Origin of the sequence: uncultured Altibacter sp., from assembly GCF_963972995.1 — a bacterium.
Classification (GTDB): domain Bacteria; phylum Bacteroidota; class Bacteroidia; order Flavobacteriales; family Flavobacteriaceae; genus Altibacter.
Map to the genome: position 1 here is coordinate 1 of NZ_CAXAXI010000020.1, position 52,771 is coordinate 52,771.

General features: G+C 42.9%; 45 protein-coding genes. 17 read left to right on the forward strand and 28 right to left on the reverse strand.

Annotated features, from left to right (window positions below; translation table 11 throughout):
* Nucleotides 1-529, reverse strand: a 529-nt coding sequence (locus AACZ11_RS09240) for a TIR domain-containing protein (RefSeq protein ID WP_290627478.1), incomplete at its 3' end; no start/stop codon positions are given.
* Between the two features lie 1,035 nt (nt 530-1,564).
* On the opposite strand from AACZ11_RS09240, the gene AACZ11_RS09245 reads away from it, so the two are divergent.
* From AACZ11_RS09245 to AACZ11_RS09290, 10 genes are all read left to right on the forward strand, one after another.
* A complete protein-coding gene (locus tag AACZ11_RS09245; protein ID WP_290627474.1) occupies nt 1,565-2,041 on the forward strand; it encodes an SRPBCC family protein in 477 nt (158 codons plus the stop codon).
* A gap of 193 nt (nt 2,042-2,234) precedes the next feature.
* Nucleotides 2,235-3,548 carry a hypothetical protein gene (locus AACZ11_RS09250; protein ID WP_290627473.1) on the forward strand — a complete coding sequence of 438 codons (1,314 nt, stop codon included), beginning with the start codon at nt 2,235-2,237 and terminating at the stop codon, nt 3,546-3,548.
* A 3-nt stretch (nt 3,549-3,551) separates the two neighbouring features.
* Complete coding sequence (locus AACZ11_RS09255) at nt 3,552-4,256, forward strand: hypothetical protein (RefSeq protein WP_339832241.1); 705 nt, start codon at nt 3,552-3,554, stop codon at nt 4,254-4,256.
* Nucleotides 4,257-4,306: 50 nt separating this feature from the next.
* Entirely contained in the window at nt 4,307-5,536 is a 1,230-nt protein-coding gene (locus tag AACZ11_RS09260; RefSeq protein ID WP_290627469.1) for a S41 family peptidase, read from the forward strand.
* A gap of 133 nt (nt 5,537-5,669) precedes the next feature.
* Nucleotides 5,670-7,166, forward strand: coding sequence for a hypothetical protein (locus tag AACZ11_RS09265; protein WP_290627468.1), 1,497 nt, complete (start codon nt 5,670-5,672; stop codon nt 7,164-7,166).
* Between the two features lie 139 nt (nt 7,167-7,305).
* On the forward strand, nt 7,306-8,412 hold the full coding sequence (locus tag AACZ11_RS09270) for a T9SS type A sorting domain-containing protein (RefSeq protein ID WP_290627467.1): 1,107 nt from the start codon (nt 7,306-7,308) through the stop codon (nt 8,410-8,412).
* Nucleotides 8,413-8,515: 103 nt separating this feature from the next.
* Nucleotides 8,516-9,070, forward strand: coding sequence for a DUF4256 domain-containing protein (locus tag AACZ11_RS09275; protein ID WP_290627465.1), 555 nt, complete (start codon nt 8,516-8,518; stop codon nt 9,068-9,070).
* An 80-nt stretch (nt 9,071-9,150) separates the two neighbouring features.
* Nucleotides 9,151-9,576, forward strand: coding sequence for an SRPBCC family protein (locus AACZ11_RS09280; protein ID WP_290627463.1), 426 nt, complete (start codon nt 9,151-9,153; stop codon nt 9,574-9,576).
* An 11-nt stretch (nt 9,577-9,587) separates the two neighbouring features.
* Entirely contained in the window at nt 9,588-10,040 is a 453-nt protein-coding gene (locus AACZ11_RS09285) for an SRPBCC domain-containing protein (protein WP_290627461.1), read from the forward strand.
* Nucleotides 10,041-10,115: 75 nt separating this feature from the next.
* Nucleotides 10,116-11,291, forward strand: coding sequence for a T9SS type A sorting domain-containing protein (locus AACZ11_RS09290; RefSeq protein WP_290627459.1), 1,176 nt, complete (start codon nt 10,116-10,118; stop codon nt 11,289-11,291).
* A 501-nt stretch (nt 11,292-11,792) separates the two neighbouring features.
* Here AACZ11_RS09290 and dnaK read toward each other — a convergent pair.
* Nucleotides 11,793-13,703, reverse strand: coding sequence for a molecular chaperone DnaK (gene dnaK / locus AACZ11_RS09295; RefSeq protein ID WP_290627457.1), 1,911 nt, complete (start codon nt 13,701-13,703; stop codon nt 11,793-11,795).
* A 304-nt stretch (nt 13,704-14,007) separates the two neighbouring features.
* On the opposite strand from dnaK, the gene dnaE reads away from it, so the two are divergent.
* Nucleotides 14,008-17,019, forward strand: a complete 3,012-nt coding sequence (gene dnaE, locus AACZ11_RS09300; RefSeq protein WP_290627455.1) for a DNA polymerase III subunit alpha — start codon at nt 14,008-14,010, stop codon at nt 17,017-17,019.
* 42 nt (nt 17,020-17,061) lie between these two features.
* Nucleotides 17,062-18,282, forward strand: coding sequence for a DNA polymerase IV (dinB, locus tag AACZ11_RS09305; protein ID WP_290627453.1), 1,221 nt, complete (start codon nt 17,062-17,064; stop codon nt 18,280-18,282).
* A gap of 12 nt (nt 18,283-18,294) precedes the next feature.
* Here the strand turns inward: dinB and AACZ11_RS09310 are convergent, their stop codons facing one another.
* Nucleotides 18,295-19,071, reverse strand: a complete 777-nt coding sequence (locus tag AACZ11_RS09310) for an SOS response-associated peptidase (RefSeq protein WP_290627451.1) — start codon at nt 19,069-19,071, stop codon at nt 18,295-18,297.
* 107 nt (nt 19,072-19,178) lie between these two features.
* Here AACZ11_RS09310 and AACZ11_RS09315 point away from each other — a divergent pair, with 107 nt between their 5' ends.
* Nucleotides 19,179-20,603: an L-serine ammonia-lyase gene (locus AACZ11_RS09315; RefSeq protein ID WP_290627449.1), complete on the forward strand. Its 1,425-nt coding sequence runs from the start codon at nt 19,179-19,181 to the stop codon at nt 20,601-20,603.
* Here the strand turns inward: AACZ11_RS09315 and AACZ11_RS09320 are convergent.
* Nucleotides 20,600-21,016, reverse strand: coding sequence for a nuclear transport factor 2 family protein (locus AACZ11_RS09320; protein WP_290627447.1), 417 nt, complete (start codon nt 21,014-21,016; stop codon nt 20,600-20,602). The genes AACZ11_RS09315 and AACZ11_RS09320 overlap by 4 nt on opposite strands.
* Nucleotides 21,017-21,126: 110 nt before the next feature.
* On the opposite strand from AACZ11_RS09320, the gene panB reads away from it, so the two are divergent.
* Entirely contained in the window at nt 21,127-21,945 is an 819-nt protein-coding gene (gene panB / locus AACZ11_RS09325) for a 3-methyl-2-oxobutanoate hydroxymethyltransferase (RefSeq protein ID WP_339832248.1), read from the forward strand.
* A gap of 60 nt (nt 21,946-22,005) precedes the next feature.
* Nucleotides 22,006-22,707, forward strand: coding sequence for an RNA pseudouridine synthase (locus tag AACZ11_RS09330; protein ID WP_290627482.1), 702 nt, complete (start codon nt 22,006-22,008; stop codon nt 22,705-22,707).
* Here the strand turns inward: AACZ11_RS09330 and AACZ11_RS09335 are convergent, their stop codons facing one another.
* The 22 genes from AACZ11_RS09335 to AACZ11_RS09440 all read right to left on the reverse strand — a co-directional run bounded on the left by AACZ11_RS09335 (nt 22,708) and on the right by AACZ11_RS09440 (nt 48,129).
* The gene (locus AACZ11_RS09335; RefSeq protein WP_290627443.1) at nt 22,708-23,361 is read right to left on the reverse strand and encodes a response regulator transcription factor; all 654 of its coding nucleotides are present in this window, start codon (nt 23,359-23,361) and stop codon (nt 22,708-22,710) included.
* Entirely contained in the window at nt 23,342-24,133 is a 792-nt protein-coding gene (locus tag AACZ11_RS09340; protein ID WP_290627441.1) for an ATP-binding protein, read from the reverse strand. The genes AACZ11_RS09335 and AACZ11_RS09340 overlap by 20 nt, the downstream gene beginning before the upstream one ends.
* A 684-nt stretch (nt 24,134-24,817) precedes the next feature.
* Nucleotides 24,818-25,150, reverse strand: coding sequence for a hypothetical protein (locus tag AACZ11_RS09345; protein ID WP_290627439.1), 333 nt, complete (start codon nt 25,148-25,150; stop codon nt 24,818-24,820).
* A gap of 117 nt (nt 25,151-25,267) precedes the next feature.
* Nucleotides 25,268-26,116 carry a biotin-dependent carboxyltransferase family protein gene (locus AACZ11_RS09350; protein ID WP_290627437.1) on the reverse strand — a complete coding sequence of 283 codons (849 nt, stop codon included), beginning with the start codon at nt 26,114-26,116 and terminating at the stop codon, nt 25,268-25,270.
* On the reverse strand, nt 26,109-26,834 hold the full coding sequence (gene pxpB, locus AACZ11_RS09355; protein ID WP_290627435.1) for a 5-oxoprolinase subunit PxpB: 726 nt from the start codon (nt 26,832-26,834) through the stop codon (nt 26,109-26,111). The genes AACZ11_RS09350 and pxpB overlap by 8 nt, the downstream gene beginning before the upstream one ends.
* The gene (locus AACZ11_RS09360) at nt 26,831-27,568 is read right to left on the reverse strand and encodes a LamB/YcsF family protein (RefSeq protein ID WP_290627433.1); all 738 of its coding nucleotides are present in this window, start codon (nt 27,566-27,568) and stop codon (nt 26,831-26,833) included. Before AACZ11_RS09360 ends, pxpB begins: the two co-directional genes overlap by 4 nt.
* Nucleotides 27,565-28,788, reverse strand: a complete 1,224-nt coding sequence (locus AACZ11_RS09365; protein WP_290627480.1) for an Nramp family divalent metal transporter — start codon at nt 28,786-28,788, stop codon at nt 27,565-27,567. Before AACZ11_RS09365 ends, AACZ11_RS09360 begins: the two co-directional genes overlap by 4 nt.
* A gap of 85 nt (nt 28,789-28,873) precedes the next feature.
* Entirely contained in the window at nt 28,874-31,744 is a 2,871-nt protein-coding gene (locus AACZ11_RS09370) for a pitrilysin family protein (protein ID WP_290627431.1), read from the reverse strand.
* Nucleotides 31,745-31,863: 119 nt separating this feature from the next.
* Nucleotides 31,864-33,405, reverse strand: coding sequence for a YifB family Mg chelatase-like AAA ATPase (locus tag AACZ11_RS09375; protein WP_339832251.1), 1,542 nt, complete (start codon nt 33,403-33,405; stop codon nt 31,864-31,866).
* Between the two features lie 76 nt (nt 33,406-33,481).
* A complete protein-coding gene (locus tag AACZ11_RS09380; RefSeq protein WP_290626881.1) occupies nt 33,482-34,159 on the reverse strand; it encodes a response regulator transcription factor in 678 nt (225 codons plus the stop codon).
* Nucleotides 34,156-34,944 carry a sensor histidine kinase gene (locus AACZ11_RS09385; protein ID WP_290626882.1) on the reverse strand — a complete coding sequence of 263 codons (789 nt, stop codon included), beginning with the start codon at nt 34,942-34,944 and terminating at the stop codon, nt 34,156-34,158. Before AACZ11_RS09385 ends, AACZ11_RS09380 begins: the two co-directional genes overlap by 4 nt.
* A gap of 1 nt (nt 34,945) precedes the next feature.
* Nucleotides 34,946-35,596: a hypothetical protein gene (locus AACZ11_RS09390; RefSeq protein WP_290626883.1), complete on the reverse strand. Its 651-nt coding sequence runs from the start codon at nt 35,594-35,596 to the stop codon at nt 34,946-34,948.
* Nucleotides 35,597-35,956 (reverse strand): hypothetical protein, encoded by a 360-nt coding sequence (locus AACZ11_RS09395; RefSeq protein ID WP_290626884.1) that lies wholly within the window; start codon nt 35,954-35,956, stop codon nt 35,597-35,599.
* Nucleotides 35,957-36,057: 101 nt separating this feature from the next.
* Nucleotides 36,058-37,626: a glucose-6-phosphate isomerase gene (gene pgi / locus AACZ11_RS09400; protein WP_290626885.1), complete on the reverse strand. Its 1,569-nt coding sequence runs from the start codon at nt 37,624-37,626 to the stop codon at nt 36,058-36,060.
* 26 nt (nt 37,627-37,652) lie between these two features.
* Nucleotides 37,653-38,516 (reverse strand): N-acetylglucosamine kinase, encoded by an 864-nt coding sequence (locus AACZ11_RS09405; protein ID WP_290626886.1) that lies wholly within the window; start codon nt 38,514-38,516, stop codon nt 37,653-37,655.
* A gap of 2 nt (nt 38,517-38,518) precedes the next feature.
* Nucleotides 38,519-39,517 (reverse strand): type I glyceraldehyde-3-phosphate dehydrogenase, encoded by a 999-nt coding sequence (gap, locus tag AACZ11_RS09410; RefSeq protein ID WP_290626887.1) that lies wholly within the window; start codon nt 39,515-39,517, stop codon nt 38,519-38,521.
* Between the two features lie 62 nt (nt 39,518-39,579).
* Nucleotides 39,580-40,566, reverse strand: coding sequence for a 6-phosphofructokinase (gene pfkA / locus AACZ11_RS09415; protein WP_290626888.1), 987 nt, complete (start codon nt 40,564-40,566; stop codon nt 39,580-39,582).
* A 326-nt stretch (nt 40,567-40,892) separates the two neighbouring features.
* Nucleotides 40,893-42,737, reverse strand: coding sequence for a CocE/NonD family hydrolase (locus tag AACZ11_RS09420; protein ID WP_290626896.1), 1,845 nt, complete (start codon nt 42,735-42,737; stop codon nt 40,893-40,895).
* 6 nt (nt 42,738-42,743) lie between these two features.
* On the reverse strand, nt 42,744-44,735 hold the full coding sequence (locus AACZ11_RS09425) for a cytochrome c biogenesis protein CcdA (RefSeq protein ID WP_290626889.1): 1,992 nt from the start codon (nt 44,733-44,735) through the stop codon (nt 42,744-42,746).
* Nucleotides 44,736-44,742: 7 nt separating this feature from the next.
* Nucleotides 44,743-46,053, reverse strand: coding sequence for a tRNA lysidine(34) synthetase TilS (gene tilS / locus AACZ11_RS09430; RefSeq protein ID WP_290626890.1), 1,311 nt, complete (start codon nt 46,051-46,053; stop codon nt 44,743-44,745).
* A 238-nt stretch (nt 46,054-46,291) separates the two neighbouring features.
* Entirely contained in the window at nt 46,292-47,587 is a 1,296-nt protein-coding gene (gene pabB / locus AACZ11_RS09435; protein ID WP_290626891.1) for an aminodeoxychorismate synthase component I, read from the reverse strand.
* Nucleotides 47,587-48,129, reverse strand: a complete 543-nt coding sequence (locus AACZ11_RS09440) for an NAD(P)H-dependent oxidoreductase (RefSeq protein ID WP_290626892.1) — start codon at nt 48,127-48,129, stop codon at nt 47,587-47,589. Before AACZ11_RS09440 ends, pabB begins: the two co-directional genes overlap by 1 nt.
* A gap of 212 nt (nt 48,130-48,341) precedes the next feature.
* On the opposite strand from AACZ11_RS09440, the gene AACZ11_RS09445 reads away from it, so the two are divergent.
* Nucleotides 48,342-49,523: a hypothetical protein gene (locus AACZ11_RS09445; protein WP_290626893.1), complete on the forward strand. Its 1,182-nt coding sequence runs from the start codon at nt 48,342-48,344 to the stop codon at nt 49,521-49,523.
* Between the two features lie 92 nt (nt 49,524-49,615).
* Here AACZ11_RS09445 and lpdA read toward each other — a convergent pair whose 3' ends face one another.
* Both lpdA and AACZ11_RS09455 read right to left on the reverse strand, forming a co-directional pair.
* Nucleotides 49,616-51,016, reverse strand: coding sequence for a dihydrolipoyl dehydrogenase (gene lpdA / locus AACZ11_RS09450; protein WP_290626894.1), 1,401 nt, complete (start codon nt 51,014-51,016; stop codon nt 49,616-49,618).
* A 151-nt stretch (nt 51,017-51,167) separates the two neighbouring features.
* On the reverse strand, nt 51,168-51,629 hold the full coding sequence (locus tag AACZ11_RS09455; protein WP_290626897.1) for an Lrp/AsnC family transcriptional regulator: 462 nt from the start codon (nt 51,627-51,629) through the stop codon (nt 51,168-51,170).
* Between the two features lie 160 nt (nt 51,630-51,789).
* On the opposite strand from AACZ11_RS09455, the gene AACZ11_RS09460 reads away from it, so the two are divergent.
* The coding region (locus AACZ11_RS09460) for an aminotransferase class I/II-fold pyridoxal phosphate-dependent enzyme (protein ID WP_290626895.1) at nt 51,790-52,771 on the forward strand (982 nt) is incomplete at its 3' end.

Below are 52,771 nucleotides of genomic sequence, written 5' to 3' on the forward strand. Positions count from 1 at the left end.
CCCCTGCCATATCCTTGGGTGCCTTGCCATGTAGGTGAGCAGCCAGTTTCAAAACTTCTTTTCTAAACAAGGGGTTGTTTAATGAAATATCTTCTTGAGATTTTGCCGCTCGTAAATCAATATAAAATGGATCCTCTTTTAATCTGTTGGTCAGTATTTCGGGTAACGAAGTCTGATTGGGTTGGTTAATGGATTCGTCTTGAACAGACCATGTAATCTCTCCTTCGGTCAGCACAATAAGAATATGGTCCAAAGGTTTGAGTTCTAACCAATACTCAATTTCTTTGATGACCCATTTAGAATTGGCCGATTCTGGAGACGCCATATAAACTAAATACTCCGAATTATCCAATGCCGTTTGAATATTGGTCCATAAATGAGGTGAGGCTGACAAACTGGATTCATCCCTAAAGATGTTAAGATTTCGAAGTTTGTACCAAGGTTTGGCAATCTTTTCTAGGGCGATTTGTAATGCTGGAGCAAGTTTTCCATCAGCTGCGTGTGAATAAGAAATAAAAGCATTAAACATTGAACAGGTATTGATGTATTTATAAGTACTACTAAATATAGTCAATTATAAAACAGGAAAATGTGTTTTGATCTCGTGAACTATCTCTCTCTTTCGTTTAGGTTGCTATTCAAAAAAAGAAATAGTAATCACTTTCTTGAAATTTTTGCCAATGGTTCTACATAACGCTTCACTGCGCGGTTTCATGGTACGAATTTTCAGTTACACGTTTGTTGGTTTTGTAGGAAAGGCTATTCGATTAACCAACGGGCCACAATGAGCATTACACGTGTAAAGGTGATGAGGTAGTAAATACTAACCAGAAATTTTTCTTACTTTTAAACTTTAACGATTCGTGGAAAACTTTGCGCTTGGTAACCGTCGCGCTTTCTTTTCCAGCGGATTTTTCGCCGTAAACGGCTCATCCGATCGCAAAGCGCTCGGTTAAAATCCGCACGAACCCATACACAAAACCGTTGGCAATAATTTTTGATGAAAAGAATTAATATTTGGTTCTATATCTTTTTGATTGTGACTATAAGTTCAATTATACTTTTAGTGACAGGATCTCCCTTATTGACCTTACCTTTGGATGAATTCCATACGATTCCCTTGGGAACTTTTATAACATGGCTCGGAATGATTTCATTACCTCTTACAATTTTTATAGGATGTCGAGAATTCAGGAATCCAACAACTAAACTGAATAGAATTTTGAGTGGTTTTTTAAAAATAATAATCGTACTGGGAATTCTATGGGTTCCCATTTCGTATTTACTTGCCGGAAACCTATCTTTTAATTTTTCGGAGAAAGATACTTTTCAAGGTGGACAAACTGCTATGATTTGGTTCTGGCGATTGAGTTATGGAATAGGAATAGGATCTATATCGATTTTGATTATATATTTGATTTCATTGATCTTTAAAAAGAATAAAACTGGTGCCAACAAAGAACTGAGGTAACAACCAACACTCCCTAATTGAATTTTAATTACTTTTATCTAAGGCACCACGACACGACATTCAAGAGCGGTACCATACAGAGTAATAGATATTATGCCGAAAATTACACTCCGGACTGAAATTAAAGCTACCAAAGAAATCGTTTTCGACCTTTCTCGCAGCGTTGACTTTCATACCTTGTCTACGGCGCACACGAACGAAACGGCAATAGCAGGTAAGACAACCGGACTCATCGGATTAAACGAAAGTGTTACTTGGCGCGCTAAACATTTAGGCATCTATCAAAACCTGACTTCCAAAATTACAGCATACGATCGGCCAAACTACTTTGTGGATGAAATGCAAAAAGGAGCCTTTAAAGAATTTCGGCACGAGCATCATTTTGAAACTGTGAAGGGCGGCACATTGATGACTGATTTTTTTGAATACACATCGCCTTTTGGAATGGTAGGAAAAATCGTTGACCGATTATTTCTTACAAAATACATTACCAAGTTACTAGAAAAGAGAAATGACAGCATTAAAGCCTTTGCAGAATCTGACAAATGGAAAGAAATATTGCATGAATAAAAGTATGCATGGCACAAATGCATAACGCTTTTTGTCTATAAATGTCTGTTTTTAGTATTCTCCATTCACAAAAAATACTATCTTTAAACTCCTCCCCGACTTCCAGCTGTTCCTCAATGGCAGGTGTCGGGTTTTTTATATGCTGTAGGTTCAAATAAATTATGCGAAGGAAACAAAAATTCACAATTATAGGATGAAACAAACTTTTATGCTGCTGGTTACAGTACTGCTACTTTCACAGTGCAAGCCCCAAATAAACGTGAACCGAAACGTCATTACAGCCGATATTACAAACTTTTGGGAAGCGTATGACAAGATTGTTTCTACCCAAGATTCCACCTTGCAGTTCCAATTCCTCGATAGCCTTTATCTTCAGAAAGCAACCGCAGGACTCAAGGGTATTATCCAGGCAAGAAACTATACCCCTCAAGAATATGTATATGCGATCAATAATTATCCGAAATTCTGGACCTCTATTAGGGAGAACACCTTGCTAGCAGACAAAGTAAGTTCGGACCTAGAGAACGGTATAGAAAAATTAAGAGGGGTCTACCCTCAATTAAAACCGGCAAAGATCTACTTTACAATAGGCGCTTTTAGAACGGGAGGAACCACCATTGATAGTCTGGTCCTTATAGGCGCTGAAATTTCACTGGCAGACAGTGCCACAGAAACCCGCGAGTTTCCAGATAATCTTTCGCACCTGCGATCGCATTTTGCAACAAATCCCAAAGAACATCTGGTGTTTCTAAACGTCCATGAATATGTGCATACCCAACAGAATCCGCGGGTATTTAATATCTTGTCATTAGTCCTTTATGAAGGGGTTGCCGAATTCGTGGCCGCCAAGGCCCTTGAGATTAACTCCCCAAACCCCCAAATCGCCTATGGTATGGCTAATGCTAAAAGGATGAGGGAGGTTTTCGAAACGGAAATGTTCTATCATAATAACCTATATAAATGGCTGGATGGAAATGCGCCAAACGAATTTGGCATGAGAGACTTGGGATATGCTGTGGGATATCAAATATGTGAACGCTACTACGAACAAGCTGAAGACAAAAAAGCTGCCATTCGAAAAATGATCGAATTGGATTATACCAATGAAGCAGAAATTGAAGCATTCGTAAGAAAATCCGGTTATTTTTCACAACCATTGGACACCTTATATCAAACCTTTGAAAACAGACGTCCTGTCGTGACAGGCATTATGCAATTCGAAAACCATAGCAGCCATGTGAGTCCGAATATTACCGAAATTACCATAACCTTCTCACAACCCTTGAACGGACATAATACCGGTGTAGATTTCGGAGAGCTGGGACAAGACGCTTTCCCGAAAGGGACTATAAACGGTAGACGATGGGGAGATGACAACAGTTCTTGGACAATTCCCGTTGTTTTGGAACCTAATAAAGAATATCAATTGTATATTACAAACAACTTTAGAACTGAAGAAAGCATTCCTTTAAAACCCTATCTAATAGCATTTAGAACCGGGAACTAATTAATGAATGATTATGGGTCATATACCGAAAGAATCTATCGATACATGAATGAGTTCAAATTAACAGGCGGTGCAAGAGTTGGAAACGCAAATGCTACGTTCCCTTTTGCTACCCTGAAAGTGAGTAAAGACAGAATGGAAATAAACGCTTCCATCATCAGTCATCTCACTTTTAAACCTTCCGACGTTATTTCGATCGAGCCTTATACAATGGTTCCAATAATCGGACAAGGTATAAAGATCAACCATAAGGTCTCAACATATCAGGATCATGTGATCTTTTGGACTTTTAAAGATCCAAATTCGGTCTTTCTTCAAATTCAAGAAACCGGATTTTTAAGCAATGAGAATTCTTCCATTGAGCAAATTGACAGAATGATTAAAGATAAACAAGCTCAAGGCGGAAATCCGATAAAAAAAAGTTTCGCTGTTGGAGCCGTAATTAGTTGGAACATCCTTTTTCTAATGGACATTCTGCGTTTCTTTTATGAAGATAGAGAAGGTTTCCCAATAGGCAACGGAGCATTAACAGCGATTGGTCTTTTATTCTTAACCGCATTATTGAGTCTTGTTTCAACAGACTTTAGACGATTTATCTTAAAAGAAGGACGAGGATTGAATGATATAAAAAAGATTGCGATATTCATAATGATCATAAGTGGATTCATGCTTTTGAATTTCAGACTTCTGACAAGGATATTTGAATAAGCGAACATAACTAACACAGCTTCATAAAAACTGCTTACAAGAATCTACACATGAAAAAAACAATTTTACTAGTATTACTTTCAATAACCATCACCAACGCCCAGAATGAACCCTGTCAATGTGCAGAGGATTTTAGCTTCTTGGATGATAAAGTTCGCAAAACACCTGCTTATAAGGTCAATAAAGATAGCTATGAAGCAGGATATACCAGCCTCGTGGAGGAAGCAAGAAACACTACAACAAGCTACGACTGCCATGTGCTGCTCAACACGCTTCTATTGGGCTTAAATGACAATCATAGTAAGGTCTACAGTATAGATCCAGGCGCTACCGAAGAGGTCCGAACAAATAACGATGCGTATGCCACATTCAAGAACTCAAAACTTTTTAACGCCTTCCCCAGACCAAACATCAATCTGGACAGTTTAAGAACTGCCTTACAGTCGACGCCCATTGAAGCTGTAGAAGGGGTGTACAAAAAAGAAGGCTATGTGACCCTCGGGGTGTATAAGCACAATAGCGATACCAAATATACGGCTGTGGTCTTAAATTCTGAAACAGAACTGTGGGAACCGGGTACGGTGATGTATACGCTTATTCCCTTTGGAAATGAATATTTGCTAAGTGTTGGTGGTGACCTTGCTTCAAAAAGACTGATCGCTTACACCGAAAGGATCGAACAGGGTGTTTTCTACTTTATGGGTTTCAGAAAAGACGCGATCAATGCGAACTTTGCTTCCGAAGTACCTTATACGAATACCTATCATCGCGAAGAACTTTCAGAAAACATAACGTATCTTATGATCGGAAGTTTCAATGCTTGGTACCCCACCTTGTCCGATGCCGAAACATTCTATGCGTCCTTAGACGGAACCTTAACCAAGGAACATCTCATTGTCGACTTACGAAACAACGGAGGTGGTGGCGACCGTAATTCGGATATCCTCTATAAGATCCTAAAAGGCTATGCAAAACAAAATAAGATCTATGTCTTGACCAATCACCGTACCATAAGCAATGCCGAGCAGTTTGCGTATAAATTAAGTAAATTCGATGCTACAACCCTTGTGGGCCAAAGGACCAACGGCACGGCGGCCTACGAATTGAAAGGAGATAATTATACCCTACCTTGTGGTCATTTTGTGGCAGTACTCACGTCTAAGAAACATTCAGCCTACCTCCCTATCGAATCTCAGGGCGTCAAACCCGAAATTGTTTTGGCACCGGACCGTGATTGGATCACGCAACTTACTACCTTCATTGAAAACAATTCAAAATAAATGGCTGCGCTAAAACATTCAGCAACTATGTACCGGCGAATCCTACGTCCGTTCAACTGTAGAAGAACAGATGAATATAGATAAACCTAATAATCACGTAATAATCAAATAACCTTCAACACCCTAACACCGTATGAAAAAAATACTACTCCTTTGTTTCCTCGCGCTTTCCGGCGTGATCATTGCCCAATCCACAACGAACCTCAACGTAAGCGAAAGCGCCGAATACAAGGACGAGGTCAAGTCTACAGAGGTCTTGACCATACATACTACATCTTCGGGGAAGACCGCCATCGTTCGAAATGCAAAGCGGGACCTCTTGTTCGATATTTTTGATGCAAACCTCATTAAAACAGTTTCCAAAGTGGTGGAAAGCGATAAAGATGAAACCTATGTAGGCGACCTGTTCTACAAAGATCAATTAAAACTTTTTACCGTCTATGCACCGGAGAAGGACGAACGCATCATCTACTGTCATACCCTCGATATTGCCACGGGGACGCACACCAAAACCACCCTTTTCACTACCACCGTCGAGAAGAAACAAAGTCTGTTTGGTTCCCGAAAGAACCACAAAACGGGTTTCGCACTCTCTCCAAACGGCAAGTATATTGCAGTGGCAACCGACGATATTCGTAAGAACAAGAATTCATATACCATTCGGGTTTTTGATGCCGCTTCGGAAGCTCTGCAATACGAACGTTCGTATCAGGAAGACGAAAAGCATGAGTTCATACACAACGATCTGTTCATCGATGACAATGCCGCTGTATACTCCTTAGGGAAACTGTTTCGCAACGGCCGATCGAATAAGAACAGCAAAGGTGACGCCAACTATGTTTTTGTGCTGAACAAGATCACAAAGGACAAAGCCGATGAGCTCATTGTAAAACTGGATGACGAACATATACAGTCCCTTACCATTTCACAAACCAACGACAAACTGCACTTGTTGGGCTTTTATTCAGAGCGGAATGCAAGTCGGGTGAAAGGTGGCTGCGACTTTGTGATCGACACCAATAGCTTTTCAGTAACGACCAAAAAAACGCATCCGCTCCCAAAGCAGGTATATGAGGATCTTTACGGCTATCGCACTGCCGAACGTAAGAACGACAAGAAAAAAGAACTGAAGAACTTCGAGGTTGATTATGTTCTTACCGACAGTCAGGGAGGCACTTATCTTATTGCTGAAGAATTCTATGAGACCACAACATATGTTCGCACGGGAACCACGGGAGGCTATTACCAAACCGTTTATCATTATGATGATATCTTGGTCTTAAAGTTTGCCGCTAACGGTGATCTTGCTTGGGGCCGAAGTGTTTTTAAGCGAGACACCTCCCCTTCCTACAATGCCTTTTTGAAGGATGATCAGCTGCACATCATTCTAAACTCCGGAAAGAATCTTACCGAAAAGGACGACGGTCGTACCAAAGTATCGCGGGGATGGTTTGAATCTTCTTCCTTATACGATTTTGAATATACGGTAGACGGACAAGTAGCCTATAACAAGATTCAAGATAACAGAGGCAATGAATACTATCTGCCGTTTTATGGAACCTACGCGGCCGACACCTTTATCATGATGAATGACGGAAGGAAGAAAAAGACCTTTATGACCTTGAAGTAGGAGCAGTAGCCACGCTGTGGTGCTAAATGTGGGATATGTACCGCTCACAGAATAGCGAAAAGTTATATATTTATCAGGAATAGCAAGTGCGTCATGCATAAAATGCTGTTCCTAACCTAATAGTTTACAACTCGTACGTATGAAGAAAATTTATATTTTACTGCTGTTGGTCATCACTTCAGTGCTCAGTTCGAACCAACTGTTTGCACAATGTGATGGCGTTACGGTCGAGAGCCTTACCAATCCCGGACCCTTCGAGGTAGCTACCCTTACCGAAGCCGATGGTATTCGTAACGGACCCGCTTATAACGGTGCCACCGTCTATTATCCAACGAACGCTACACCGCCTTTTGCTAGTATTGCGATCGTCCCAGGATTCACGGCTGCTCCCTCAAGTGTGGCAGAATGGGGTCCTTTTTATGCGTCCCACGGTATAGTGGCGATAATTATAGGTACAAATTCTCCTTTCGATTTTCCCGAAGCACGGGCGCTGGCACTTTTGGATGCCCTAGAAACCATTAGACAAGAAAATGTAAGAACCGCATCTCCTTTGGAAGGTGCCCTTAACTTAGACCAACTGGCGGTAAGTGGTTGGTCGATGGGTGGCGGCGGAGCGCAAAGAGCTGCCGTGCTTGACAATTCTATTGCTGGTGTGGTTGCTTTGTGTCCTTACCTTACCAGCCCCCAATTGAATCATGGAAGTCCGGTGCTTATTTTTAGCGGTGAAGCCGATACGGTAGCGCCTCCGGCCCAACACGCCGATATCCATTACAATGTTACACCAAATACAACCGATAAGTTATTGTTTGAAGTGGCAAACGGAAATCACTCCGTTGCTAATTCGCCCAACGGCGGGAATGGCGCCGTGGGTAAAATTGCACTCTCATGGCTCAAATTGTATGTAGAAGATAATGACTGCTATTGTCCTTTATTGACAGACGATCTTTTAGTGAACCCACCTGCTGCCTCTAAAGTGGAACAGGATTTTAATTGCGAACTCTTAGGAGCTCCAATAAACGAATTGATCACTGAAATTTATCCCAATCCAACGGATTCCAAGATCTACATAGCCGCAACAGCACAGCCGCTGCGTAAAGTTGAACTGTATTCCCCCCTCGGAGAGAATTTGGTCACGCTTGAAGGTAACGTAACTTCGATGGACCTGTCCAAATACGCTTCAGGAATATATGTGATGAAGCTATTCACTGAAACGGGTATCCAGACAAAGAAGGTCGTTAAAAGATAGCCTTAGGATAGACCTCGGGCAGTAAAACCTGCAATAGAAACGCTCTGCCTAGGTACGGGCAATGTAGAAAAGCGATTAAAAACAATGAGTGGAATGTCATGATATGAGTGAACTAACACAAGTACAAACCGAAACACTTCTCAAGACGCTTAAAGAACGTTTCAGCAAACATCCGGAACGCCATCCAGGATTGGACTGGAACAAGCTACAATCAAAACTGAAGGTACAACCCAATAAATTGTGGTCGCTGTACGAAATGGAACGCACGGGAGGTGAACCCGATGTGGTGAAGTATGCTTCGGAAACAGACACCTATACGTTTTTCGATTGCGCAAAGGAGAGTCCCAAAGATCGAAGAAGCCTCTGCTACGATCAAAAAGCACTGGAATCCCGAAAGAAATTCAAACCCGAAGGGAACGCCATGAATACAGCAGAAGCCATGGGGATTCAATTGCTCGATGAGGAACAATACAGGCATTTGCAGTCGCTGGGTGAATTTGACACCAAGACCTCCAGTTGGATTAAGACGCCGGACACCGTCCGGAAGCTTGGAGGCGCACTTTTTGGAGATTATCGCTTCGGAAGGGTATTCTTCTACCATAACGGAGCAGAATCTTACTATGCAGCACGCGGATTTAGAGGGTGGCTGCAAGTGTAACTTTGTGGATGGCTCAATCTCTTTTTTTTATACTTTTATGCTGAAAAAACGGATTCTAAATCTTTTTGAAGGAGCTATCTATGAAAGAATCAGATCGCATCAAAGTATCGGTCATGGTGGAGGCGCCACTGGATTTCGTATGGACCTGCTGGGTGACGCCTAAGCACATTACACAATGGAACCATGCATCACCCGATTGGCATACGCCAGGCGCTACCAACGACCTCAAAGAAGACGGTCGCTTCAGCTATCGTATGGAAGCCAAGGACGGCAGTGTGGGTTTTGATTTTGAAGGAACCTATACCGAGATCAAAGAAAAAGAACGTATCGCCTTTACACTGGACGACGGCAGAGGAGTGCGCGTATTGTTTATTCCGAAGGAAGACGGAGTCTTGGTGGAAGAAACCTTCGATCCCGAAGAAGAGAATTCAAAAGAATTGCAACGAAGCGGCTGGCAGGCGATTTTGAATTCATTTAAAACCTATGTTGAAAGCAAAAACAAGTAGATCTTAGTCCTATGGAAACACTTCATTTTGATATTCATATTCAGGCACCTGTCGCAACGGTATACCAAACGATGCTAAGCGATGCCGGATTCCGTCATTGGACGGCAGCCTTCAACCCTACTTCGCATTTTAAAGGAACCTGGGAAGCGGGTTCGAAAATGCTGTTTTTGGGCGAAGATGAGGAACAAGGAGTTGGTGGTATGGTAAGCCGTATTCGAGAAGTGCGCCCCAAAGAGTTTATTAGTATTGAGCATCTGGGAATCGTTCAGGACGGAAAGGAGATCACTACAGGACCTGAAATTGAACAATGGGCCGGCGCACGAGAGGAATATACTTTTGTTTCTGAAGGCCCCCATACAACGCTTCTTAAGGTGACAATGGATGCGAATGCGGAATGGAAAAGCTATTTTGAAACTACTTGGCCAAAAGCTTTAGAAAGGCTTAAGGATCGATGTGAATCGTAAGTACGGTTTTCAGTTACATATCTATTCATTAAAAATTTTGTATCTTGTTGATTACTAATCAATTAATCTCAAGATATGAAATGGAGCAACATCGTGAAATGGGGAATGCTACTAGGGATTTGCGTTACTACAACGGCTCAGGTAGATTACACCCTTGATGAATTATTGGATCGAATGAAAGTGAATCACATGGGTAGTGTGATGGATGTTTATACTGTCGAGGAATTACAATTTATTAGAAATCAGGCTGCTTTAAATAGTGAGACACCTGTTACCGAAAGTCTTTTGCGGAGGCGTTTGGGAGCAACTCAGGCAGTAACGCCTGTTTCAGTAGTTTCTATTGATCCTGAAGATCTCGCATTACCGGAAAACTTTGGCCCTTCTTCCCTTACCGAGTTCGAAGGGGCTGGTATAGTCCGAGGGACTCCCCCTAACAGCGCTGTCATCATCGATAATCTTAATCAAGTGTATATAAGAGGAGTCGAAAATAATAACTATACACTTCAAGGTAGTGTTTCGAACCTTCCCCCAAATGAAATTATCACTGGAATAGAACTTTTAGGAGCTCCCAACGGTCAGCTATATGCCATTTCAACGAATGGCGTGGACAGCAGTCATTTGTTAGAACTTAATACCACAACCTGGGAGGCCCAGATGATTGGCGGAAATAATGGACTTATTGTTCCTGTTGCACTGGGGAGTGACGGTGTTAATACGCTCATCACTATAGACATTGATGATGATATCGTGTATGGTATTGATGTAGCTACCGGTATTACCAGCGCAATAGGCCCTATTGGCTATGATGCTAATTTCGGACAAGGACTTACATTCGATTATGCTACCGATCAATTACTGAATACGGCGTATAATGGGGCTCTTGGAGATTCAGAGCTCAGAGTGATCAATACAAATACAGGGCTGTCAACTTCTTTAGGAATTATTCGACCGGGCACAACCACACAATATGGATGGGCCGGTTCGTACGATAAAGATATTCTTGGTATTGCTAATGCTACAGAACAACGACTACAGTTTTATCCGAATCCTGTCAAAGATCGCCTCTTATTTGTAAATGAAGTTCCGATAGAATTCATGGAGGTGATCACTCAAGCAGGACAATCTATTTTAAGAATAGAACCGGGTACTCTAAATGGCGAAATTGATACTAGCGGATGGTCTACCGGATTGTATTTTATTAATAGCCACGTCGATGGTACAGTATTTCATGACAAGATCATAAAAGAATAACATTCCTTAAGAACAAACTTTTAAATAGCATATGATAAGGCCCGCGATGTCAAAAACACATAGCTTAATATAAAGAAAAGACTACAACCTAAGAAGGTTCATACGTTCCTTGTTAACTATTCATGCATTTAGCGTTGGCGACCGGCACTGTATGCTTTCGCTAATTCCATTCCTCATGACGTTCAAAATCTTTATCGTTCATACGAGCCAGGTAAGATTTTGCATCACTGTAATAGGCTGATATGTGTTAAAATAGTAGGAAAAGACTTATAAAATGTGCTTTCTAAAAAGTTATTACTTCGGCTTTAATGCGGCTTTACTTCGGCTTTACTTCGGCTGTACTTCGGGTATACCCCGGTGTAACTCAAAGAATTGCTTTACGGAGCAATGGTGTTGATCTAGATAGGAACCAAAAAAAATGCCCCGCATTTGCAGGGCATTTTTTTCTCTATTTCTCGTCGTGATGCTTCCGCTTCTCAGCAGAATGCATTCATTGACGTCTTATTTCACTTCTTCGAAGTCTACGTCTTCCACATCGGCGTTCTCACTGCCGTTCTGGCCGGACGTGTCACCTTGTGGCTCTCCTGTTGGAGCACCCTGCTGAGCTTCGGCTTGTGCCTTGTACATCTCTTCGGAAGCTGTTTTCCATGCTTCGTTGATCTTATCCAACGCAGGCTGAATGTTTGCCACTTCTTTGGTCTCGTACGCTTTCTTCAACTCTTCCAAAGCATCTTCGATAGGCTTCTTCTTGTCATCAGACAATTTATCGCCAAACTCTTTCAGTTGCTTTTCAGTCTGGAAGATCATCGCGTCGGCTTCATTGATCTTGTCCACTTTCTCCTTAGCAGCCTTATCACTTTCGGCATTCGCTTCGGCTTCAGCTTTCATCTTCTTGATCTCTTCTTCGGTCAAACCGCTGGAAGCTTCAATTCTAATGTCTTGCGTCTTATTCGTGGCCTTATCGGTAGCGCTTACTTTAATGATACCGTTGGCATCAATATCGAAAGTTACCTCGATCTGTGGTACACCGCGCTGTGCCGGCGGGATCCCGTCTAAGTGGAAGCGACCAATGGTTTTATTATCGGCTGCCATAGGACGTTCTCCTTGCAGTACATGGATCTCTACACTAGGCTGATTGTCGGCCGCTGTAGAGAATATCTGTGATTTCTTGGTAGGAATGGTCGTATTTGCCTCGATCAACTTAGTCATCACACCACCCATGGTTTCAATACCTAAAGACAATGGCGTCACGTCCAATAACAAGACATCTTTCACATCTCCTGTCAAGACACCGCCCTGGATCGCAGCACCAACGGCCACTACCTCATCGGGATTCACTCCTTTGCTGGGTGCCTTTCCGAAGAACTTCTCTACCGCTTCCTGTACAGCAGGAATACGTGTAGATCCACCAACAAGAATGATCTCATCAATATCGCTCTTAGACAGTCCGGCTGCTTTCAACGCCGACTCACAAGGTTTGATGGTTCTTTTAACCAGATCGTCGATCAATTGCTCGAACTTAGAACGGGTTAAGGTCTTCACCAAGTGCTTTGGTCCGCTGGCCGTAGCTGTTACGTAAGGCAGGTTAATCTCAGTCTGCGAAGAGGAAGACAATTCGATCTTGGCCTTTTCGGCAGCTTCCTTCAAGCGTTGTAACGCCATCGGGTCTTTGCGAAGGTCCATATCTTCTTCCTTCTGAAATTCGTCTGCCAGCCAGTTGATGATCTTTTGGTCAACATCATCACCCCCTAAATGGGTATCACCATCTGTAGACAATACTTCAAACACACCGTCTCCCAACTCTAGGATGGATACATCATGTGTACCCCCACCAAAGTCAAAAACAACGATCTTCTGGTCTTGTCCTTTTTTATCCAGTCCGTACGCCAACGCCGCCGCTGTAGGTTCGTTGATAATACGACGCACTTTCAATCCGGCGATCTCACCGGCTTCTTTGGTTGCTTGACGCTGACTGTCGTTAAAATACGCAGGAACGGTGATTACCGCTTCAGTTACGTCCTGCCCCAGGTAATCTTCGGCCGTTTTCTTCATCTTTTGAAGAATCATGGCACTCAATTCCTGTGGTGTATAGAGACGCCCGTCGATGTCCACGCGAGGCGTATCATTATCTCCTTTTTTCACATCGAATGCAGCGCGTTCGGCTTCCGCTTTCGATTCAGAAAACTTATTCCCCATAAATCGTTTGATGGAAGAAATGGTCTTCTTAGGGTTGGTCACCGCTTGTCGTTTTGCGGGATCCCCTACTTTAATTTCACCACCTTCTACAAAAGCAATTACAGAAGGTGTGGTTCTTTTTCCTTCGGCATTCGGAATTACAGTTGGCTCGCTACCCTCCATTACGGCGACACACGAGTTGGTAGTTCCTAAGTCGATTCCAATTATTTTACTCATAGTGTTATAATTATATATTTTACTAGTTCAATTTATTTAGTACGCAGTGTTTATGACAAGGATTATGCCAGCGGAAAGACTCTGACAGGGTGTCAGTTATTTTGTTTTAGGGGAAGCCCCGCTTTGCTGGGTCGGGCCTGTCTGACGGCAAAGGCAGGCTTTTGCCACTACATGCCTGCCTGCCGGCATAGGCAAGGTAGTCGTGCTCAATCCCTCTTGCAAAAGTAATGAACATGTAAAATTGTTTACAACTTCATTTTGCTTGATTGGAATATTTCCATATTTTTGGAATATATCCAAAATTATGATTGTTAATGTCCATTCCTACTACAGTCTCCGTTATGGGACTTTGAAACCCAAGGACTTGCTCGAACGAGCACAGCAACTTGGGATTGGCTGTTTTGCATTAACGGACATCAATACCACCTCAGCGTGTTTAGACATTGTACGTTTAGCACCCGAGCACGGTATACGTCCTGTAGTAGGTGTTGATTTCAGGAAGGGCGCACAACAACAATTTATTCTTTTAGCTCAGAATAATGAAGGTTTTCGTGAGATCAATACGTTTCTGTCTCATTGTTTGCTACCGGAAAACGAAATTCCGCAGCAGGCTCCTGTGCTTCCACATACTTTTACCATCTATCCCTTTGAGACTTTCCCATATAGGGAGCTTACTACAAATGAATTTGTAGGAGTACGGGAATCAGATCTCAATCGGTTAAAATTCTCACCTTGGCGACACCAACTGCATAGGCTGGTGCTGTTACATACCGCCTCCTTCAAAGACAAAAAGGACTTTAATACACATCGGTTGCTTCGGGCCATAGACAACAATACCTTGCTTAGTAAATTAGCCGTTTCCGAACAGGGAAGAGAAACAGATCTCCTAGCTGACGAAGCTTCCATCGTGAAACCGTTTCATGAGTTTCCCGAACTCATCACAAATACCAAGAGATTACTGGGTCGTTGTCACATCGATTTTGAAATGAGCAAACGAGCGCCTCAAAATCAAAATGCATATACGGGGAATGAAATACTTGACTTTAAACTGCTAAAAAAACTTACCTATGCAGGCATCCCGTATCGCTATGAGACCCCAGGCAATAAGATCTTAGACCGCATCGAAAAAGAATTGTATATCATCAAGGAAAAAAGATTTGTCTCTTATTTTCTCATCAATTGGAAAATCCTTAAGTACGCCCGCAGCAAACAGTATTTTTACGTAGGCCGTGGAAGCGGAGCGAATAGCGTGGTAGCGTATTTACTTCGCATCACCGATGTAGACCCCATAGAACTCGACCTCTATTTTGAACGATTCATTAATTTGTATCGCACAAACCCTCCCGACTTCGATATCGATTTTTCATGGAAGGACCGTGACGACATCACTGCCTTTATCTTTAACAGGTTCAAAAATACAGCCCTTCTTACGGTTTACAATACCTTTAAATACAAAGCTTCGATACGGGAATTGGGAAAAGTATTTGGACTTCCAACAGCGGAGATTGAACTTCTTTCCAAAGGAGAATACAGGTTTGAAGAATTAGACAAATTATCACGATTGGTGGTTACCTACAGCCAATACATCCAAGGATTCCCTAATTACCTGGGCATCCACGCCGGTGGTATTCTTATCTCCGAAAAGCCCATACATTATTATACTGCCACTTTTATGCCCCCCAAAGGGTTTCCCACGACACAGTTCGATATGGTAGTAGCAGAAGACATAGGTTTGTATAAATTCGATATTTTAAGTCAGCGTGGGTTAGGAAAAATAAAAGATGGTGTAAGAATCGTAGCGTACAACCGCCCTACCCTGCCCCCTATCGACATTCACGATATCAAACGATTTAAACAGGATGAACGTATCAAAGACTTGTTGCGAAACGCCAAAGCGATTGGTTGCTTTTATGTAGAATCACCGGCCATGCGTATGTTGCTTCGAAAGTTGAAGGTAGACAACTATCTGGGACTTGTAGCCGCGAGCTCGGTCATTCGGCCCGGCGTAGCAAAATCGGGAATGATGCGCGAATATATCCTTCGTTATCGCTATCCGGAAAAACGAAAAGAAGCACATCCTGTCATGCTGGATATCATGCCCGAAACCTATGGAGTAATGGTCTACCAGGAAGATGTAATAAAAGTAGCTCACTACTTTGGAGGACTCACCCTTAGTGAAGCAGATATGTTACGCAGGGGAATGTCAGGAAAATTTCGTTCGCGAGAAGAATTTTTAAAGGTCAAACAACAGTTTTTCGACAACTGTCATCTTTCGGGAAAATCTGAAACCCTTGCTGCCGAAGTATGGCGACAGATAGAAAGTTTTGCCGGATATGCCTTTGCAAAAGGGCATTCGGCTTCATATGCCGTAGAAAGCTACCAAAGTCTTTTTCTTAAAGCATACTATCCCTTGGAATATATGGTCGCTACATTGAACAATGGAGGAGGGTTCTATTCTGCGGAACTCTATGTCCATGAAGCCCGCATGCATGGAGGAACTATTGTAGCTCCCTGTATCAATCACAGTGCATCCGAAACTATCATTCAAGGAACAACGATCTTCCTTGGCTTTAGTTTCTTACATGCACTGGAAACTAATATCATCAAAAAAATACTTACAGAGCGTCAGCAAAGAGGGCGCTATGAAAGCTTGGACGATTTTATAGATCGCGTGGTCATTTCCATAGAACAGATAAACATCCTTATAAAGATAAATGCTTTCCGTTTCACTCATAGAAACAAACGTGAACTCTTATGGGAAGCTCATATGAAAATTAACAAAGTGACCCTTGACAACACCGAATTAACGCTTTTTAAAACTAAAAAAATGAACTTTCAAACGCCACACCTACCCAATACACGCATGGAAGATGCCTTTGACGAAATGGAACTCCTTGGCTTCCCGCTGTGCAATCCTTTCGATTTGCTCTTGGCTCCGGCAAGAAGCAGTATGCGGGTAAAAAAGCTCTCTGCTTTTATAGGGAAGAACGTAACCATTGAAGGCTATCTGGTCGCTACAAAACGCACAACCACTTCTCAAGGGAAACAGATGTATTTTGGCACCTTTCTGGACCGCGATGGGGATTTTATAGATACGGTACATTTTCCTCCCGTGGCAGCAACTTATCGCTTTCGAGGAAAAGGCATCTATGGTATCACCGGAAACATCATAGAGGAATTCGATTGTATCTCCATAGAAGTTACCAAAATGGTGCGCTACCCTATTATTCAAGATCCCAGGTATAGCGATGTTCAGTCGCGGCCAAGTTCTGCAAAGAATTTTAACAGGCGTATTCGCCCCGCACAAAAAGTATAAGAAGTCCGTAGAAAAAATGTAAGGCTTATTTCTTTAAGAACAATGAACAGTCAAGATCGTCATATCGTTCACATGGACTTGGATACTTTTTTTGTGTCTTGTGAACGCTTGTTGGATAACCGGTTAAACGGTAAACCAGTACTCATTGGAGGTACCAGCGATAGAGGCGTAGTAGCGTCCTGCAGCTATGAGGCGAGAGCCTTTGGTATCCATTCGGCCATGCCGATGCGATTGGCACGACAACTCTGTCCGGAGGCGGTAATTGTTCGTGGCAACTCGGGTATTTACAGTAAATTTTCAAACATGGTAACCGATGTGATTAAAGAAAGTGTGCCTCTATACGAGAAAACATCGGTAGACGAATTTTATATCGATCTCACCGGTATGGATAAATTCTTTGGTTGTCATCAATTGGCTTCAGAAGTACGAACCCGTATTATTAAAGAGACCGGATTACCTATTTCGTTCGGACTTTCTTCTAATAAAACAGTTTCAAAGATCGCTACCGGTGAAGCAAAACCTAACAATCAAATACAAATTCTCAGAGGTACGGAAAAACCATTCCTCTCCCCCCTTTCTGTACGTAAAATCCCCATGGTGGGCGAAGTAACCTATCGTTCTCTCTGCGATCTAGGGATAAAACAAATAAAAACTGTACAGGAAATGCCTCTGGAAATGATGGCACGTGTCTTCGGGAAAAATGGGGAAACCATTTGGAAGAAAGCAAATGGGATCGACAATTCTCCTGTAGTACAGTATACCGAACGAAAGTCCATCTCGACCGAACGTACCTTCGATAAAGACACTACCGATATACGGAAACTCGAGGGCATCATTACCGCTATGGCTGAGAACCTCGTGTATCAGTTACGGCGCGCAAACAAACTAACAGCTTGCATAACTTTTAAGATTCGATACTCCGATTTCCAGACCTACACGCAGCAAAAACACATTCCATATAGTGCTGCCGACCATAAGATCCTTCCCGTTGTCATGGAGTTGTATAAAAACTTATATCAAAGAAGGATGTTAGTTCGGTTAGTGGGTGTACGGTTTAGTCACTTGGTGGCCGGAGGACAACAGATCGACCTGTTTGATGATAATGAAAAGATTATCAATTTGTATCAAGCCATGGACAAGATGCGGGAACGTTATGGAGATCGTGCAGTGATCAAAGCTTCCGGAATGGGTGCGAAAAGCATTAGTAGATGGAACCCTTTTACGGGAGAACCACCTCCGCTGTTGGCCAACAGAAGGCAGTAGAAATCCAAGGGTTTAGAAATCAAACTGCGATTTGAGCTCTGGGTATATTATTTCATCTGCGATGCCTTCTACGTTCCCTGCATACTCCTTTCCTCGTAGTCTTGCCACAGGGTGTGCTTTTAACTTACCTTCGGGGTAATCTCGTATGAGGTTTTCAATGCGCTCTTTATCCAATTCATCCTGGATAGGTTGCAACCATTCATCTTCCTCTTCCTCCAATAGAATAACAGGCATCCTAGACCCTTTCAATTTAGGGTTATTGTGAATTCTACTAAGCAATGAATTTCCTGAAGTTGTAACGATTGAAAAAGACAATGTTACACCGCCGGAATCAGGATCGGTCCATTCACTCCACAATCCTGCCAAAGGCAGAGGCTTCCCACCGTTCTGATAGATAAAGAACGGATACGTATGACCGCTGTAGTGATGATGTTCATAGAAACCGTCTACAAAGATGACACAGCGATTGGAGGCTGCAGCTGCACGAAAAGAAGGTTTTTCAAAAATTGTTTCACCACGCGCATTCAAGGTATTGTTCCATAATTTTTTTGATTGCTCTATATCCTTTACCCAATGTGGAATCAATCCCCACGTGGCCACTTCGGGAAAATCGGGTGAACGATCCGTATAGATCAATACTTCCGGGTGACTGAAACCCGAGGCATGATGGATAGGCAGATCGGTTAAAGGCAGTAATCGCTCCATGATCTCATCTATTGCCTGTAGATCGTTACGGCGTCTAGCTCTGTTTAACTGTGCTTCTAAGCTCGCTTTAATATCATAACACATTCTTCACATACTTTAATCGGAAGATACAATATAAAGGTAATTTTTTATAAGCCCCCGATTCGTATTCTTGTAAAATAGAAACTTATATTTGTTCTATAAATCATCCCATGGAAAGCATTAGTGTTTTTGACATGTTAAAAATAGGGGTTGGCCCTTCCAGTTCTCACACTCTTGGCCCCTGGCGGGCTGCAGGAAGATGGATCGACGCTCTAAAGGCGAAGGGCTATTTCGAACAGGTTGCATCTGTCTCAGTAGATCTCTATGGCTCCTTATCCCTTACCGGAAAAGGGCATGCTACCGATACCGCAGTGATGTTAGGGCTATCAGGGGCAGACCCAATCACTTTCCCTATCGAGCGCATTGAAGATGAAATAAGTAAGATCGCTTCAGAAAATAAAATAATCCTCAATGGTGAGCGGGAGATTCCTTTTATTCCGAAGGAACACATTACATTTAACAGAAAATTCTTGGAGTTCCATCCCAATGGTATGACCTTTCGGGCCACTTTAAGCAGCGGTAAGAAAGTTTCTGAAACCTACTTTTCTATTGGGGGTGGATTTGTCGTGCAAAAGGAGCGGAAACGCGCCAAAAAGAAATTGGAAAAATTTGCACAATTCCCGCATCAGGTGGAAACAGCTGCGGATCTCCTTGTGCATTGCAGAGCACACGGAAAATCTATATCGGAGATCGTCCTCGAAAATGAATTGTCGCTTCGAACTGAGGCAGAGATCAATAAGGGTCTAAAAGCCATTTGGGAGGTAATGCTGGATTCTATGTATGTAGGTTGCCACACCCAAGGAAAGCTTCCCGGCGGACTCAACGTGCAACGCCGAGCATTCGATATGCATAAAAATCTTATTGGTGATGCCACCTACACAAATCCGGAAGAATGGATCGAATCGATTCGTGGTACGGAAGTAAAGTTTCGACAAATATTGAAATGGGTATCCTGCTTTGCGTTGGCCGTGAATGAGGTGAACGCATCCCTTGGAAGAGTGGTTACAGCGCCTACCAACGGCAGTGCCGGCGTGATTCCGGCCGTTATGATGTACTATATGGTCATCGAGAACCATGATGCCAATTTTGAAGATGTCCGAAAATTCATGCTGGTGGCCGGCGTGATTGGCAGTCTCTTCAAAAAAGGAGCGACCATCTCGGCCGCCATGGGTGGGTGTCAAGCAGAGATTGGTGTTTCTTCTGCCATGGCGGCCGGAGCACTCACCGAACTTATGGGAGGTACGCCGGAACAAGTACAAATGGCCAGTGAGATCGCCATGGAACATCATCTGGGACTTACCTGTGATCCCATAGCCGGTTTGGTTCAAATTCCGTGTATAGAGCGAAATGCCATGGGCGCCATTAAAGCGATCAATGCATGTGAAATGGCTTTAGACGGTGATCCTACGCAGGCCAAAGTGCCCTTGGATAAGGTAATTGCCACCATGTGGGAAACCGCCAAAGACATGACCAGCAAATACAAAGAGACCAGTGAAGGCGGCTTAGCGGTACAAGTTAACTTAAGCGACTGTTAATACCCGCAATCGGTTTTTCTTCTCGAGTCTATTAAATGCAGTATTTTCCACCCCTCATTGGTTTTGGCGAGGGTAAAAGCATTGGCCCCACAGTGAATGAACTTCCCGTTGAGCCAAAATTCATAAGGCGTCCAAACATGAGCAAGGTTGCCGTCGATTTGCACCTTATAATCCAACAACCGCTCATCCCATTGCTGGGTTTCTGGTCTGTTAGCGATTGCCAATAACAGATCCGATGCTTTCCCGTTGCTTACTTTGTGATTTCCTTGGGCATCGGAGAAAGCAGTCTGCATCACCAGTTCCTCTGCCATGACCGAACGCATCTTCAAGGTATCTCCTTGGTGAAATCCTTCAAAGAAAACATCGATCACCTGTTTGGCATCGGCTTCAGAAAAAGTGGGTTGAGAAAACATAATAGAACTGACTAATGAACAAAAAAACAGGATCGCGAACTTCATAATCGATTGTATAAGGATTGATTCTCAAAATTAGTACTTTTACCGTTCAATTTGTTACAAAACGTATGTCAGTAGCCAAAAAAGAATACAAGCGGATCACGACCAAGACCCTTGTGGATATGAAAAAGAAGGGAGAAAAGATCTCCATGCTCACCGCCTACGATTTTACCATGGCCAAGATCGTGGACAGCGCCGGAATCGATGTGATCCTGGTTGGGGATTCGGCTTCCAACGTTATGGCGGGGCACGAGACCACACTTCCCATCACGCTTGATCAAATGATCTATCACGCAGCTTCGGTAGTACGTGCCATACAGCGTAGTCTGGTGGTTGTTGATCTGCCATTTGGGAGCTATCAAAGCGATCCTAAGGAGGCCCTCCGCTCTGCCATTCGAATTATGAAGGAAAGCGGTGCACATGCCGTAAAACTGGAAGGCGGAAAAGAGATAAAAGAATCTATTAAACGCATCTTGAACGCGGGGATTCCCGTTATGGGACATTTGGGTCTAACGCCTCAGTCTATCTACAAATTCGGTACGTACACCGTGCGGGCGAAAGAAGAGGAAGAGGCCGAAAAGTTAAAGGAGGATGCCCTATTGTTGGAGAAAGCCGGATGCTTTGCCGTAGTCTTAGAGAAGGTACCTGCAAAACTGGCCAAAGAAGTCGCCGAAAGCCTTACCATCCCCATCATTGGCATTGGTGCCGGAAATGGGGTAGACGGACAGGTTTTGGTTACACACGACATGATAGGGATGACACATGAGTTCCATCCCCGATTCCTTCGGAGGTATCTGGATCTGTATTCTGAAATGACAACGGCCTTTCAACGATACAGCACCGATGTGAAACGCGGTGATTTCCCAAATGATTCGGAGCAGTATTAATTTTTTACATGCTTCCGAAGCGTAAAACTGTACGGAATAATTCATTCAGAAAAGAATAGCATCACACAGTCATCTGTACATAGCACCAAAGAAAATCTTCAGGTCCTTTATGAGGACAACCATTTAATTGTTATTAACAAGCGACCCGGTGATATTGTGCAAGGAGATAAAACGGGGGATATGCCGCTTTCGGAAGTAGTAAAGGATTACATTGCCGATAAGTATAACAAACCCGGAGCCGTCTATTTAGGGGTCGTGCATCGGCTGGACCGTCCCACTAGCGGGATCGTTGTATTTGCACGAACATCTAAAGCTTTATCGCGGTTAAACAAACTATTTTCAGAAAGAGAAACAGAAAAGACCTATTGGGCGATCGTTAAGGATATGCCGCCCAAACCCCAAGGAACTTTGATCCATTATTTAAAACGTAATCCGAAACAGAATAAATCGTATGCCCACGAAAAGAAGGTCCCGGACAGTAAAAAAGCCGTGCTACATTACAAAGTAAAAAAATCGCTTCAGAATTATTATCTGTTGGAAATCGATCTGGAAACCGGTAGGCATCACCAAATCCGCAGTCAGTTATCGGGTATTGGCACACCCATTAAAGGAGATTTAAAATACGGTTTCGATCGCAGTAATAAGGACGGGAGCATCCATCTGCACTCCAGAAAGCTCAGCTTCGTGCATCCGGTACAAAAGGAACCGGTTAGTTTTGTGGCACCGCCACCGGACGACGCGATATGGAATGCCTGTGAGTGATCACAATGAAATGATCTCGTTCTTAAGACCATAGATCACCAGCCCTACCCTATTCTTTATATGCAATTTATTGAACAATTCTTGACGGTAACCGTCTATAGTCTTTGGACTTAAGTTCATGACTGCAGCGATCTCTTTATAGGTCATCTCACTGCACGCCAGCTGCATGAAGGTGATCTCATTCTCTTTTAAGGCTAAGTCTTCGGACGAATTATCGGGCCGAAGGGAGTGCAGTAAGGTTTCGGCTACTTTTTCGGAATGGTAATACCCTTTTTCCATTACTTCATGTAGGGCCTCTTCCAATTTATCGGGGTGTATATCTTTTAACAGATACCCTTTCGCCCCACCTCGAAGCATGCGCAGGATTACAGCTTCATCATCTTCCATGGAAAGTGCCAGCACTTTAATGGAGGGGTGTTTTTCGGTAAGCCATTTCACGGTCTCAAAACCATCCATGACAGGCATATTGATATCGAGCAGAATGACATCCGGTAGTTTAGCGCCTTTTTCTATTTTTTGCTGAAGGTCGGCGCCATTCTTTGCATGATAAAGTACATCGAATCCATCAAAGGTTTCGATCAATTTTTCCAGTGAACCGGCAAACAGTACATGGTCGTCAACAATAGCTACGTGGTTAGGTTGTTTTTTTGTCATGGGAATAGGGATATTGCAATACTAATTGGGTGCCTTGACCCGGTTTGGAAGTTATAGAAAACGAAGCTTCCAATAACTCCGAGCGGCTTTTCATGGTTTCCATTCCACTATTACCGCTTTTCGTTTCGGGATTAAAGCCCGCACCGTCATCACGAACGATGATCTCCAACGTATCAACTTTGTAATTTAAATGTACGAATAATTTGGAAGCTTTTGCGTGTTTCATCACATTTGAGAAACATTCCTGCAAGATCCTAAAGATTATAATTTCGTTCTCGCTCTTAATGTCAATAGCTGTACCTGTTATCTTTAGTTCCGCTTTTAAAAAATTTAGACGGTTAAAGCGTGCTACCTCTACTTCTAGGGACTGTATCAATCCGTTCTTACGTATTACATCCTTATTGAGGCTTTTGGAGAGGGAGCGGACTTCGGTGACGGATTCCTTTACCACATCCTTGGTTTCCAAGATCCTATCGTGCAATTCGGCCGGAGCGGCATTCATGAGCATATTCAACTGTATATTTGCAACAGAAAGTAACTGCCCAACGTTATCGTGCAGTTCCCATGCAATATTCTTTAAGGTTTGTTCCTGGATCTCGAGCTGCGCATTGACCAGTTCGGTTTGAAATTTCTTTTCTGCTTCAAAACGTTCTAGCAGGTATTTGTTCTTCTTACGCTGAAACGCAATAAAAAAGAGTACGACAAAGAGGACCAAAAAGAAAATGACCGCAATAAAATATCCAATTAGTAAGACCTCTTCTTTTTCGAGCATACAATAAAACCAATTATAAAGCTGGTGTACATGAAAATGTTCGCATAAAGATAAACATACACTTTCAATTCCACGAGAAAGGTATTGTTTTTAAAATATTCTGAAAAGATATCGACAGGTGTTATGCATAAATTAAATACTAATACGCCCACTGAAATATACAATGGTAAAAAACGCTTGAGCTGAAGCAGTATATCACTTCGCAATAGTTCAAAATAAAACAATACGATGCTAATCGCCAACAAAAGAGTACCTACGAGTGAAACAAATTGTGAGTAGCTTGTAAAGAATGTGTCTGTTATAAAAAAGCTTAAAATCGATGAAACTATAAAGAAAACAAGGAAACCGGCCAAGAGCAATCGCCAAGACGCAGCACGTAGAAACGATCTAAAATAGTAAATAAAGAAGCTAAAGCTTAAAACGGTATAACAGTTAAAAAGCCAATAATTACTTTGAAATAAAGTACCTTTTACAAAGGCAAAATATTTGTACTCTGTAAAATGCGCTATCCCTGCATAATATCCCATCAGTTCGACTAATAATGTAATCCAGAGAAAAAGCACTAAATAGGTAGTGCTTTTTAATCGATCATTTTTTCGAATGTAATACGTTCCAGCAACGGCTGCTCCTAATTCGACTAGTAAAATTGGCAGCGTATGTTGTATGAAATAAGAAAGATCCAAGTTAATAGGCTTTAGGCGGCCATCCTCCTGTTCCTTTGTTTAGAGGGTCTATATTGTAATTATTATCGGCACTCATAGCGGTCCCGTTGGTAGCAGACAAAAGTACCGTTCCCTTGTTGGGCTGTGGCAGGTCGTAGGCTGCATAATAGATACGTATACCCGGCTTTGCAATATTTTGTTCTGAAGAAAGTTCGCGAACGTAATCCAAGAATTCTTGCAGTTCTTCCAGGCTGTAAACAACTTCGTAAGAGTCTGAAGTTCCCTTGGTATCTCTGTAATTCTTTTGCAGATCTTTTCCTTCTTGAACGGTAACACATTTGGCTGGTCTTCCCATAATTGATTTTATTTTGTTAGTTAATTGTTCCTAAAATTAGTTAAAATGTTTGGTTGTTGCTTCACATTTTTAAGAATAGGGGAAAATACCCCCATACTATTCAGGGTTTTTCCTTGATTACTCCTTTAAATAGAATTCTACTTGATCCCCGGCGCGCTTTTGTGCCAAAATATTTATCGCTCCTTCCGTTAGTTGCAGTATACGGGCATACCCTCCGGTAGTTTGTGCATCCCGCATGAGTACGGCACAATGACCTGAAGGCATCAATTGAACCGTACCCGGTTGCACGGGCGCTGTGATGATCTCGCTAGCCTTGATACCCTGAAAGCCTTCAAGAAGATACGCCATTCGATTGCTTTTTGAAGACACCACAGCAGACGTACGGACTAACTTTTCCTGAAAGGATTTTGAAAGTTGATCGAACTCCGCTCCTTTTAGAACCTCAAGGTACCGATTCTCGAAAACAGTTCGGTCTATCTTCACCGAAGCAGTTGTTTTTTCCTTTGCTAAAGGGATTGCAAGAATAGGTAACACATCTCCGGAGGTGAGTGAGGTCTTTTGAGTGACCCCTTCATAAAAACTATAACTACCCATTATATACTCAGTTTGAAAACCGCCAAGTACAGCCATATATGCTCTTAGGCCGTAATTGGGTAGTCCAAATTTTAAAACAGCATCCGCTGCTACAAGAACACGGGTATTCAACGGAATTTCCACATCGTTGCAGGTAGGTGAAAAACCCGCTCCGGTGATCGCAATGAGCGTGGGTTGTGTGAACCGAAGAACGGGACCTATGTGGGTGATCTCCATTACGGCCGCTCCTTCGGCATTGCCTAGCAGTTTATTTGAAAGTCGGGCAGAAAACCGGTCCATTACGCCACTTACCGGAACACCCTGAGCGCGATACCCAAACCGACCCATATCCTGAATGGTAGTATGCATACCTCCTGAAAGTACTTCAACCATGATACACCTCCTTTTCTACACTGTAGGTCCCCATGGCAAGCTTAGACGCAATTGCATCAAACTCCTTCATTGAAATACGACGAAATTTTATATAATCTCCCGGCATGACAAGTGTGGGAGACGTAGCTTGCGGATTGAACATCTCCAGCGGTGTCCTGCCCAGTATGTTCCAACCCCCGGGGGATGCCATAGGATAAATGCCTGTCTGACTCCCGCCAATGGCCACTGCGCCTTTAGCTATTTTTGGGCGAGACGTTGACTTCCGAGGATGAGACAACTGTGTATCAAGGCCACCTAAGTATGGAAAACCGGGTAGAAACCCCAAAAAATAGACTTGGTATGTTGGAGCCGTGTGCTTTTGTATGATGTGTTCAATAGATATTCCTTTTGCTTCGGAAAGTTCCTTCAGATCGAGACCGAAGGTTTCATCGTAACAAACCGGTACGGTGATACAATGACTGGAAATAGCCGTTTCAGTTTCAGAAACTGAAAGATCCTTCAGCTCGTCTATAAATGCGCCAAGATTGACATGCTCTTTCAGAAAGACAGCTAATGAATGGTACGCCGGTACGACATCAACGATCTTTTCAGAAAAACCAGCGATCACTGCTTCTTGCCAAGCCAAGACGTGTCTATGTACCTCGAATGAAATTTCCGAAGGAAATGAAATCTGCACCCCGTGCATGCCAAATCGTTGAATATCGGGTGCCGTATTCATAACAATGGAATGGAATGTTGCTGCATCTTCTCATGTATAAACCTCAAAATAGGAACTGCTGCCGCATGGTCACTATGGATACAATAGGTTTGCGCAACTATAGGTTGTACTGTTCCTGAGATACTTGTAACAGTTTGAGACGTGAACATCTCAAACAATTGCTGCCATGCCTGTGACGGACGTTCAATAATGGCACCTTGCTTAGAACGATCAACCAGTGAGAGGTCATCGTTATACCTACGGTCAATAAAAGCTTCAAACACCAAAGGTAACAGATTTTCGGCCTTTTTAGCTAAAATAGAACGGTAGGGAACGTATAGTTTTGGACGTATCTTGGTCGTGACAATGGCGTCCACAACGGCATCGGCTGTTGGGGCGTCCACGGCCGCATAATTGTATAGCGCACCGTGTAGTTTAATATGGTGGACAGGAACTTCTTCGGTCTCGCAGACCGCATAGAAATGGATCAATTGATCGAAAATGCTTTGCATGAGTTCACTTTTGGTCATACTTAGCAATTTTCTGCCAAAATGATCACGATCGGGAAAGGAAGGGTGGGCACCCACAGCCACCTTATACTTTTTTGCGAGCTGTACTGTCGTGCGCATGCTTGTTTCCGTTCCGTAATGTCCGCCACAGGCAATACTGCAGGAAGAGATCAAAGGCATGATGCTTTCATCCTTTCCGCTGCCCTCCCCAAGGTCTGCATTGATATCTATAAGATTCGGGGTCATAGTATTTCAAATACTTTAGCCAAACTCTTTACGCCTAATAAAATGCTTGTAAGCACTATAAAAAACCCAAGCAAATTTTGTACAACTGTATTGCGATTGGCCCCCATTACCGTCTTTCTATTGACCACCCATAATAAGAAGATCGCAATAACAGGCAATAAGATACCGTTGGCTACCTGGGCAAATTGAATGATCTCAATAGGTTTGATCCCTAGGGAAGAGAAGACAATACCCAAACCAAGGACACTCATCCAAACCGCTCTAAATCCAAGACTCCTCAACCCTGCCTGCCATCCGAAACAACCTTTCACCACGTATGCAGCAGCTAACGGCGCCGTAATAGCCGAAGTAATCCCGGCCGCAAATAAACCAATACTTAAAAAGTATGTTGCGAAACTACCAAACAACGGTGCCAGGCTTTGGGCGAGATCTGAGGCATTGGACACTTCACTTTGCTGTATGGCCGCTGCTGAAATGATAATGGCCATTGAGACAAGCCCTCCTAGAAGTATAGACACATACAAATCCTTACGAGCGGCGCCAAGGTCCCCAACACCGTTCCACTTTTCCTTGACCAAAGACGCATGAAGAAACAGATTGTAGGGCACAACGGTTGTCCCTACCAAAGCGATGATCGTGAGCCAGCCCTCTTCCGGAACTTTGGGTATAAAAATACCCTGCAGGATCTCAAGAACATTGGGGACGGTACGTACCGCAGTAATTAAAAAAGACACGCTCATAAGCAATACTAAAATTATGAGGCTACGTTCAATAACCTTGTAGTTTCCAATATACAGCAGTACAAATGCCAATGCACCTATGCCTACGCTAAGAAGGTTGACTTCCATACCTGCAAAGAGCAAAGTGTATTGTTCAAAAATAGTTTGAAGTCCCAATACACCTCCACTTATGTTTCCTGCTTCGTAGGCAGCATTTCCAATTAAAATCGCCGACAACATGAGTAGAATCGCAAGCCCTTTCGCAACAGGATGTTTAATTTCCTTCCTTATATTCTCGGCCAGTCCGCTGCCGGATACCAGACCCAGGCGTGCAGCCATTTCTTGGAGTACGATCGTAGCGATAATTGAAAGGGCCATCGCCCATAGCAAGGTGAACCCAAACTGAACACCGGCCAAAGTACAGACTGTAACCGTTCCGGGGCCAATAAAAGCGGCCGCTACTAAGGTTCCGGGACCAATATTCTTGAAGCGTTGTATCAAACTTTTAAGATCACTTGTTCTGCTAAAGGTATCAAAAAAAAGGGACGCTCCATGGCGTCCCTTCTTCAACTATTAAAAATTAAACCTACATCTTAACATCTTCTAATGTTACTTCTTCCCCTTCCTTGTTCAACAACTTAACCTCATCAAAGCCCATCTTCTTAAACTGAGCAAACTGTGTGGCGGCATCACCAACGACCAAATAGGCCATTTTAGATTCGTCCAGGTATTTGTTCGCCAATTCTTTGTGTTGCTCCAGCGTCATACCTTTGATCACTTTTTCTTCATTTTCGATGTAGTTAGGAGGTAAATCATAACTACTCATTTCCTGAAGCATCCCAAGCAATGAGAATTGTGTCTCAAAGCGGCGTGCATTGGATTTAATCAAGGCGTTCTTCGTAAATTCCAGATCTTCTTCAGAAATTCCATCCTTATATTTAGCGATCTCGTCTTTGAAGATTTTTACAGATTCACCGGTTGTATTTGTTCGAACACTAGATGAAGCGGTGAAGGTTCCCGGGATCTTAGTTCCGCTAAAACCGGTACGGGCACCATAGGTATATCCTTTCTCTTCACGAAGAATAAGGTTCACATTCCCTGAGAACGATCCTCCTAATTTGTAGTTCATCACCTCGGCCGGATAAAAATCCTTATCGGTTCTAGGCAAGGCAATGTAACCAATATTGATCACAGATTGCTTCGCATTTGGGATGTCGACAAAATACAAAGAAGCTTTGTCCCGATTATTTGCCACCGGATATTCGGGTATGGTCACATCTTTCGCTGCCCAACGTTCTTCCAGACCTCTCAAACTTTTTAAAGCTTCCTCCTTATCGATCTTCCCTACCACGTGGAAGGTGCTAATGCTTGGAGAAAAGTTCTTGTTATAGAATTCTTTTAGATCATTCATCGTAATGGCTGCTACGGCTTCTTCGGTTCCACTTATCGGGTAACTGAAGATATGGTCCTCGCCGTATAAGAGCTTATCGTACACTCTGTTGGCTACCACATTCGGGTTTGCGTCGGAACGTTTGATCTCGTTGATGGTCTTGGTCTTGATACGTCCAAATTCTTCTTCGTCCCAACGTGGTTCCAAGAGAATCTCTTCGATAAGTTTCATGGTCTCATCGAAATTACGCGTTAAGGTATTCCCACGGATCACAATAGATTCGTTGGTGGTATACATATTAATGGAGGCACCTAAGAGTTCTATCTCTTCTTCCAATTGTTCGGGTGTCTTGTTAGCAGTTCCTTCCATCATGATATCTGTCATCAGATTGGCCACACCGTTCTTATCCTTACTATCCATTAAATGCCCTCCCTCTATTACCAAACTGAAGTTTACGGTTGGGATCTCATTCTGCTCAATTCCGTAGACATCCATTCCATTGGAAAGTTCGGCCGTCCACGTATCCGGTATCGTTAATTTAGGAGCTTCTCCTTGCTTCGGTTCTACTGAACGGTCTATTTTAGAAGGCGTCTTAGCAATCTCTTCGTTTGAATCTGTTACGGTCTTGATTACATTCTCCTTGATCTCTTCTTCTACAACGGCCGCCTTTTCAGAATTTGCAGCGATAAGATCGGTTTGCCCCTTCGGAACAAAACTAGTCATAACATAAGGCTTGTCCTTGATGTAGGTATTGTAAACACGCATGACATCCTCTTTGGTAACTTTTTTGATATTCTCGATATCCTGCTCAATAAAGCCCGGATCCCCGGCAAATACATTGTATTGTGCTAACTGAAAGGACTTTCCTAATACGCTGGAAATACCATTGTAAAATTGTGTTTCCAACCCTGCCTTGATACGCTCGATATCACGGTCTGTAACACCTTCCTTTTCAAATAATTGGAACGCTTCAAAAATCCCTTCTTCTACTTTTTTCAAGTCCACACCGTTGTTCGCCGTAATACGAATATGAAATTCTCCGGCCAGTTCCTGTGCATTGTTATATGCATTGGTCTGGGATGTAAGTTCCTTTTCTTTGACCAATACTTTATACAAGGGTGCTTTCTTTCCTTGTGAAAGTATTTCAGCTAAGAAATCAAGTGCATACGCGTCTTCGGTATATTGCTCCGGCGTAGGCCAAACCATGTTCAATTGCGGGGCCGTTGCGAAATTATCTTCATGATACAAACGCTTGGTCGTTTCCAATGAAACGGGCTGTGGTTTTAATGGCTCAACTTCTTGACGACGTTTGATCTCTCCAAAATACTTTTCGATCATTTGCTTGGCTTCTTCCTTCTCAAAATCTCCTGCCAATACTAAGGTTGCGTTGTTAGGACCATAAAAACGATCGTAGAATTCACGAACGTCATCTACAGTTGCATTTTGAAGGTCTACCAGTTCCCCGATCACTTGCCAATTATAAGGATGGCCTTCGGGATACAAGTTCTTATCCAGCACCCAGTTCGTATGTCCGTAAGGATTGTTATCCACACGCTGTCTTTTTTCATTCTGTACCACTTCCTGCTGATTGTAGAAAGCAGATTCGGTAACAGTATTGACAAAGTATCCCATTCGGTCGCTTTCCAGCCACATGATCATTTCCATGGCGTTCTTAGGTACTACCTCATAATAGATCGTTCCATCCTTCCAGGTTCCTCCATTGAGTGTTCCTCCGGCATCCTGAATCTTCTTAAAGAACTGATCCTCTCCTACGTTCTCTGATTTTTGGAATAACATATGCTCAAATAAATGAGCAAATCCCGTACGTCCGGTCTTTTCACGATTGGACCCCACACCATATTGTATGGCAAGTGAAACAATAGGGTCACTCTTGTCTTGATGTAATACAACATCCAATCCGTTCTCCAACTCGTATTTTTCAAAATCGATGGAGAGCTGTGCTGTTTCTTCGGCTTTTTCGGCCTTTTCATTTTTACAGGATGTCATTGTAAATGCGATAGCAAACAGAAAGATTGCCAGCATTTTAAAAGAATTTCTTGAAGTCATTTTTTGATTGTTTTTTAAAGAGTGCTAAAGATACAATGGCATGCCTATACAAATCTTAAAAAAGTGTTAAAACAACGAAAGCAAATACAAGTTAAGGGATTCAATATCCGCATCGAAAATTACCCAAACCACCCTTCCCTGTCCAAACTTCGGTATTGGATCGCTTCGGAAATGTGACTCCCCATAATCGCTTCGGAAGCATCGAGGTCCGCGATGGTACGGGCTACTTTTAAGATACGGTCATACGCCCTGGCCGACAGGTTCAATCGTTCCATAGCTGTCTTCAATAACTGAAGCGACTCCGCATCGAGTCGGCAATAGGTTCGAATCTGCTTTACCCCCATTTGAGCGTTGTAATGAATGTGTGAGAGGTTCGAAAACCGCTGTGCCTGAATCTGTCGTGCCTTGGTGACACGCTCTCTAATCACAATGCTGTGTTCGCCTTTGCGTTCTTCGCTCAATTTTTCAAAAGGAACCGGTGTCACCTCAATATGAAGATCGATACGATCCAGCAGCGGGCCCGATATTTTTCCTAAGTAGCGTTGCATCTCTGCCGGCGACGAGGTGACAGGTGCATCGGGGTCGTTAAAATAGCCCCCGGGACTGGGATTCATACTGGCAACGAGCATAAAGCTTGAAGGATAGGTCACGGTAAAGCGTGCTCTTGAAATTGTGACCTCCCTATCTTCCAGCGGTTGTCGCATCACCTCCAATACCCCACGCTTAAATTCGGGTAATTCGTCTAAAAACAAAACCCCGTTATGGGCCAATGATATCTCTCCCGGTTGCGGATATTGTCCGCCGCCCACTAATGCCACATCCGAGATGGTATGGTGCGGACTGCGAAATGGTCTGCCGGTCATTACGCCTCCTTTTTCCATCGTACGGCCCGCCACACTATGGATCTTGGTGGTCTCTAGGGCTTCCGATAACGAGAGAGGCGGTAAAATACTGGGCAACCGTTTGGCGAGCATGGTTTTACCGGAACCAGGCGGACCAATTAAAATTATATTATGACCACCGGCTGCGGCGATCTCCATACATCGTTTTATGGACTCCTGACCTTTCACATCGGCAAAATCATGTTCCGGATTTTCGAGGTGTTCATAAAATTCGGCTTCCATATCTACCACGGTTTCCGTTAAAGGTATTCCCTCATTAAAAAGATCGATCACTTCTTTAATGGTGTTGGCGCCATACACGGCGATCCCGTCCACAATAGCAGCTTCCTTCGCGTTTTGCTTCGGAAGGATAAAGCCTTTAAAACCCTCTTCTTTGGCTTTCACGGCAATAGGTAATGCGCCGCGAATGGGCTGCAGACTCCCATCTAAAGAGAGTTCCCCCATGATAATAAAATCAGATAAAGGAACTTCTTCCGTTATTTGACCGGTGGCAACCAAAATTCCCATCGCCAAAGGTAGGTCGTAAGCAGACCCTTCCTTCCGCATATCGGCCGGTGACATATTTAAAATGAGCTTTTTGCCTGGAATCTTATATCCATTGTTCTGAAGCGAGGCGGCTATGCGGTAATTACTCTCTCGAATAGCATTATCGGGCAGACCCACGAGGTGGTACCCGATACCGATATCTACATTAACTTCTACTGTGATGGTGGTTGCGTCAACGCCAAAGACGGCACTCCCGTAAACTTTTGTAAGCATAAGCGATTCTTAATCGGGGAGTTGACTGCTGAAGGACTAAGGTACTAAAAAAATACCTTCCGAAGAAAAAGACAATCTAATCTATAATGATGGGTGGTACCAGATCGTTGTTAATGGCAAAGATCACCAAGCCGGCGATGTTCTTGACTCCGGTCTTTTCTAAGAGGTTCTTGCGGTGTACTTCTACCGTACGCGGACTGATAAACAGCGTGTCGGCAATCTCTTGAGTGGTGAGCTGCTTACAAATAAGTTCTAAGACATCTTTTTCGCGCGGCGTCAAGAAATTCTCATCGAAAACAGATTTTTCGCCGGCTATAGAAAGTGAGGCAGCACGTTCATTGAGGATCTGCATCACATGGTTGTCGTAATAAAACCCGTTATAAAAAACTTGTTTGAGGGTATGGATTACCTTTTCGGGAGGTGAATTCTTTACCAAATAGGCACTGGCACCAACGTCTATCATGTTTCTAATAAATGGCTTCGTATTGTAGGTGGTAAGTGTAATAATGCCAATTCCGGGATATTCCAACCGAATACGTTTTGTCGCTTCCACACCATTCAATTTTGGCATTTTAATATCCATTACAATAATATTGGGCAGCTGGGATGCTTCCGCAAGATACGCTACAAGTTCTTGCCCGTTTGAAGCTTCATAATCGATCTTTATCGATTCGTCTCGCGATAGAATATAAGACATGCCCACACGAAACAGTTCTTCGTCGTCTGCTAACACTACATGTATTTTCTCGCTCATCGCTCTATTTTTATCGTCAATTGTACGCCATCACCCGGTCTTGAATCTACCGAGAGCGTTCCGTTCAAGATCGCTACCCGATTGGTAATGCCGCTCATTCCTATGCCTTTGACCAGTGTTTTCGTATCGGGGTCGAAGCCTTTTCCATCATCTTTATATTGTAAAGATAACCGGTTTTGTTCGGTTTTAACGGTGAGCTGTAAGACAGTTGCTTCGGAATGTTTGATGGCGTTATTGAATAGTTCTTGAACAATACGAAACACATGAAGTTCCTTTTCCGGCGGTAAGAAGCCTTCCGCATACGGGAGATCGCAACGTATCTGAAACTTCTTGGTCTCTCCTACCTCATCACACAATTCTTCCAAAGCCGCTTTCAGACCAAATTTTTCGAAAGTGGGCGGCAAGAGGTCGTGCGCGATTTTACGGGAACTTTCCAAAATTGTAGAGGTAATTGACAGGATCTGCTTACCAATGGTGTTGGTATCTTGAGAAGAAATGTCCGCTTCGGTTAGAAAATTGGCATTGAGTGAAACCACATTGAGCTTTGAACTAATCGCATCGTGAAGGTCTTGTGCGATGCGCTTGCGCTCCTCTTCCTGTGTGATCAAAGTAGATTGTATCACCTCCTTTTGATGTTCGATCTCCATGCTGGCCTTTTCCAATTCGGTTTTTATAATCTTTTTTCGACTGAAATAGAAAAAAGCAATGATGGCTGCAGACATTAGGATTACTATGCCTAATGCAATAACGATAATGCCTACTATCTGTTCTTCAGAAGAAACCATGTTATTTTTTAAATTTTATTATCGTTCTATCAGCATAATTTTTCCACCATTCCAACATAATAAGCAATTGAAAAATAAGATATAAGGATATATTTATATCCTGTAAAAGACTGGGAATATAGATTGGGATTGTATCATCCAGTACTAAATTTCCGGAAGCAAAGATGAGGATACTTGACAAGAGATAAAAGAAAACACCTACATTCACAATGATAAATTCTTTTTTCTCGGATAACGATCTGTAAAAGTATAGCAAGGAATAAAAGACTAATAGAACCTGAGTAATGGTAGCGCCTATAGGGTTGTAACGAAAATACATATCCGGCGTGATTATGTATTGTACCCCTATAAAAAGCAAGGTTAACCCTCCTATAAATAAAATCCATTTATGCTGTAGCAACTCATAATAGAACAGCGACAGGAAGATAAATTGAGACACAAAATAATAAACAAACAAATATAGATTTGGTTCATTTGGATATACATATTTATGCAAACGCAAGGAAATTTGAACCAATGCTATGGCGATAAGATAGAGTGTAAAGATTTTATAGGTCTTGTTATTCTTTGAAAAACCCAGGATGTAAAAAAGGGGATATATAACTGACAAATAAATGGTAATATCCCCCAAAATATCGAATAGTTCCTTCATCTAGTTCAAAGGACTGTTAGGATCACATTTTGGCGGACACGGCTCTGAAAAATCCCAGATCCCGTTGGCTCCTGCATCAATGGTATTGAGCGAGGTGGGCAGCAAGTCTTCATACACCCCTTCGCGATTTTTTTCGGTTCCCACGATGATCAACTTTTCGGTATTGGAAGTAGTGTCAATACCCAAATAGGCTCGTACACAAGCGTCCCCGGAAGTAGGATTACCCATTTCGGCAAGTACACCCTGCAGATCCTGTACGGGTATTAAAAATGCGCGTGCATCGGTGGAGGGTGTACTTCTCCAATTCGCGGTCCAATCTTTTGCTTGCTGAAGGGTAATCTTTTTGTCTGTCTGACTCATACAATAGTGGTTTAAGGTTATTATCAGACTTAAAAATATAAAAAAGCAACGGTTTGCTGCTGTGGGACCGAAGAAGATTTCAGAATAAAAAGAACGGCCCGCTATCGGTTCTGTAGTTTTTTAAGTAATTGCTGTGTAGAAGGATTATCGATCACGGTATCCTTCTCCTGTCGAATCGCCTTTAAGGTGTTGTTCGCCAGCTTTTTACCCAATTCAACACCCCACTGGTCATAGCTGAAAATATTCCAGATCACCCCCTGTACGAACAACTTATGTTCGTAAAGTGCCATAAGACGACCCAAGGAATTAGGGGTAAGTTTCTCCAGCAAAAGCGTTGTATTTGGTTTATTGCCTTCAAATCTTTTGAAAGAATTTTCCACTTCGCTCCCCAAGGTTCCTTGCATCAAGGCCTCCGACTGTGCCAGGCAATTGGCCATTAAAATGTTTTGATGTTCTGTATCCCCGTGAAGGGATTCTGAAAAAACGATCAAATCTACAGGGATCAATTTGGTTCCTTGATGTAAAAGCTGAAAGAACGCATGTTGGGCATTGGTACCCGTGGTACCCCATACAATCGTTCCGGTTTGATAGGTTACGGGATTCCCGTTTCTATCTACTCCTTTTCCGTTACTTTCCATCACGGCTTGTTGTAAATAGGGAACTAATTTCGTAAGGTATTGGGAATACGGAATAACCGCCTCGGTCTCGGTTCCGAAGAAATTATTATACCATATAGATAGTAGCGCTAAGGTTACCGGAATGTTCTTTTCGAAATCTGTATTCCTAAAATGTTTGTCCATGTCATGAGCCCCTTGCAATAATGCTTTAAAGTGGGTATAACCAATTGCACAACAAACCGATAAACCTACGGCACTCCACACCGAGAAACGACCGCCTACCCAATCCCATAACGGAAAGGTGTTCTCTTTTGCGATACCAAACGCCTGCACAGCTTCCAGGTTTGTAGAAACCGCTACAAAATGCTTTTCAATAGTTTCGGGCGGCGCCTGCTCTAAAAACCAACGCCTCACCGTATGTGCATTGACCAGGGTCTCATGTGTGGTAAAACTCTTGGAAACCACAATAAAAAGCGTGGTCTCGCGGTCGACAGTTTTAAGGATCTCTGCGATATGATCCCCATCTACGTTCGAAAGAAATTGCACATTTAAATGATTCTTATAGAATGTAAGTGCTTCGGTCACCATTTCAGGACCTAACGTACTTCCGCCTATCCCTATATTCACAATATCTGTAATAGGTTTTCCTGTATAGCCTTTCCACGCTCCGCTTATCACCGCCTGTGAGAACTGTTTCATTTGATGTAAGGTCGCGGAAACCATCGGATTCATGGTTTCAAAATCACGCAGTGCCGTATGCAATACGGCGCGTTGTTCGGTTTTATTGATCTGTTTTCCGGTAAACTGTGCATCTATCGCATCTTTTAACCCAACTTCCTCCGCCAGTTCATAAAGCAAAGAAAGGGTCTCCTGCGTAATACGGTTCTTTGAAATATCCACATACACCGATTGCCATTGCAGTCCCATTTTTTTCGCTCTCTCGGGGTCTTCTTGGAACAGATCGGGAACATTTAAACACCTAACTTCTTCAAAATGGCGCGTGAGCTTCTTCCAAGCTTGAGTAGTGGTAGGATCTATGGAGGGTAAGGACATGCGAAGTTGGGTCTTTTATCGTTTGGTTATGGTTTCGAACCTATACGGTGCGTACGGTAATAGTCTATGAGCCCGTCGATAGGACGTTGTAACACGTTCCCTATTTGCAGGTGATGCGCTTTACAACGTTCCTTGAGGATCTTTTCTGAAAAATAAGCGATAGAGCCTATAAAATGTATGGGTACTTCTTTTGCTTCGGAAAAAGGAAGCACTCTGCACGCCAGGAACTCATCGATCCCTTTTCGTATCAATTGGTAAAAATAATCGTTTATCTCTTCCGAAGTAAAAATAAATTCGGCAAAAGAAGCAAGATAGGCATTCGCATTGGGTTTTTTGTATAATTGCTGTTTGATGGTGTCGGGATTCAGATCGAAGCGGGCATCAAAATCTGAAGCGACCGAAGCGGGCATCCGTTCATAAAAATAATCCCGAAGCAGTTCTCTTCCGAAGTAATTGCCACTAGCCTCATCCATCACCGAGTAGCCTAATGACGGCACCTTGGTGTGCAGGGTCGTTCCGTCAAAGTAGCAACTATTGGAGCCCGTACCCAAAATACACACAATACCCGGAGTGGTCGTGACCGCATGCACCGCCGCTACCATATCCTCATGCACGGTGATCGCGGCATTCTCAAAAACGCGCTCTAAAGTCGCCTGAAGCATGGCAACGGGCGTTTTGGTTCCGCAACCGGCCCCGTAAAAATCCAAGTGGCTTACTTTGGTCATAATGGTTTGGAGCGCTTGGTTGGAGAGGATTCGCCGTTCGATCTCTTCTTGGGGAACGATCGCAGGATTTAGACCCGGTGTTTGTGTTTTAAGCAAAATACCTCCACTGTGATCCATCAGGATCCAGTCACATTTGGTCGATCCACCATCGGTAAATAGTATCATAGTTACAGGGTTGCCACGTGTGCTGCCAGGTCGATCAATTTCGTCGAATAGGCATATTCATTATCGTACCAAGCCACTAACTTAAAGAAATTATCATTAAGGGCAATACCTGCTTCGGCGTCAAAATTACAGGTATGGGGATCGCTTACAAAATCCTGCGATACCACCGGTTCATCGATATATTGAACGATCCCTTTGTAAGCTCCTTCCGACGCTTCTTTAAAGATGCGTTTTATATCGTCATAACTCGCCGATTTCTCAGTGCGAACCGTAAGATCCACCACCGAAACATCGGTCGTTGGCACCCGAAATGCCATACCGGTCAATTTTCCTTTTAATTCGGGGATCACTTTGGTTACTGCCACGGCTGCTCCCGTTGTTGTTGGAATGATATTGCTAAGGGCACTACGTCCCAAGCGGTAGTTCTTTCGGGAGGGTTGATCCACGGTTGATTGGGATGCCGTAACCGAATGAACAGTGGTCATAAGCGCTTCCACTATTCCCAACGAGTCGTGCAGAATCTTTGCCATAGGTGCCAAACAATTGGTTGTACAGGATGCATTTGAAACGATGGTATCTGAAACTTTTACTTCGGAATGATTCACTCCCATAACAAACATAGGAGCTGTTTTGGATGGTGCAGAGATCACAACCTTCTTAGCACCGGCTTTTAGATGTGCCGAAGCCGCCTCAACCTCTTTGAAGATGCCTGTGCAATCAACAATAATTTCTGCGCCCACAGCATCCCATTTTAAGTTTGCAGGATCTTTTTCGGACGACACCCGAACCGTTTTACCGTCGACCACTAAATTACCGCGATCCACTGCTACGGTTCCGGGATATTTCCCATGTACCGAATCGTATTTTAAAAGATAGGCCAAGTGTTCAACGTCCAATAAATCGTTTACAGCTACTACTTCTATATTTGAGTGATTGGCCGCAATTCGAAAGGCAATTCTCCCGATACGCCCAAAACCGTTGATTCCAATTTTTATACTCATCTATTCCATTTCTTTTTGCTCGGTGCTTACTGCAACCTTCGTTAGTATATCTAGCATTCAATTTAGATCGATGTGATATCTGCCACACGTATTAACTCTTCATCAATAACGTTCGACCCTTGTATCGCTTCTGTAAAGGGAACAGACACCACCTTATTATGAACCAGGCCGATCATGACATCGCGTTCGCCACGAAGTAAGGCATCAATAGCACCAACCCCAAGTCTGCTTGCCAAGACCCGATCATAACAACTGGGGGCTCCACCCCGCTGAATGTGTCCCAATACGGTAACACGTACTTCGTATTCCTGCAAATGTTCCTCTATGTATTTTGCCAGTTCAAATATGTTCTTTCCTATTTGGTCTCCTTCGGCAACCACTACGATACTCGAGCTCTTTCCCGACTTCTTACTTCGCTTTAGGGAAGCGACCAATCGTTCCCGACCCATATTTTGCTCGGGGATGAGGATCTCTTCGGCACCTGCCCCTATTCCTGCATTCAAGGCGATATCCCCAGCATCACGCCCCATGACCTCTACCAAGAACAAACGATTGTGCGAATTGGCGGTGTCTCGTATCTTGTCGATCGCCTCCACCACTGTGTTTAGAGCTGTGTCATAGCCAATGGTAAAGTCGGTTCCATTGATATCATTATCAATGGTTCCCGGCAATCCCACCACCGGGAAGTTATGTTCTTCATTAAAGACTATGGCACCGGCAAAGGTACCATCCCCACCAATGACCACTAAGGCATCGACTTTAGCTTTGTTTAATTGGTCATAGGCTTTCTGCCTTCCTTCTTTGGTTCTGAAATCTTTTGATCTTGCCGACTTTAAAAAAGTACCGCCTCTATTGATGATGTTTTTTACCGAACGTGCATCCAGTTCCTTAAAATCTCCTTCGATCAATCCTTGAAGACCGCGATAGATACCCACACATTCTAATTGGTGGTAGGCACAGGAACGCACTACGGCACGGATAGCAGCATTCATGCCCGGAGAGTCGCCTCCACTGGTCAAAACAGCAACTTTTTTTATCGTGGTATTCATTACGTAAAACTATGATTTAATTTTAAAGGGAACAATGACTTGAGTCATTTTATTGTGCGTGCTCTACTCTGAAGACAGTATACAACTCTCTGTATGGTGTCTTTGAAAAAAATACGTGTTTGTACGTATGGACTTGCGTGCTAATGAAATTTATCTTTGGTAATGAATTAGTGAATAGGTGTCGGAATATTTTTTGTGGGGATAGAAAATTTTTCCGGCGCGCTTTTTAGAAGTTGCTTAAACGCTTTTAAAATTTACTAAGTTAGGTTTGTTATAGCGTCCAGGTGAAGACCGGGGCGCTTTTTTTTATACCTTATCCCTACCTTCTATTTTTCAAGAACGGTAAACTCTATAGACGAATCATTAAAGACTTTATGGGTTTGTTTTTGAAAGTCACTTTCCTTTGCTTCAAAGATATTGGGAACGTAGGTTTGCGGATTGAGATCGATCAAAGGGAACCAAGTACTTTGCACCTGCACTTGTATCTTATGCCCTTTTTTGAAGGTGTGATGCACATCCTGCAACTTGATGGTTACCGGAGTTTTTGTGTTTGGCTCAAAAGGTTCGGGATTGCTGAAATCATTTCTAAAACGTCCTCGCATCACTTCACTGCGAACCATCATATGGTAATTACCCATCTTTAGATATTCCTGCGTTTCCTCGTAATCGGGGGCATCCGGCGGATACACATCAATGACCTTAACAATCCAGTCGGCAGCGGTACCCGTAGTAGCGACTTGCAACTTTGCCAGTATATCTCCCGCAAGGGTAATATCTTCGGAAAGCACAGGTGTTTCGAAGACTAATACATCGGGGCGACGCGCAGCAAACCGTTGATCGTCTGTCATGTACTTTCTGGGGGTGAATACCATTTTGATATCTTCGGAATAAGGAACCGGTTTCTTTGGATCGCTTATAAATTCTTCGAAGGTGTAACTTTTTTCAGCAAAGGGATTAAGACGTTGTCCGCTTTGCAACCAATAGGTTTTTCTTGACGTATTCTTAGGAGGCCATTCAGAATAACTCTTCCATTCACGCGAGCCGGAATCGAACATATAGGCTTCAGGAAGTCCTGTACTTCCGTCACCGGATTTTTTTAAAAAATGATTAAAGAATTTGGTTTCTACATCTCGCTGGTAATCCCGAGAAAGATTGTCCCCAAAATACACATTGCCAATCGCCTGCCGTACATTAAGCCTCGCCCAATCGCCATGACTCCAAGGACCAAACACCATAGTGTTGTACGTGTCGCTGCTCTCTTCAATGGCTTCATAGGTTTCAAATGGCCCGTAAAGATCTTCGGCATCAAACAAGCCACCTACGACCATAACAGCCGGTTTAATGTTCTTTAAATGCTGAATGATCCCTCGCGAACGCCAAAACTCATCATAATTTGGGTGTTCTTTCAGCTGCTGCCAGAACACATTATCCTCTTTGTAATATGTATCTAGGTTTGACAAAGGTCCAATGTCCAGAAAAAATTGATACTGATCCTCAGTACCCAGCTCGGGAAAAGAGTACCAGGCTTCGGTAGTAGGTTGGGTCTTTTCGTAGCCAAAGACGGCGGTGGCACGCCAATAACTTAGCAGATATGCTCCGTTGTGATGAAAGTCATCAAAAAAGAAGTCCCCAATACAGGCTTGAGGTGACGAAGCCTTTAAGGCAGGGTGCGCATCCAACAATGAATACGTAGCGTAGAAACCCGGATAGGAAATTCCCCAAGTACCCACGCGCCCGTTATTGTTAGATATATTCTTTACCAACCAATCAATACTGTCGTACGTATCGCTGGCCTCATCCACCTGATTTCCGGTCTTATTGGGTATGTACGCACGCATGTTATCATATACGCCTTCGCTGTTCCATCGGCCGCGAACATCTTGATATACAATAATGTTCTTTTCTTTCATTAAATACTCATTAGGACCGATCTTGGAACGAAACTGATCCTCCCCATACGGCTGACAACTATACGGTGTTCGTTGAAACAAAATTGGATACGTCGTCGATGTATCTTTAGGTGCATAAATCACAGTGAACAGTTTCACACCGTCGCGCATGGTGATGTATGTTTCAGTTTTGGTGTAATTATCCTTTACATACGTATCCTCCTGCGCCATAGCGAAGGTTCCTAAAAGGACGGTAATAACTACTAAAAGACTTCGTTTCATCATGTTCTATTTTTTTGCTTCAGAAAAGTTCTTCAATCCTTCTTGCAGCCAATACAAGTACTCATCGGCATCGGGCGTATATGCCGCCGGTTTGTTCAAAAGGTTGTAATCAGCGTCCATCAACACATAATACGGTTGCGAATTGTTCTGAAAGTTAAGCGTTTGAAAAGTGGCCCATTTATCTCCTACTGTTTTGATGGTCTTGACGCCTCCCTTGGGTTTCAAGTAATGGAATTTTTCATCTTCCTCAAGTTCTTTCCTGTCATCTACATAAAGTGAAATAAGAATGTATTCGTTGTTAATCACATCGAAAATATCATCCCTGCTCCACACCTGCTCTTCCATCTTTCTACAATTTACACAGGCCCAACCGGTAAAATCAATCATTATGGGTTTCCCTGAAGCTTTTGCAGCTGCTACTCCGGCTTCAAAATCTTTATAGGCCTCTAAGCCTAAGGGTGCTTCCGTTTCCTTATCATACAAACTATAGAACAATGGCGGAGGAAAGCCACTTAACAATTTTAAATTTGCATAACTGGAATTGGTAAGTCCCGGCACCAAATATAACATAAAGGCAAAGCTCAATACACCCAGTAATATATTACCCGCCGGGGGTCTCTTCTTTTTCGGCCCGTCATGGGGAAAGCGAATTACACCAAATAAATACAACGCCATTCCCAGTGCGCAGAGGATCCAGATGCCAATAAAGATCTCCCGCTTCAATAAACCCCAATGTTCTACGAGATCAGCGTTGGAAAGGAATTTAAAGGCGAGACCTAATTCAATGAACCCAAGTACTACTTTCACTGTATTGAGCCATCCACCACTCTTTGGCAGGTTATTGAGCCAATTTGGAAACATGGCAAAGAGTGCAAAAGGCAGTGCAAGTGCCAGCCCAAAACCGCCCATCCCAAAACTAAGCTGCATGGCACCGCCATCACTGGTGAGGGAACCACCTAACAAGGAACCTAAAATAGGTCCCGTACATGAGAACGAAACGATGGCAAGGGTTAGCGCCATAAAAAAGATTCCAATAAAACCTCCTATACTGGTTGCTTTATTGTCCATCCTAGAGCTCCAAGAACTTGGTAAAGTGATCTCATAAAAGCCAAAGAAGGAAAACGCGAACACCATAAAAATGATAAAGAAGATCACATTAAGAGTTACATTGGTGGAGATATTGTTCAGGATCTCAGGGTCGAGCGAATCCAATAAATGGAATGGAAGGCTTAATAGCACATAGATCAAAAATATGAACAAGCCGTATAGGATTGCATTGGCCAGACCATTTTGCCTGTTCTTTGCGCTTTTAGTAAAAAAGGATACGGTTAAGGGTATCATTGGGAACACACAGGGCGTAAGTAAGGCGATCAAGCCTCCTACAAATCCCAAAAGAAAGATGGTAAGGAAGCCTTTTTCCTCGCCTTCGTCATCCGGTTCAAAGCGTTCTTTACCTTTTATATCTATGGACAGGGCAGCCGTCTTTTCCAGATCGGCTTCGGTGAGTTCTGCAGATGTGGCCGTAGCCGATGCATCGTTCAAACCCAATTTGAAGTTTTTAGTATCGGGAGGCAAGCATTTTTCATCATCACATACCGAATAATAGATCTCTACTTCAATAGAAAGACCTTCAGGGTTTATAATTCGGATGGGCTGTATAAAGACCGCTTTCTTTTCAAAAAAAACAATATCTGCTTCAAAGACAGGATCCCATATTGGATCAACTTCCGGTTCTTGGGTCTTCCCGATAAGCTCGAAGGTTTCAGCAGAGGCGTTGAATGCAAACTCTGTGGGGATTGGGCCAAGTTCTACATCGGCTTCTTCCTGACTGTAAAGATGCCAACCATCGTCAATCTTAGCAGTCATAATGACATTATACACATCGTCTTTTTCCTGCTCCACCGCTACCTTCCATGAAACGGGGTCGAGGATCTCTTGTGCGAGTATGGGAGAGAGAAATAAACCAAAGAAAATGAGGAGGGCAATAAGCTTTTTCATACTGTATTTAGGGAGTTGTTGTAATTTCTAGAATGTGTTCTGTTTTTTCTGTTGCCTTAAACCGATCGTCCATTCGCATTCCTACGATCCAAATAATCTGATCTTTGCTACACAACAGCCATATATTTTCTTTCGCCACCAAAGATAACTTTTCATCTTTAAAAAACTTGCTCAATTTCTTTTTTCCTTGCATGCCAAAGGGCTGAAAAGCATCCCCCTTTTGCCATTTTCGAAGCTGTAACGGAAACTGTATTTTATCCCTATCCACATAAATCGTACTAGGCGTGGTATTTCCTATCTTCTCGGTAGAATTAATCTGGAGCGGTATGGGATGATCGATTTTTTTTTCGTTTTCTGAAATAAAAATCTCGGTTCTATCCTCTTCCGAAGGGATTTCGGTAAGCAGAAACACATCCCTGTCTTTTAGCAAGCGGTGTGATCCCGAAAAAATCTGCTTTCCGGATTGTGCCGAAACCAAGTTTGAAATATCATCCCAAGAGGTAAATCCGAAAGGCGCCAACAACTCATAAAGCAATGCATCGGTATGCGGCAGTTCTTCCAGTTTCTTGGTGTCGATCTTATAGCCCCCGTCCATTTCTGAAATAGCCAAATTGTAAATAAGCGCCATATAGTCTTCAATGAGATCACGGCTTGATTGTAAATGTTCTTGTGTTGTTTTGAAATTCTGAAGCACTTGAGGTGCAAGAACTTTATACATGGGAAGCACGTCCAATCGCAGTTTATTTCGTAAATACTCGGTGTTAAGGTTACTGCTGTCCTCACGCCAATACCATTTTTCTCGCTTAGCAAAATCCATGATTTCTTGTCGGGAAAAAGGTAGCAGCGGTCGCACCACACGCTCGTTTTGCGCCGGAATCCCTGTTAAACCGCGTAATCCTGTGCCTCGTGAGAGATTGATAAAGAACGTTTCCAGATCGTCGTCTGCATGATGTGCTGTGAGAATATAGTCATATTGAAAATCCTTCAGTAATTCCTCAAACCAACGGTATCGCAATTCACGGGCAGCCATTTGTGTTGATAATTTAGTCGCGGAAGCATACGCTTTTGTGTCGAACGTTTCTGTATAGACCGGCACCGAAAGCCTTTCAGCAAGATCAATTACAAAAACCTCGTCCTCATCACTTTCTTTGGCGCGTAACGAAAAGTTACAGTGTGCTAAACCAATTTCAAACGTAAGCATGTGCATGGCACGTGCGAGGGCCACACTGTCCAGGCCACCACTACAAGCTACTAATAACTTCCTTCCGTTTAGGAAGGAAAGATTGTTTTTAATATGGTCTTTTAGTTTAACTAACAATGTAAAGTATGTCAGATTAATTAATGATTAGTAAAAGTAAGGAAAATGGAAAATGAGGAATTTATTAATTTTCATCATTCTTTTATATTCAATTTAGCGATTAAATAATTAAGTATTTTTTCCAATACAATACACTGTTATGCTACAAAATTAAGCAACATTTTAGCATCCCTTTGTAGAAAATCCAGTATCCCTCAACCTTTGTCCTATAATTCATTCCTTGCTTTTTACTCCTTTACTATCGCTCCAACACTTCCCGCATGGCTTTTGCTTTTAACAGACACTCTTCGTATTCGCTCTCGATACGAGATTGTGCCGTAATGGCACCGCCCACAGAGAAGCTTACATATTTTTTTTGAGCATTATACAAAATACTCCGGATCACTACGTTGAAATCGAAATCACCATTAGGTGCGAAATATCCCAATGCCCCGCTGTATACCCCACGCTTAGTATCTTCCAATTGCTCAATGAGCTTCATAGCCGAAATTTTAGGAGCTCCTGTCATGCTTCCCATGGGAAAAGTATTTTTCAGGATTGCTATAGGCGAAACATCGTCCTCTACCCGGCATGAGACGGTAGAGATCAATTGATGTACTTGCTGAAAGGTATAGACCTTACAAAGTTCATCCACCCGTACACTTCCTTTTTTAGCAATGCGGGAAAGGTCATTTCGCACAAGGTCTGTGATTATGATGTTCTCGCTTCGCTCTTTAGGATCTTCCAGCAATTCCTTTCGAATAGTAGCATCTTCTATGGGGTCTGTTGCTCGTTTGGCTGTCCCTTTTATGGGTTGTGAGATTACGTGATCTCCACGCTTCTTTAGGTAGCGCTCCGGTGAAGCCGACAAGATATAGTGATGACCCAGTTTGAGGAAGCCGGCAAACGGAGGATTAGAGATCGCGTTTAAATGGTGGTATGTTCTAAGCGGATCGATCGATGTACCTTCAGCAAAGAACTCCTGACAAAAATTAGCTTCGTAGATATCGCCACGTTCAATATGATGCAACAGCTGTGTTACTTTTTCAAAATAGGCCTCTCTTGAGGTGCGCAGCTGAATCTTTAAGGGGCTATTTTCTTTAGTACCTTCTGCTTCGGAAGTATCTGTATTCATAATCTCTTGCCAATCCTGTTCCATTTCCTCTGCTACCATGGGTAAATACTGGAGCGTGACTTCAGTTTCAGAAAATAGAAAAACTTTTTTAGGCTGAAAGAAATAGAGATCCGAAAATTCGAGGCCATCATAATTCGCAGACGAAAGGGATTCCAGATCGTTTTTTAGATCATATCCCAGATAACCAAACCACCAATCGCGATTAGCGAGGTATTCCTCCAAATCGTTAAAAGCACCGGCAGCATCGGTTACTAAAGATGTAAGTCCATCCACGGCCAACAAAGCCTCATATCGAGAATCCAATTGTTCGTATTGATTAGAGTCCAACCAAACCACTTCCTCATATTGCTGTGCCCATTTCAGGAAACGTTGCTTCACGCTATCGTCCAGCGAAAAAGTGATCTTTTTTTCACTGCGCATTACGAGTCGATTTGGTGCAAGAAATTTTGAAGGACATCGATAAATCCAAGGTATAAGGTCTCATTGGTGATTTTCTTTTCGGTTACTGAAAAGTTCTCAGAAAAGGAAGGAAAGGAAAAGCTTTCAACGATCTCTGCCCCAAAACGGGGTAATGTATCTTTTGTATAAGCCAATGCCGAAGCAGCTCCTCGTTTACCATTCGACGTACTCATAAGCAATACCTTCTTATCTTCTAAGAATTTTCGATCCAAACGAGACAGCCAGTCAGTCACATTTTTAAAAAAGGCAGAAACCATCCCATTGTGTTCATTCACAGAGATGAGTATGGCATCGGCCTCACGGATCTCATTCTTAAGTAAGGTTAAATCAACGGCATACCCGTTTTGCTTTTCGATATCTTCACTAAATAATGCCAATTTATAATCGGTAAGACGAATTACTTTCACTTCATGATCGGCTATTTGAGATGTGGCAAAAAGAACCAGTTGATGGTTGATGGACGTACTGCTATTGCTGCCTGCAAAGGCTAAGATTTTTTTCATTTTTCAAAGATATTCAATTTAAAAGAAACCTTTTCAAGGTCTTTTCCTACAAAAATATGCAAACATTAAAGTTAATTCTTACAAATCAAGTGCACTTTATCGAATTAAGCGTTCTATTCATCGAATAAACTTGAAATTCAAGCAGTTATGTTTGGAGGTGCAACAATTACGTTTTAATATTGCTCAACGATAACCCCAAATTATCGATACTTATGAAAAACACTACTTATGCAATTATTGCACTGTTACTTAGTGCATTTGCCCCCGCAATCGCACAAGTTGGAATTGGAACTACAAACCCAAGAAGTCTACTCGACATTTCTGCCTCAAGTTCAACAGCACCCACCAGTAGCGATGGGATTTTAATTCCTAGAGTATCTTCTTTTCCCGACAACGATCCGGGTGTAGATCAAGACGGAATGATGCTATTCCTTTCTTCGGCGGTAGGTACGAATGACAAAGGATTCTATTATTGGGACCACAATCAAACAAAATGGATCTCTGTAGGTTCGGAAGAATGGCAACCGGGAGTCAACAATTCCGGAGATAAGTTAATTTATGCTACTCGTGCTAAACTTACCGGTACCGATATGGTTATTACTGATGATGGTCGCATAGGCTTTGGTACGAGTGATCCGGTAGAACGTTTTGAATTTAGAGGTCCCGGAGACAATGATTTTCAAATTACAAGTGCCAATACCAATCCGCCAAACTTTATTCTATATAATACAGGAGGAACTATTGATGCCCCAACAGCGTTAGCAACCGATCAAGAAATTGGAGCTTTGGTGATCAAGACACACGACGGATCCGGCATTCGAGAAAATGGTGGTTTTAGATTCTATATGGATGGTTCACCCGCCCCCGGCAGTGTCCCTTCAAAGTTTGTGATCAGCACGACTCCTAACGGCAGCATTTCTCAAAGAGAACGTATTATTGTTCGAAGTACAGGAAATGTAGGAATTAGTGAGTCAAATCCAACAGCATCGTTACACGTACGTGCAGGTACATCAACGGCTGGATCGGCTCCGTTAAAATTCACGGCCGGCACCAATCTTGCGGTGGCAGAATCTGGTGCTATGGAATTTGATGGTTCTAACCTGTATTTTACACCTTCAACAGAAAGGCAAACCGTTTTTAAGGGTTATACGAATACCGCTTCTCTTAATTTTCCTACCATTACGGCAAATAACGCTTCAGATTTGACTATTACAGTACCCGGTGCAGATATTGGAGACGTTTGTAATGCATCACCGAGTGGTGCTATAGAAGCCGGTCTTATCTGGAATAGTTTTGTAAGTGCCGCCAATACTGTAACGATTAGAGTTTCCAACGTTAGAAGCAGCACGATTGATCCCGTTGCTCGCTCTTGGAAAGTCAATGTAACAAAATAATGTGTTCATCGATCCCCCCATACAATGATTGATGAAAAACAAAAACCATCTGCAAACGCAGATGGTTTTTTATTACATGCGAATTGAGTTTCTTACACGTGAAGAGCTCTGTCTTCGGTAGCCGCCAAAGCAGCTTCTTTAACCGCTTCTGCATAGGTTGGATGCGCATGGCTCATACGAGCAATATCCTCGGCACTTGCCCGAAATTCCATAGCCGTAACCGCTTCAGCGATCAAATCGGCGACACGGGCTCCTACCATGTGTACTCCCAATACTTCATCGGTTTCTTTATGAGAAAGGATCTTCACAAATCCATCGGTATCACCGCTGGCACGAGAACGTCCTAAGGCCCGCATAGGAAATTGCCCTACTTTAAAGGCGACCCCTGCTTCGGCGAGTTGTTCTTCGGTCTTTCCTACCGAGGCTACTTCAGGCCAGGTATAAACAACGCCGGGAATTAGGTTGTAATCGATATGTGGCTTCTGTCCCGCAATGGTTTCAGCAACAAATACACCTTCTTCTTCGGCCTTGTGCGCTAACATCGCTCCGCGTACCACATCACCTATGGCATAGATATTCTTTATGTTGGTCTGTAGATGCTCATTCACTTCCACCATACCGCGTTCATTGATCTTTACTCCGGCATTTTCAGCCTTTAATCCATCGGTAAAGGGACGTCTTCCAACAGAAACCAAACAATAATCACCTGTAAAGGTCACTTCGTTATCTTTCTTGTCGGTTGCAGTAACGGTCACTTCGTTCTTCTTACGAGTTACGGCAGAAACTTTGTGCGAAACATAGAATTTCACACCTTGCTTCTTCATCACTTTGGTAAGTTCCTTACTTTGGGCACTGTCCATGGTCGGGATGATCCTGTCCATATACTCAACCACCGATACCTCCGCCCCCAGTCGGCGATAGACCTGACCCAACTCCAACCCTATCACACCACCACCAATAACGATGAAATGCTTGGGCACTTCGGTGAGTTTTAGTGCTTCGGTTGAGGTAATGATGCGTTCTTTATCAATTTTTATAAAAGGCAAACTGGCAGGTTTACTGCCTGTAGCTATGATGGCATGCTTGGCCTCTATGGTTTGATTCTTTTCACCGGTGATCTCGATGTGTGTAGCATCTTTAAACGATCCTGTTCCCGTAAAAACGTCTACTTTATTCTTGTTCATCAAGAACTCGATGCCTTTTGTGGTTTGATCCACGACCGACTGCTTTCGGTCGATCATCTTTTTAAAGTTGAGCTTGATCTCCCCTGGGATCTCGATCCCGTGCTCCTCGAAATGCTTTAGAGCATCCTCATAATGGTGCGACGAATCGAGCAGCGCCTTACTAGGGATACATCCCACATTTAAACACGTGCCTCCAAGAGTAGTGTATTTTTCGATGAGTGCGGTCTTCATTCCCAATTGGGCGCAACGAATGGCCGCTACATATCCCCCGGGACCGGAACCAATTATTGCAACATCATAGGTGCTCATAAAGTAAATTTTAGATTAACGATTTACCGAGGTAATTACTTCGGTCTTTGCTGTTGCAAAAGTACAAATGTTTTATCGTTGAGCAAGACCGTTCTCTACCGAAAATTCGCTTTCCTTTTTCTTCTTCGGAAAGAAATGAAGTCTTAAGAATTCAGCTAAGTGTGAGTACTGTTGTATTCTTCACTTTACTAATTGAAAATGAACTTTGCGTACTTCCAATATGTTGTAGTGTGGTCAATTTTGAAACCATAAACGTTCTAAAATGTTCCATATCCTTCACCAATACCTTTAGCAGGTAGTCGTATTCACCACTTACATGGAAACACTCCAGTACTTCGGAAAGCCGGGTAACTTCCGATTCGAACTTGGTGACATATTCTCTGGAGTGTTGTGTCAATTTTATTTGACAGAACACCAACAACTCCAGGTCCACTTTTTCCGGTTGCACTAACGCTATGTATTTTTGAATCACCCCTTCCCGTTCCAGTTTTTTGATCCGCTCATACACTGCAGTAACCGAAAGATTCAATTTATTGGAAAGTGCTTTATTGGTCTGTTTGGCATTGTGCTGTAAGTGCGCAAGCAATGCTTTATCGGTATTATCTAAAGGTATCATTCTGAAAAATTTTCAGCAAAATATATAAAATGAATTAAATACCGAAAAATTTTCAGCATAAATACACTATGCATGTTTTATTATCTATTATTTGAGACATTTATTGACTTTAAATCTACATACAAGTATCTTTGAAGCATACTAAATTCTGAAAACTATGACCTTCAAACCAGCAGACAAGATACAAGACCTTCAATATTTTGGAGAATTTGGCGGTGTGAATCCCTCCATATCCGATTCCTCAACCTACACGTTCCTATCGGCTAAAACCATGTTCGATACGTTCGAAGGAAACGCCGAAGGGTGTTACTTATATTCCCGACACACTACGCCCTCCAATCTATATTTGGGCGAAGCATTAGCTGCTATGGAAGGGACTGAGACTGCGAATGTTACGGCCAGTGGTATGGGCGCCATCGCACCAACCATCTTCCAATTTTGTGAACAGGGCGATCATATAGTTTCGAGCAGGACGATCTACGGGGGTACGTATGCTTTTCTTAAGAATTTCACGCCGCGGTATGGCATCAAGACCTCCTTTGTCGATATCACACAGTTAGAAATGGTTGAAGCGGCAATCACGAACAAGACCAAGATTCTTTATTGTGAGTCGGTAAGCAACCCATTATTGGAAGTAGCCGATCTAGAAGGCTTGGCAAAGATCGCCAAGAGGCACAACATTCCTCTATTGGTCGACAATACCTTTTCCCCGCTCACTATCTCACCTAAAAAACTTGGAGCCGATGTCGTGTTACATAGTTTAACAAAATTCATTAACGGGAGTAGTGACACTATGGGGGGCGTGGTATGTGGAAGTCAGGAATTGATCGATACACTCCGCAACGTGAACGACGGTGCCAGTATGCTTTTGGGGGCTGCAATGGACAGCTTACGGGCAGCTTCCATTTTAAAGAACCTTCGTACGCTCCACATTAGAATGAAGCAACACAGTCATAACGCCCTCTTTCTGGCTGAAAAATTTGAAGCCGATGGTATTAAGACAGTGTATCCGGGGCTCGCCTCACATCCCGGTCACGCGTTGTTCAAGCAAATGATGAATAAGGAGTATGGTTTTGGCGGTATGCTAACGATAGATGTGGGGAGTTTGGACAAGGCCAATGAACTTATGGAATTGATGC

Coding starts and splice junctions, on each gene's coding strand:
- dnaK (WP_290627457.1), bottom strand. CDS start 13,703: ATGAGTAAAATAATTGGAATCGACTTAGGAACTACCAACTCGTGTGTC.
- gap (WP_290626887.1), bottom strand. CDS start 39,517: ATGAGTATAAAAATTGGAATCAACGGTTTTGGGCGTATCGGGAGAATT.
- AACZ11_RS09285 (WP_290627461.1), top strand. CDS start 9,588: ATGGAAACACTTCATTTTGATATTCATATTCAGGCACCTGTCGCAACG.
- AACZ11_RS09350 (WP_290627437.1), bottom strand. CDS start 26,116: ATGGTTGAAGTACTTTCAGGAGGTATGCATACTACCATTCAGGATATG.
- AACZ11_RS09440 (WP_290626892.1), bottom strand. CDS start 48,129: ATGAAAAAAATCTTAGCCTTTGCAGGCAGCAATAGCAGTACGTCCATC.
- AACZ11_RS09270 (WP_290627467.1), top strand. CDS start 7,306: ATGAAGAAAATTTATATTTTACTGCTGTTGGTCATCACTTCAGTGCTC.
- AACZ11_RS09405 (WP_290626886.1), bottom strand. CDS start 38,516: ATGATACTATTTACCGATGGTGGATCGACCAAATGTGACTGGATCCTG.
- AACZ11_RS09370 (WP_290627431.1), bottom strand. CDS start 31,744: ATGACTTCAAGAAATTCTTTTAAAATGCTGGCAATCTTTCTGTTTGCT.
- pfkA (WP_290626888.1), bottom strand. CDS start 40,566: ATGAATACCACGATAAAAAAAGTTGCTGTTTTGACCAGTGGAGGCGAC.
- AACZ11_RS09385 (WP_290626882.1), bottom strand. CDS start 34,944: ATGGTTTCTTCTGAAGAACAGATAGTAGGCATTATCGTTATTGCATTA.
- AACZ11_RS09340 (WP_290627441.1), bottom strand. CDS start 24,133: ATGCTCGAAAAAGAAGAGGTCTTACTAATTGGATATTTTATTGCGGTC.
- AACZ11_RS09260 (WP_290627469.1), top strand. CDS start 4,307: ATGAAAAAAACAATTTTACTAGTATTACTTTCAATAACCATCACCAAC.
- AACZ11_RS09425 (WP_290626889.1), bottom strand. CDS start 44,735: ATGAAAAAGCTTATTGCCCTCCTCATTTTCTTTGGTTTATTTCTCTCT.
- AACZ11_RS09445 (WP_290626893.1), top strand. CDS start 48,342: ATGAAAAACACTACTTATGCAATTATTGCACTGTTACTTAGTGCATTT.
- dnaE (WP_290627455.1), top strand. CDS start 14,008: ATGATTGTTAATGTCCATTCCTACTACAGTCTCCGTTATGGGACTTTG.
- AACZ11_RS09380 (WP_290626881.1), bottom strand. CDS start 34,159: ATGAGCGAGAAAATACATGTAGTGTTAGCAGACGACGAAGAACTGTTT.
- AACZ11_RS09255 (WP_339832241.1), top strand. CDS start 3,552: ATGAATGATTATGGGTCATATACCGAAAGAATCTATCGATACATGAAT.
- AACZ11_RS09245 (WP_290627474.1), top strand. CDS start 1,565: ATGCCGAAAATTACACTCCGGACTGAAATTAAAGCTACCAAAGAAATC.
- dinB (WP_290627453.1), top strand. CDS start 17,062: ATGAACAGTCAAGATCGTCATATCGTTCACATGGACTTGGATACTTTT.
- AACZ11_RS09280 (WP_290627463.1), top strand. CDS start 9,151: ATGAAAGAATCAGATCGCATCAAAGTATCGGTCATGGTGGAGGCGCCA.
- AACZ11_RS09360 (WP_290627433.1), bottom strand. CDS start 27,568: ATGACCCCGAATCTTATAGATATCAATGCAGACCTTGGGGAGGGCAGC.
- AACZ11_RS09375 (WP_339832251.1), bottom strand. CDS start 33,405: ATGCTTACAAAAGTTTACGGGAGTGCCGTCTTTGGCGTTGACGCAACC.
- pxpB (WP_290627435.1), bottom strand. CDS start 26,834: ATGAATACGGCACCCGATATTCAACGATTTGGCATGCACGGGGTGCAG.
- AACZ11_RS09290 (WP_290627459.1), top strand. CDS start 10,116: ATGAAATGGAGCAACATCGTGAAATGGGGAATGCTACTAGGGATTTGC.
- AACZ11_RS09420 (WP_290626896.1), bottom strand. CDS start 42,737: ATGAAACGAAGTCTTTTAGTAGTTATTACCGTCCTTTTAGGAACCTTC.
- pabB (WP_290626891.1), bottom strand. CDS start 47,587: ATGCGCAGTGAAAAAAAGATCACTTTTTCGCTGGACGATAGCGTGAAG.
- pgi (WP_290626885.1), bottom strand. CDS start 37,626: ATGTCCTTACCCTCCATAGATCCTACCACTACTCAAGCTTGGAAGAAG.
- AACZ11_RS09265 (WP_290627468.1), top strand. CDS start 5,670: ATGAAAAAAATACTACTCCTTTGTTTCCTCGCGCTTTCCGGCGTGATC.
- AACZ11_RS09310 (WP_290627451.1), bottom strand. CDS start 19,071: ATGTGTTATGATATTAAAGCGAGCTTAGAAGCACAGTTAAACAGAGCT.
- AACZ11_RS09395 (WP_290626884.1), bottom strand. CDS start 35,956: ATGAGTCAGACAGACAAAAAGATTACCCTTCAGCAAGCAAAAGATTGG.
- panB (WP_339832248.1), top strand. CDS start 21,127: ATGTCAGTAGCCAAAAAAGAATACAAGCGGATCACGACCAAGACCCTT.
- AACZ11_RS09390 (WP_290626883.1), bottom strand. CDS start 35,596: ATGAAGGAACTATTCGATATTTTGGGGGATATTACCATTTATTTGTCA.
- AACZ11_RS09320 (WP_290627447.1), bottom strand. CDS start 21,016: ATGTTTTCTCAACCCACTTTTTCTGAAGCCGATGCCAAACAGGTGATC.
- AACZ11_RS09335 (WP_290627443.1), bottom strand. CDS start 23,361: ATGACAAAAAAACAACCTAACCACGTAGCTATTGTTGACGACCATGTA.
- AACZ11_RS09345 (WP_290627439.1), bottom strand. CDS start 25,150: ATGGGAAGACCAGCCAAATGTGTTACCGTTCAAGAAGGAAAAGATCTG.
- AACZ11_RS09315 (WP_290627449.1), top strand. CDS start 19,179: ATGGAAAGCATTAGTGTTTTTGACATGTTAAAAATAGGGGTTGGCCCT.
- lpdA (WP_290626894.1), bottom strand. CDS start 51,016: ATGAGCACCTATGATGTTGCAATAATTGGTTCCGGTCCCGGGGGATAT.
- AACZ11_RS09275 (WP_290627465.1), top strand. CDS start 8,516: ATGAGTGAACTAACACAAGTACAAACCGAAACACTTCTCAAGACGCTT.
- AACZ11_RS09250 (WP_290627473.1), top strand. CDS start 2,235: ATGAAACAAACTTTTATGCTGCTGGTTACAGTACTGCTACTTTCACAG.